At 45.0% G+C, this 42121-nt stretch carries 49 protein-coding genes; 42 read left to right on the forward strand and 7 right to left on the reverse strand.

Annotated elements, in window-relative coordinates:
* Positions 1 to 90 precede the first annotated feature (90 nt).
* The 14 genes from gpr to deoC all read left to right on the forward strand — a co-directional run bounded on the left by gpr (position 91) and on the right by deoC (position 15182).
* A complete protein-coding gene (gene gpr, locus M4I42_RS08085; protein ID WP_268851698.1) occupies positions 91 to 1200 on the forward strand; it encodes a GPR endopeptidase in 1110 nt (369 codons plus the stop codon).
* A gap of 78 nt (positions 1201 to 1278) precedes the next feature.
* Complete coding sequence (gene spoIIP / locus M4I42_RS08090; RefSeq protein WP_268851699.1) at positions 1279 to 2478, forward strand: stage II sporulation protein P; 1200 nt, start codon at positions 1279 to 1281, stop codon at positions 2476 to 2478.
* Positions 2479 to 2542: 64 nt separating this feature from the next.
* Positions 2543 to 2878, forward strand: a complete 336-nt coding sequence (locus M4I42_RS08095) for a YqxA family protein (protein WP_268851700.1) — start codon at positions 2543 to 2545, stop codon at positions 2876 to 2878.
* Positions 2879 to 2985: 107 nt separating this feature from the next.
* Complete coding sequence (gene lepA, locus M4I42_RS08100; protein WP_268851701.1) at positions 2986 to 4812, forward strand: translation elongation factor 4; 1827 nt, start codon at positions 2986 to 2988, stop codon at positions 4810 to 4812.
* Between the two features lie 65 nt (positions 4813 to 4877).
* Positions 4878 to 6023 (forward strand): radical SAM family heme chaperone HemW, encoded by a 1146-nt coding sequence (gene hemW, locus M4I42_RS08105; RefSeq protein WP_268851702.1) that lies wholly within the window; start codon positions 4878 to 4880, stop codon positions 6021 to 6023.
* Positions 6024 to 6175: 152 nt separating this feature from the next.
* On the forward strand, positions 6176 to 6316 hold the full coding sequence (locus tag M4I42_RS08110) for a hypothetical protein (protein ID WP_268851703.1): 141 nt from the start codon (positions 6176 to 6178) through the stop codon (positions 6314 to 6316).
* Between the two features lie 58 nt (positions 6317 to 6374).
* Entirely contained in the window at positions 6375 to 7409 is a 1035-nt protein-coding gene (gene hrcA / locus M4I42_RS08115) for a heat-inducible transcriptional repressor HrcA (RefSeq protein ID WP_268851704.1), read from the forward strand.
* Between the two features lie 96 nt (positions 7410 to 7505).
* Positions 7506 to 8093: a nucleotide exchange factor GrpE gene (grpE, locus tag M4I42_RS08120; protein WP_268851705.1), complete on the forward strand. Its 588-nt coding sequence runs from the start codon at positions 7506 to 7508 to the stop codon at positions 8091 to 8093.
* 21 nt (positions 8094 to 8114) lie between these two features.
* Positions 8115 to 9941, forward strand: coding sequence for a molecular chaperone DnaK (gene dnaK / locus M4I42_RS08125; protein ID WP_268851706.1), 1827 nt, complete (start codon positions 8115 to 8117; stop codon positions 9939 to 9941).
* Positions 9942 to 10065: 124 nt separating this feature from the next.
* On the forward strand, positions 10066 to 11205 hold the full coding sequence (gene dnaJ / locus M4I42_RS08130; RefSeq protein ID WP_268851745.1) for a molecular chaperone DnaJ: 1140 nt from the start codon (positions 10066 to 10068) through the stop codon (positions 11203 to 11205).
* Positions 11206 to 11213: 8 nt separating this feature from the next.
* Positions 11214 to 12152 carry a 50S ribosomal protein L11 methyltransferase gene (prmA, locus tag M4I42_RS08135; RefSeq protein WP_268851707.1) on the forward strand — a complete coding sequence of 313 codons (939 nt, stop codon included), beginning with the start codon at positions 11214 to 11216 and terminating at the stop codon, positions 12150 to 12152.
* Positions 12153 to 12167: 15 nt separating this feature from the next.
* On the forward strand, positions 12168 to 12917 hold the full coding sequence (locus M4I42_RS08140; RefSeq protein WP_268851708.1) for a 16S rRNA (uracil(1498)-N(3))-methyltransferase: 750 nt from the start codon (positions 12168 to 12170) through the stop codon (positions 12915 to 12917).
* A gap of 10 nt (positions 12918 to 12927) precedes the next feature.
* On the forward strand, positions 12928 to 14283 hold the full coding sequence (gene mtaB / locus M4I42_RS08145; RefSeq protein WP_268851709.1) for a tRNA (N(6)-L-threonylcarbamoyladenosine(37)-C(2))-methylthiotransferase MtaB: 1356 nt from the start codon (positions 12928 to 12930) through the stop codon (positions 14281 to 14283).
* 227 nt (positions 14284 to 14510) lie between these two features.
* Positions 14511 to 15182, forward strand: coding sequence for a deoxyribose-phosphate aldolase (gene deoC, locus M4I42_RS08150; RefSeq protein WP_268851710.1), 672 nt, complete (start codon positions 14511 to 14513; stop codon positions 15180 to 15182).
* On the opposite strand, the gene M4I42_RS08155 is transcribed toward deoC, so the two are convergent.
* Complete coding sequence (locus M4I42_RS08155) at positions 15166 to 16104, reverse strand: Na/Pi symporter (RefSeq protein WP_268851711.1); 939 nt, start codon at positions 16102 to 16104, stop codon at positions 15166 to 15168. The genes deoC and M4I42_RS08155 overlap by 17 nt on opposite strands.
* Before the next feature lie 153 nt (positions 16105 to 16257).
* Between M4I42_RS08155 and rpsU the strand changes: the two genes are divergently transcribed.
* The 20 genes from rpsU to M4I42_RS08255 all read left to right on the forward strand — a co-directional run bounded on the left by rpsU (position 16258) and on the right by M4I42_RS08255 (position 31500).
* On the forward strand, positions 16258 to 16431 hold the full coding sequence (rpsU, locus tag M4I42_RS08160) for a 30S ribosomal protein S21 (protein ID WP_027407847.1): 174 nt from the start codon (positions 16258 to 16260) through the stop codon (positions 16429 to 16431).
* Positions 16432 to 16445: 14 nt separating this feature from the next.
* Entirely contained in the window at positions 16446 to 16889 is a 444-nt protein-coding gene (locus tag M4I42_RS08165) for a GatB/YqeY domain-containing protein (protein ID WP_268851712.1), read from the forward strand.
* 98 nt (positions 16890 to 16987) lie between these two features.
* Complete coding sequence (gene yqfC, locus M4I42_RS08170; protein WP_268851713.1) at positions 16988 to 17272, forward strand: sporulation protein YqfC; 285 nt, start codon at positions 16988 to 16990, stop codon at positions 17270 to 17272.
* 11 nt (positions 17273 to 17283) lie between these two features.
* Positions 17284 to 18471, forward strand: coding sequence for a sporulation protein YqfD (yqfD, locus tag M4I42_RS08175; RefSeq protein ID WP_268851714.1), 1188 nt, complete (start codon positions 17284 to 17286; stop codon positions 18469 to 18471).
* A gap of 3 nt (positions 18472 to 18474) precedes the next feature.
* Entirely contained in the window at positions 18475 to 19437 is a 963-nt protein-coding gene (locus M4I42_RS08180) for a PhoH family protein (protein ID WP_268851715.1), read from the forward strand.
* A 73-nt stretch (positions 19438 to 19510) separates the two neighbouring features.
* Entirely contained in the window at positions 19511 to 19981 is a 471-nt protein-coding gene (ybeY, locus tag M4I42_RS08185; protein ID WP_268851716.1) for an rRNA maturation RNase YbeY, read from the forward strand.
* A gap of 3 nt (positions 19982 to 19984) precedes the next feature.
* A complete protein-coding gene (locus M4I42_RS08190) occupies positions 19985 to 20341 on the forward strand; it encodes a diacylglycerol kinase family protein (protein WP_268851717.1) in 357 nt (118 codons plus the stop codon).
* A 121-nt stretch (positions 20342 to 20462) separates the two neighbouring features.
* Complete coding sequence (locus M4I42_RS08195; RefSeq protein WP_268851718.1) at positions 20463 to 20861, forward strand: cytidine deaminase; 399 nt, start codon at positions 20463 to 20465, stop codon at positions 20859 to 20861.
* Positions 20854 to 21762: a GTPase Era gene (gene era, locus M4I42_RS08200; protein ID WP_268851719.1), complete on the forward strand. Its 909-nt coding sequence runs from the start codon at positions 20854 to 20856 to the stop codon at positions 21760 to 21762. Before M4I42_RS08195 ends, era begins: the two co-directional genes overlap by 8 nt.
* A gap of 122 nt (positions 21763 to 21884) precedes the next feature.
* On the forward strand, positions 21885 to 22028 hold the full coding sequence (locus M4I42_RS08205) for a YqzL family protein (protein ID WP_268851720.1): 144 nt from the start codon (positions 21885 to 21887) through the stop codon (positions 22026 to 22028).
* A 29-nt stretch (positions 22029 to 22057) separates the two neighbouring features.
* Positions 22058 to 22813 carry a DNA repair protein RecO gene (recO, locus tag M4I42_RS08210; protein WP_268851721.1) on the forward strand — a complete coding sequence of 252 codons (756 nt, stop codon included), beginning with the start codon at positions 22058 to 22060 and terminating at the stop codon, positions 22811 to 22813.
* A gap of 132 nt (positions 22814 to 22945) precedes the next feature.
* A complete protein-coding gene (locus M4I42_RS08215; RefSeq protein WP_268851722.1) occupies positions 22946 to 23581 on the forward strand; it encodes a helix-turn-helix transcriptional regulator in 636 nt (211 codons plus the stop codon).
* Between the two features lie 12 nt (positions 23582 to 23593).
* Positions 23594 to 24391, forward strand: coding sequence for a pyruvate, water dikinase regulatory protein (locus M4I42_RS08220; protein WP_268851723.1), 798 nt, complete (start codon positions 23594 to 23596; stop codon positions 24389 to 24391).
* A 281-nt stretch (positions 24392 to 24672) separates the two neighbouring features.
* A complete protein-coding gene (locus M4I42_RS08225) occupies positions 24673 to 25116 on the forward strand; it encodes a YaiI/YqxD family protein (RefSeq protein ID WP_268851724.1) in 444 nt (147 codons plus the stop codon).
* Between the two features lie 37 nt (positions 25117 to 25153).
* Positions 25154 to 26953, forward strand: a complete 1800-nt coding sequence (gene dnaG, locus M4I42_RS08230) for a DNA primase (protein WP_268851725.1) — start codon at positions 25154 to 25156, stop codon at positions 26951 to 26953.
* 34 nt (positions 26954 to 26987) lie between these two features.
* Positions 26988 to 28109: an RNA polymerase sigma factor RpoD gene (gene rpoD, locus M4I42_RS08235; RefSeq protein ID WP_268851726.1), complete on the forward strand. Its 1122-nt coding sequence runs from the start codon at positions 26988 to 26990 to the stop codon at positions 28107 to 28109.
* 165 nt (positions 28110 to 28274) lie between these two features.
* The gene (locus M4I42_RS08240) at positions 28275 to 28811 is read left to right on the forward strand and encodes a hypothetical protein (RefSeq protein WP_268851727.1); all 537 of its coding nucleotides are present in this window, start codon (positions 28275 to 28277) and stop codon (positions 28809 to 28811) included.
* Between the two features lie 414 nt (positions 28812 to 29225).
* Positions 29226 to 29588 (forward strand): cytochrome c550, encoded by a 363-nt coding sequence (gene cccA / locus M4I42_RS08245; protein ID WP_268851728.1) that lies wholly within the window; start codon positions 29226 to 29228, stop codon positions 29586 to 29588.
* A gap of 89 nt (positions 29589 to 29677) precedes the next feature.
* Positions 29678 to 30382 carry a tRNA (adenine(22)-N(1))-methyltransferase gene (locus tag M4I42_RS08250; RefSeq protein WP_268851729.1) on the forward strand — a complete coding sequence of 235 codons (705 nt, stop codon included), beginning with the start codon at positions 29678 to 29680 and terminating at the stop codon, positions 30380 to 30382.
* Positions 30379 to 31500 (forward strand): Nif3-like dinuclear metal center hexameric protein, encoded by a 1122-nt coding sequence (locus M4I42_RS08255; protein WP_268851730.1) that lies wholly within the window; start codon positions 30379 to 30381, stop codon positions 31498 to 31500. The genes M4I42_RS08250 and M4I42_RS08255 overlap by 4 nt, the downstream gene beginning before the upstream one ends.
* Positions 31501 to 31534: 34 nt before the next feature.
* Here the strand turns inward: M4I42_RS08255 and M4I42_RS08260 are convergent, their stop codons facing one another.
* Both M4I42_RS08260 and vrrA read right to left on the reverse strand, forming a co-directional pair.
* On the reverse strand, positions 31535 to 32482 hold the full coding sequence (locus M4I42_RS08260) for a 4-hydroxy-3-methylbut-2-enyl diphosphate reductase (protein WP_268851731.1): 948 nt from the start codon (positions 32480 to 32482) through the stop codon (positions 31535 to 31537).
* A gap of 72 nt (positions 32483 to 32554) precedes the next feature.
* Positions 32555 to 33061 carry a VrrA/YqfQ family protein gene (gene vrrA / locus M4I42_RS08265; RefSeq protein WP_268851732.1) on the reverse strand — a complete coding sequence of 169 codons (507 nt, stop codon included), beginning with the start codon at positions 33059 to 33061 and terminating at the stop codon, positions 32555 to 32557.
* 167 nt (positions 33062 to 33228) lie between these two features.
* Between vrrA and M4I42_RS08270 the strand changes: the two genes are divergently transcribed.
* On the forward strand, positions 33229 to 34539 hold the full coding sequence (locus M4I42_RS08270; RefSeq protein ID WP_268851733.1) for a DEAD/DEAH box helicase: 1311 nt from the start codon (positions 33229 to 33231) through the stop codon (positions 34537 to 34539).
* Positions 34540 to 34569: 30 nt separating this feature from the next.
* On the forward strand, positions 34570 to 35469 hold the full coding sequence (locus M4I42_RS08275; RefSeq protein ID WP_268851734.1) for a deoxyribonuclease IV: 900 nt from the start codon (positions 34570 to 34572) through the stop codon (positions 35467 to 35469).
* 6 nt (positions 35470 to 35475) lie between these two features.
* Here M4I42_RS08275 and M4I42_RS08280 read toward each other — a convergent pair whose 3' ends face one another.
* Positions 35476 to 35736 (reverse strand): DUF2624 domain-containing protein, encoded by a 261-nt coding sequence (locus M4I42_RS08280; RefSeq protein WP_268851735.1) that lies wholly within the window; start codon positions 35734 to 35736, stop codon positions 35476 to 35478.
* Between the two features lie 89 nt (positions 35737 to 35825).
* On the opposite strand from M4I42_RS08280, the gene M4I42_RS08285 reads away from it, so the two are divergent.
* The 4 genes from M4I42_RS08285 (at position 35826) to M4I42_RS08300 (ending at position 38837) form a co-directional block, all read left to right on the forward strand.
* Entirely contained in the window at positions 35826 to 36707 is an 882-nt protein-coding gene (locus M4I42_RS08285; RefSeq protein ID WP_268851736.1) for a YitT family protein, read from the forward strand.
* 92 nt (positions 36708 to 36799) lie between these two features.
* Complete coding sequence (locus tag M4I42_RS08290) at positions 36800 to 37558, forward strand: metal ABC transporter ATP-binding protein (RefSeq protein ID WP_268851737.1); 759 nt, start codon at positions 36800 to 36802, stop codon at positions 37556 to 37558.
* A gap of 14 nt (positions 37559 to 37572) precedes the next feature.
* Positions 37573 to 38406, forward strand: a complete 834-nt coding sequence (locus tag M4I42_RS08295) for a metal ABC transporter permease (protein ID WP_268851738.1) — start codon at positions 37573 to 37575, stop codon at positions 38404 to 38406.
* Between the two features lie 5 nt (positions 38407 to 38411).
* On the forward strand, positions 38412 to 38837 hold the full coding sequence (locus M4I42_RS08300; protein ID WP_268851739.1) for a Fur family transcriptional regulator: 426 nt from the start codon (positions 38412 to 38414) through the stop codon (positions 38835 to 38837).
* Between the two features lie 18 nt (positions 38838 to 38855).
* Here the strand turns inward: M4I42_RS08300 and M4I42_RS08305 are convergent, their stop codons facing one another.
* Positions 38856 to 39452, reverse strand: a complete 597-nt coding sequence (locus tag M4I42_RS08305; protein WP_268851740.1) for a hypothetical protein — start codon at positions 39450 to 39452, stop codon at positions 38856 to 38858.
* 143 nt (positions 39453 to 39595) lie between these two features.
* Between M4I42_RS08305 and M4I42_RS08310 the strand changes: the two genes are divergently transcribed.
* Complete coding sequence (locus M4I42_RS08310; protein ID WP_268851741.1) at positions 39596 to 39946, forward strand: DUF4190 domain-containing protein; 351 nt, start codon at positions 39596 to 39598, stop codon at positions 39944 to 39946.
* Positions 39947 to 39978: 32 nt separating this feature from the next.
* On the opposite strand, the gene ispG is transcribed toward M4I42_RS08310, so the two are convergent.
* The gene (gene ispG / locus M4I42_RS08315) at positions 39979 to 41082 is read right to left on the reverse strand and encodes a flavodoxin-dependent (E)-4-hydroxy-3-methylbut-2-enyl-diphosphate synthase (RefSeq protein WP_268851742.1); all 1104 of its coding nucleotides are present in this window, start codon (positions 41080 to 41082) and stop codon (positions 39979 to 39981) included.
* 85 nt (positions 41083 to 41167) lie between these two features.
* Positions 41168 to 41494: a LysM peptidoglycan-binding domain-containing protein gene (locus M4I42_RS08320; protein ID WP_268851743.1), complete on the reverse strand. Its 327-nt coding sequence runs from the start codon at positions 41492 to 41494 to the stop codon at positions 41168 to 41170.
* Between the two features lie 199 nt (positions 41495 to 41693).
* Between M4I42_RS08320 and M4I42_RS08325 the strand changes: the two genes are divergently transcribed.
* On the forward strand, positions 41694 to 42121 hold a 428-nt coding region (locus M4I42_RS08325), incomplete at its 3' end, for an extracellular solute-binding protein (RefSeq protein WP_268851744.1).

Raw genomic sequence — 42121 nt, forward strand, 5'->3', positions numbered from 1 at the left:
AAATTTCACGGGTAAGCGGGAGCAAAAGTGCATGAAATCACAACAAAGCGGCGACAATAAACATATATGGAGAAAAGGAGGAATGCCGCTATGTTAGACCTTAGCAAATACGCGGTACGGACGGATTTAGCCGTGGAGGCGCACGAAATGGCGGTAGAAGAACGGCTGCAACAAAAGCGTGAAGCATCGTCGCAAATTGAAGGCGTCATCATTCATGACCGCGAAATCGACGGGGTGAAATTATCGCATGTCGAAGTGACGGAAGAAGGCGCGAAATCGATCGGCAAAAAGCCGGGAACGTATATTACGATTGAAGCACAAGGCATTCGCGAGCAAGACACCGAACTACAAAAAAAGGTAGAGGAAATATTTGCGAAAGAGTTTCATTCGTTTTTACGCAAATTAAATATTGGGCAAGCGGCGAGTTGTCTTGTCGTAGGTCTTGGCAATGACAACGTCACTCCTGATGCGCTCGGCCCGCTAGCGGTTGAAAATTTACTGATTACAAGACATTTGTTTCAGCTTCAACCAGAAAGCGTTGAAGAAGGGTTTCGACCGGTAAGCGCCGTTGCGCCGGGCGTGATGGGGACGACAGGAATTGAAACGAGCGATATTATTCGCGGGGTCGTCGAAAAAACAAAGCCAGATTTTGTTGTTGTGATCGATGCGTTGGCGGCTCGGTCGATTGAACGTGTCAATGCAACGATTCAAATTTCCGACACCGGCATCCACCCAGGATCGGGAGTGGGGAATAAACGAAAAGAACTGAGCAAAGAAACGCTAGGAATTCCGGTCATTGCAATCGGGGTGCCAACCGTTGTCGATGCGGTGTCGATTACGAGCGATACGATTGATTTTTTGTTGAAACATTTCGGAAGAGAAATGCGGGAAGGGAAGCGTCCTTCTCATTTATTAACACCATCTGGCTGGATGTTTGGAAAACGAAAAAAACTAACGGAAGAAGATATGCCAGGACCAGCAGAACGGTCGACATTTTTAGGGATGATCGGGACGCTTGACGACGAAGAAAAACGGTCGCTCATTCATGAAGTGCTGGCACCGCTTGGCCATAATTTAATGGTGACGCCGAAAGAAGTCGATTTATTTATTGAAGATATGGCCAATTTGCTCGCAAGCGGTTTAAATGCGGCACTGCACGAGCAAGTTGACCAAGGCAACACCGGCGCCTATACGCATTAATCGCAAAAAAATCGGTTCTATCTTTTTAAGCTTGGCCATACTGTTAAATTAGTAGACAAGCTTAGAAAGGGTGAGAACATGAAACGGCTTCGTTCTCGACAAATGATCGTAACGATTCATGGGACAAGCATTAAAAAAATAGCGATTATCGCGGTTTTAGGCTGGATGATGATGTTTACGCTCGTCGGGTTATTGACATCATTAAAACCGGAATATCGTTTTTCTTCGTCATCGGTAAATAACGTAGTGAACCATTTTCCTGAGGAAACGTTCGTCCATTTGCTTAGCTTTGAAAATCATTATTTTTTGCAAAACTTGCCGAAAGAGAGGCAACGAATCAGTTACTCCTCGATTTTGTTTCGCATCATGACAAGCGTTAATCTCAACGATCCGCGCAGCTTGCTCGGAAGCGAGCTGCCAGGCTTCGCCTTATACGACAGCAAAATCGTTGTTGCCGGAGAAGGAACGGACTATACGAACATGCCATATGAATCAGCCCCGCCGCTTGAAGTCATGCTCGCCGAGCGGGAAGCGTCTTTAGAAAATTTAGAGAAAGCTGATGAGGCTCAAGATGAAAAACCGGTACCGCCGCCAACGATGACGACAGGTGGAAAAAAAGTTGTATATATTTACTATACACATACGTATGAATCGTATTTACCAGCTTTGAAAGGGGTCACGAATCCGGATCTTGCGTTTCATCGCAGTGTGAACGTGACAAAAGTTGGGCAAAAATTAGCGGAAGAGTTAGAAAAGCGGGGGATTGGTGCTGAAGGAAGCTCCGTTGACATCCAACGAAAGCTAGTAGAAAAAGGGATGAAATATTACCAATCCTACGACATGTCTCGGCAAATCGTTATGGAGGCGCTTGGTCATAATCGTGATTTGCAATATTTAATTGATATTCACCGCGATTCCCGGCGCCGAAAATATACGACGGTGACGATTAACGGAATTGATTATGCTCGTGTCGTGTTTATTATTGGCGGGGAAAATCCGAATTACGAAAGAAATTTGCAGCTGGCGACACAGCTTCATCAATTGCTGCAAAAAAAATATCCGGGGTTAAGCCGTGGAGTAATCGAGAAAAAAGGGGAGGAAACGAACGGGAAATTTAATCAAGATTTATCAGGAAACGCGATGTTAATCGAATTTGGCGGAGTGGAAAATGCGTTTGAAGAACTATTTCGAACCGCAGCGGCCGTTGCGGATGTGTTTAGCGAGTATTATTGGCAGGCGGAAAAAGTGCAAGCGCCGGCTCCTGCGCAAAAGAAGTAAACAAAGATGTAATCTTGGCTATAAAGTGCCAAAAATGTTGATATACCGACATCGGAGGGTAGAGATGAAATTTACGCTGCAGTTTTTTGCCGCTGTTGTCATTCTTTTTTTTGGTGTGCTGCTTGGTATGCAACAAGCAAACGAAGGGCTGTTAAAGATGAAAGGATATCACGACCCGTCGTTTCAATCGGTAGTGGCTGTCAAGAAAAATGAAAAAGGAGCGGTTGAAGCGACAGTGCTAGGAAACAAAGTAACGAGCGAAACGGTAGACGAAAAGGCGAAAAAGCTAGAACAATGGAAAATGTTCAACTTGTTTTCTGAGCTTGGAAAACGTTTGGCGGAAGCAGTTCATCTGGCGGTGACCGAGCTACTTTCATTGTTCGGCAAGCTCGTGAAATGAAGTCGGGGATCCCCGGCTTTTTTCTTTCGTGCTAATCATTGAATATTGCCGGTTGTGTTGCTATAATCAAAGCTAGTGTAGTTTCGGAAACAGTAGGAGTGAAATAGATGAATCGTGAAGAAAGACTAAAAAGAAGAGAAAAAATCCGCAACTTTTCCATTATCGCGCATATTGACCATGGAAAATCGACATTGGCTGACCGCATTCTTGAGCGCACAGGGGCGATTTCGGAGCGGGAAATGAAAGACCAGCTGCTTGATTCGATGGAGTTAGAGCGTGAGCGCGGCATTACAATTAAATTGAATGCTGTGCAGCTAAACTATAAAGCAAAAGACGGGGAAGAATACATTTTCCATTTAATTGATACGCCTGGGCACGTCGATTTCACGTATGAAGTATCGCGCAGTTTAGCTGCTTGTGAAGGGGCGATTCTCGTTGTCGATGCGGCGCAAGGGATTGAGGCGCAAACATTAGCGAACGTGTATTTGGCGTTAGACAACAACCTTGAAATTTTACCGGTCATTAATAAAATCGATTTACCAAGCGCTGAGCCAGAGCGCGTCCGCCAAGAAATCGAAGATGTGATTGGACTAGATGCTTCCGAAGCGGTATTAGCCTCCGCCAAAGCTGGCATCGGTATCGATGAAATTTTAGAACAAATCGTCGAAAAAATTCCTGCGCCAACTGGTGATCCAGATGCGCCGCTGAAAGCGCTCATTTTTGACTCGCTTTACGACTCGTATCGCGGTGTCGTCGCCTATATCCGTGTCGTCGAAGGAACCGTCAAGCCGGGGCAAAAAATTAAAATGATGTCGACGGGAAAAGAATTTGAAGTCGTGGAAGTCGGCGTCTTTACACCAAAAGCAAAAGTCGTCGATGAATTGACCGTCGGAGACGTTGGCTATTTGACTGCTTCCATTAAAAATGTAAGCGACACGCGCGTCGGGGATACGATTACCGATGCGAAAAATCCGGCCGCTGAGCCGCTTCCGGGGTATCGCCGGTTAAATCCGATGGTCTTTTGCGGCATGTATCCGATCGATACGGCGAAATATAACGATTTGCGCGAAGCGTTGGAAAAATTGCAGTTAAACGATGCCGCGCTCCAATTTGAGCCGGAAACGTCACAAGCGCTTGGTTTCGGCTTCCGATGTGGCTTTTTAGGGCTATTGCATATGGAAATTATTCAAGAGCGCATCGAGCGCGAATTTAACATTGACTTAATTACAACTGCGCCAAGCGTTGTTTACAAAGTGTATTTAACGGACGGAACGGAGCTTCAAGTCGATAACCCATCGAACATGCCGGATCCGCAAAAAATTGACCGCGTCGAAGAACCGTATGTCAAAGCGACGGTGATGGTGCCGAACGATTACGTCGGAGCGGTCATGGAATTATGCCAAGGCAAGCGCGGTATTTTTGTTGACATGCAATATTTAGACGAAAAACGGGTCATGTTAATTTATGAAATTCCGTTATCCGAAATTGTCTATGATTTCTTCGATAGTTTAAAATCGAGCACGAAAGGGTATGCGTCGTTCGACTACGAACTCATCGGCTACAAACCGTCCAAACTCGTGAAAATGGACATTCTTTTAAATGGCGAAAAAGTGGACGCACTTTCGTTCATCGTTCACCGCGATTCGGCGTATGAGCGTGGAAAAGTGATTGTCGAAAAGCTAAAAGACTTAATCCCGCGCCAACAATTTGAAGTGCCGGTACAAGCGGCGATCGGGAACAAAATCGTTGCTCGTTCTACCATTAAGGCGCTGCGTAAAAACGTCTTGGCGAAATGTTACGGCGGTGACGTATCGCGGAAACGGAAACTATTAGAAAAACAAAAAGAAGGGAAAAAGCGGATGAAGCAAGTCGGCTCCGTCGAAGTTCCGCAAGAAGCGTTCATGGCCGTACTGAAAATGGACGATAAAAAATAACGAAAAACAAAGGCTGTCTCATCGGATGGGATGGCCTTATTTTTTACGAAAAGGAGCGATAACGATTGATTCGGGCAGCGTATTTGCACATTCCGTTTTGTACGCACATTTGCCATTATTGCGATTTCAACAAAGTATTTTTAAAAGGACAGCCGGTGATGGAATATTTGCAGGCGATGGAACAAGAAATGAGGCGGACGATCGCGCAGTTTCCGACCGATCAGCTACACACGATTTTTGTTGGCGGTGGCACGCCAACTGCGCTCGATATACGACAGCTCGATTTTTTGTTAACGAGCATTCATAACTACCTTCCGTTTGTGGCGGATGACGTGGAATTTACGTTGGAAGCAAACCCGAATGAACTGTCACGCGAAAAATTGCAGCTATTAAAAGAAGCGGGGGTCAATCGGTTAAGTATCGGGGTGCAAACGTTCGATGATGAGTTGTTAAAACACATCGGTCGTACCCATCGGCAAACCGATGTGTTGCGTGCGCTCGAAGCAGCAAAAGCGGTCGGTTTTTCTAACGTTAGCATCGATTTAATGTATGGGTTGCCGGGGCAAACGATCGCGCAACTACAAGCGGATTTGGCTCTAGCGTTTTCGCTCGATGTTCAGCACATTTCAGCGTATTCGTTAATTATTGAGCCTAAAACTGTGTTTTATAATTTAATGAGAAAAGGTAACCTTTCTTTGCCAGATCAAGAGGAAGAAGCGGAAATGTACGAAGAAATTATAAAAAAAATGGAAGAAAACAAGTACAACCAATACGAGCTCAGTAATTATACCCGCCCCGGCTTTGAAAGCCGCCATAATTTGACGTATTGGAATAACGAAGAATATTACGGAATCGGCGCTGGTGCCCATAGTTACGTCAATGGAACGCGAAACGTTAATGCCAGACCGCTCAAAAAATATATAGAGTTGATTCAACAAGGCAAACTACCGTATATAGAACACCATGAAGTCAGCGAGACAGAGCGAATGGAAGAGGAAATGTTTTTAGGATTGCGAAAAATGGAAGGGGTAGCCAAACAGCGATTTTACGAAAAATTTCACCGGTCGGTTCACGATGTGTTTGCTGAAGTAATTGAAAATGAAAAAGAGAAAGGGCTATTGGAGGAAACCGCAACTCATCTTCGCCTCACGCACCGCGGCAAACTACTTGGCAATGAAGTGTTTCAGTCGTTTCTTGGCACGTATGAGTAAAATGTTTGTGGGAGGGCGCTAAATCCTCTTCCATATGTTTCAAGGGGAGGGTTCCTTGAACAGAAGGGGGATGAGCAAAAAAGATGCAAAAAGGACTCTCTTCCTGTATTGTGATAAGTGCACATAAATCACTAAGGAGGTCAGAGAGTCCTATGCAACAGTTTATCACAGGTGGACAAACATTAAAAGAGCTAGAAGCAGAATTGTTTTGGCTGTTACAAAAAACCTATGGAGAAATGCTTCAACAGGTATTGGAATGGCACAACCTAATTGACAGAAACGACCGAATTTGATACTTTAATAATAGATTTAGCACTCGAACAACCTGAGTGCTAACAGAGGTGATGATAGTTGCTAACCGATCGCCAATTACTTATTTTACAAGTCATTATTGATGATTTTATTCGTTACGGTCAGCCCGTCGGCTCCAGAACGTTATCAAAGAAAGAGAAAATTATGTTCAGCTCAGCGACGATCCGAAATGAAATGGCAGATTTGGAAGAATTGGGATATATTGAGAAAACGCACATTTCATCGGGAAGGGTGCCATCGGAAAAAGGCTATCGTTATTATGTCGACCATCTATTGTCACCACAGCGGCTGACACAAGAAGATATGAACAAAATTAAATCAATTTTCGCCGATCGTATTTATGAACTGGAAAAACTAGTGCAAAAATCAGCGCAAATTTTGTCCGACTTAACAAGCTATACATCGATCGTTCTCGGACCGGCCGTGAAAGAAAATAAGTTGAAACGGCTACAAATTATTCCGCTGAACAAAGAAACAGCGGTGGCGATTATCGTTACAGATACGGGGCATGTGGAGAACCGCGTTATTACGATTCCAGCTTCCGTGAACGCTTCCGATTTAGAAAAAATGGTGAACATTTTGAATGAGCGGCTAGTCGGTGTGCCGCTGATCGAATTAAAAGATAAAATTTATAAAGAAGTGGCCAACGTGTTGCGCACGCATATTTATCGCTATGACAGCATGTTGAAAACGATCGCCGAAACGCTCGATGTACCGCAAGAAGAGAAGATGTTTTTTGCCGGAAAAACGAACATGCTCAGCCAGCCGGAGTTTAACGATATTCAAAAAATCCGCTCCTTAATGACCATGATCGAGCAAGAAAAAGACTTTTACCGTTTGTTGCGCAAAAACCGGCAAAAAGGTATTCAAGTCACGATCGGACGCGAAAACCAATTAAGCGGAATGGAAAACTGCAGCTTAATTACAGCGACCTATTCGATCGGCGAAGAACAGTTGGGAACGATTGCAGTGCTCGGCCCGACGCGCATGGAATATTCTCGCGTCATTACGATTCTAAACCGCGTCGCCTCCGATTTATCGACGGTGCTGACAGACTGGTATCAAAACAACTAGCATTGGTCATATTGGATAATGGATGGCAGGTGGTTGACACCCCATCCTTTCCTTGTGAAATATACATAAACAATCGCTGAAAGGGAGGTGAGGTTGGTGGAAAAAGAACAAAAAGAAACGGTTCAAGTGCAAGAAGAGACTACATATGAACAACCGGATGTAAATACGGAAGAAACAGAAACAACAGAAGTGCAGCAAGAAACAGCCAATCAAAGCGAAGAGCTGGCGACTGCACACGCACAAATTGCGGAGTTGCAAGGGAAATTGCAAGAAATGGAACAGCGTTATCTTCGCTTGTATGCGGATTTTGATAATTTTCGGCGCCGCACAAAGCTCGAATTTGAAGCGGCCGAAAAATACCGTGCCCAAAGCTTAGTGACGGATTTATTGCCAGCGTTAGATAACTTCGAACGCGCCTTAAAAATTGAAGTGGAAGACGAAAAAGCGAAATCGATTTTACAAGGAATGGAAATGGTGTACCGCTCTTTAGTAGAAGCGTTGAAAAAAGAAGGGGTCGAGGCGATTGAATCGGTTGGAAAACCGTTCGACCCGCATGTGCATCAAGCGGTGATGCAAGTCGAAGATAGCAACTACGAACCAAACACGGTCGTTGAAGAATTTCAAAAAGGATATAAATTAAAAGACCGTGTCATTCGGCCAGCAATGGTCAAAGTGAGTCAATAATGTAACAGGAGGGTGATCGCGATGAGCAAAATTATCGGCATTGACTTAGGGACTACAAACTCTTGCGTAGCAGTACTAGAAGGTGGCGAGCCAAAAGTCATTCCAAACCCAGAAGGAAACCGAACCACTCCTTCAGTGGTGGCATTTAAAAACGGAGAACGGCAAGTAGGGGAGGTGGCAAAACGTCAAGCGATTACGAACCCGAATACCGTTATTTCGATTAAGCGCCATATGGGAACGAACTATAAAGTGGAAATTGAAGGGAAACAATATACGCCACAAGAAATTTCAGCGATGATTTTACAATATTTAAAATCGTATGCAGAAGCGTATTTAGGCGAGCCGGTCACACGCGCGGTCATTACCGTTCCAGCATACTTTAACGATGCTCAACGTCAAGCAACAAAAGATGCCGGCCGCATCGCTGGATTAGAAGTCGAGCGCATCATTAACGAGCCGACAGCCGCAGCACTTGCGTACGGATTGGATAAAATGGACGAAGACCAAACGATTCTTGTCTACGACTTAGGTGGCGGTACGTTTGACGTATCGATTTTGGAATTAGGCGACGGCGTATTTGAAGTAAAAGCGACAGCCGGCGATAACCACCTTGGTGGGGACGACTTTGACCAAGTGATCATCGATTACTTAGTCGAGCAATTCAAAAAAGAACATGGCATTGATTTATCGAAAGACAAAATGGCGTTGCAGCGCCTAAAAGATGCGGCAGAAAAAGCGAAAAAAGACCTTTCTGGCGTGACACAAACGCAAATTTCGTTGCCATTCATTAGCGCGAACGAAACAGGTCCGTTGCATTTAGAAATGACGTTAACGCGCGCGAAATTTGAAGAATTGTCTGCGCATCTTGTTGAACGCACGATGGGGCCCGTGCGTCAAGCGTTGAAAGATGCCGGATTAACGCCAGCGGATATCGATAAAGTGATCCTTGTCGGCGGTTCGACGCGCATTCCTGCCGTACAAGAAGCGATTAAAAAAGAAATCGGCAAAGAGCCGCATAAAGGCGTAAACCCAGACGAAGTCGTAGCGATCGGTGCAGCAATTCAAGGCGGAGTAATCGCTGGGGACGTGAAAGACGTCGTATTACTAGACGTCACACCGCTTTCGTTAGGGATTGAAACAATGGGCGGTGTCTTCACGAAGCTCATTGAACGCAATACAACGATTCCGACAAGCAAATCGCAAATTTTCTCGACGGCAACGGACAACCAAACAGCGGTAGATATTCACGTCTTGCAAGGGGAACGTCCGATGGCTGCCGATAACAAAACGCTCGGCCGCTTCCAGTTAACGGACATTCCGCCGGCTCCACGTGGCGTACCGCAAATCGAAGTAACGTTCGATATTGACGCAAACGGTATTGTGCACGTGCGCGCGAAAGATTTAGGGACAAATAAAGAGCAGTCGATTACAATTAAATCATCGTCTGGTCTTTCAGAAGAAGAAATTCAACGCATGATTCGTGAAGCGGAAGAAAATGCGGAAGCGGACAGAAAACGGAAAGAAGCAGCTGAGCTTCGCAACGAAGCAGACCATTTAGTGTTCACAACGGAAAAAACGTTAAAAGAACTCGAAGGAAAAGTAGACGAAGCCGAAGTGAAAAAAGCGCAAGAAGCAAAAGACGCATTGAAAGCAGCGTTAGAGAAAAACGACATCGAAGACATTCGCGCGAAGAAAAACGCACTGCAAGAAATCGTGCAGCAGTTATCGATCAAGCTATATGAACAAGCAGCAAAACAAGCGCAGCAACAGCCAGGCGCCGACGGTACTGCCAAAAAAGACGACAACGTTGTTGATGCGGAATTTGAAGAAGTAAAAGACGATAAATAAAAAGAGAAAGTCAAAGTCAGGCCTGCCTTGGCTTTGACTTTTTCATTTCACGCGTACCTATTGCATATGCCAAGAAACGAATGATACAATTAATTTTATGTGAGTGAAACGGGAGTGGGTGATGATGACGAAACGAGATTATTATGAAATTCTCGGAGTAAGCAAAAACGCGACAAAAGAGGAAATAAAAAAAGCGTATCGGAAACTTTCGAAGCAATACCACCCGGACGTGAATAAAGAGCCGGGAGCGGAAGAAAAGTTTAAAGAAATTAAAGAAGCGTACGAAGTGTTAAGCGACGATCAAAAACGCGCGCATTATGATCAGTTTGGCCATACGGATCCGAACCAAGGCTTCGGCGGCTTTCGCAGCGACGACTTTGATTTTGGCAGCTTTAGCGGCTTTGGCGGGTTTGAAGATATTTTTACGTCCTTTTTTGGCGGTGGTCGCCGCCGCGACCCGAACGCGCCACGCGCAGGCGCCGATTTGCAATATACGATGACGATTACGTTTGAGGAAGCGGCTTTCGGGAAAGAAACCGATATCGAAATTCCGCGCGAAGAAACGTGTGACACGTGTCACGGCTCTGGTGCGAAACCGGGCACGAAAAAAGAGACGTGCTCGCACTGCCACGGCACAGGACAAATTAGCGTCGAACAAGTCACGCCGTTTGGCCGGATCGTCAACCGAAGAGCGTGCCATTATTGCGGCGGCACAGGGCAATTTATTAAAGAAAAGTGTACAACGTGCGGCGGAAAAGGCCGCGTGAAAAAGCGGAAGAAAATCCACGTTAAAATTCCAGCGGGAATTGATGATGGCCAGCAACTACGGATAGCCGGACAAGGAGAGCCGGGGGTAAACGGTGGACCACCAGGCGACTTATATATCGTGTTCCACGTCGAGCCGCACGAATTTTTCGAGCGCGACGGCGACGACATTTACTGCGAAATTCCGCTGACGTTCGCCCAAGCCGCGCTTGGTGATGAGCTGGAAGTGCCAACGCTGCACGGCAAAGTGAAGCTAAAAATTCCGGCAGGCACGCAAACGGGCACGAAATTCCGCTTAAAAGGAAAAGGGGTGCCGAACGTCCGCGGCTATGGGAATGGCGACCAGCATGTCATCGTCCGCGTCGTCACGCCAACGAAATTGACGGAGAAGCAGAAGCAATTGTTGCGTGAATTTGATCAGTTAGGCGGCCAGCAAATGCATCAAGGAACGCATGATAGCTTTTTTGAAAAAGTAAAAAAAGCGTTTAAAGGGGAATAAACACATTTATGAAATGGTCAGAAATTAGCATCCATACGACACATGAAGCGGTTGAGGCGATTTCAAATATTTTGCACGAAGCGGGAGCCGGCGGCGTCGTCATTGAAGACCCGTTCGATTTAACGAAAGAGCGCGACACAAGCTTTGGCGAAATTTACGAATTGAATCCAGACGACTATCCTGAAGAAGGGGTCGTGATTAAAGCGTATTTGCCGGTGAACAGTTTTTTAGGCGAAACGGTTGAAGAAATTAAGCAGGCGATTAACAACTTAATTCTTTATAATATCGATGTCGGACGAAATAAAGTAACGATTAGCGAAGTAAACGAAGAAGAATGGGCAACCGCTTGGAAAAAATATTATAATCCAGTAAAAATTTCGGAGCGATTTACAATCGTACCAACGTGGGAAACGTACGAACGCGTTTCGAGCGATGAATTAATCATCGAATTAGACCCAGGCATGGCGTTTGGGACAGGGACGCATCCGACAACGGTCATGTGCATTCAAGCGCTCGAAAAATGCGTGCAACCGGGCGATGTCGTCATTGACGTCGGCACCGGTTCCGGCATTTTAAGCATTGCGGCAGCGATGCTTGGCGCGAAATCCGTTCACGCGCTTGATTTAGATCAAGTCGCGGTGGACAGCGCCAAGCTGAATGTGAAGCTAAATAAAGTGCAGCACGTCGTGACGGTTGCGCAAAATAATTTGCTCGATCATATCGATACAAAGGCAAACGTCATTGTCGCCAACATTTTAGCGGAAATTATTTTGCGCTTTGTGGACGATGCCTACCGCCTGTTGGAACCGAACGGCTATTTCATTACATCTGGAATTATTCAGGCGAAAAAACAAGAGGTGAAAGATGGACTCTTAAAAGCTGGATTTGTCATTGAAGAAACGTTGACGATGGAAGATTGGATCGCATTTATTGCGCGAAAAGCTTGAAAAGAAGGTGTCGTTTTGCAACGGTATTTTGTGTCGAGTGACCAAGTAAACAACGAGCAAATCGTCATTTCCGGTGACGATTATCATCATATCGTCCGCGTTATGCGGATGAACGAAGGCGACGAAGTGATTTGCAGCAGCGGAAATGGCTTGTCCGCTTTGTGTGAAATTGAACAAATTACCAATGAGAGCGTCATCGTTCGTGTTATAGAATGGAAAGAAGAGCGAACAGAATTGCCGGTGCAGATTTACATTGCTCATGGGCTGCCAAAAGCGGATAAATTCGAGTTTGTCATTCAAAAAGGAACGGAGCTGGGCGCTTTTGCGTTTATTCCGTTTTTAGCAGCGCGTTCTGTCGTGAAATGGGAAGCGAAAAAAGCGGAAAAAAAGCTCGAACGGTGGCAAAAAATTGCGAAAGAAGCAGCGGAACAAGCACATCGAGCGTACGTTCCTCATGTGCATGCGCCGATGACGCTTCGCGAGCTAACGGAATTCGCCAAAACGCTTGACTACCGTCTAGTGGCAGATGAGGAAGAAGCACGGAGCGGTGAAGCGTCCGTGCTTCGAACGGTGCTGCGGCAAATGAAACCGGGGCAGTCGCTCATCGTATTGTTCGGGCCAGAAGGTGGTTTCTCTTCCAAAGAAATCGAATGGCTTCATGACGAAGGCTTTTTATCGTGCGGCCTTGGCCCGCGCATTTTGCGGACGGAAACGGCTCCGCTTTATGTGTTGGCAGCGGCATCGTATGAATGGGAATTAAAGTGAGGTGAGAGCAATGCCAACAGTGGCATTTCATACGTTAGGGTGTAAAGTCAACCATTACGAAACCGAAGCGATTTGGCAACTCTTTAAACAGGCGGGATACGAACGGAAAGAGTTTGAAAGTCATGCGGACGTATACGTCATTAATACGTGTACGGTCACGAATACAGGGGATAAAAAAAGCCGTCAAGTCATTCGCCGGGCGATTCGGCAAAATCCAGATGCGGTCGTTTGCGTAACCGGTTGTTATGCGCAAACATCGCCAGCGGAAGTGATGGCCATTCCTGGGGTGGATGTCGTCATCGGAACGCAAGACCGCGCGAAGATTCTTGACTATATCGAGCAGTTTAAGCGGGAGCGCCAGCCGATTAACGGCGTCAGCAACATTATGAAAACACGGGTATATGAAGAACTAGACGTTCCTGCCTTTACTGACCGGACGCGCGCGTCGTTAAAAATTCAAGAAGGCTGTAACAACTTTTGTACGTTTTGTATTATTCCGTGGGCGCGCGGCTTAATGCGTTCGCGCGATCCGAAAGAAGTCATTCGCCAAGCGCAGCAGCTTGTCGATGCCGGCTATCAAGAAATCGTCTTGACGGGCATTCATACGGGCGGTTACGGAGAAGACATGAAAGATTATAATTTCGCGGCATTGCTTCGCGATCTTGACGAACAAGTGGTCGGATTGAAACGGCTGCGCATTTCATCGATTGAAGCAAGCCAAATTACCGATGAAGTGATTGACGTCTTAAAGCAATCGGATAAAATCGTCCGCCATTTGCACATTCCGTTGCAATCAGGCTCAAACACCGTACTAAAGCGGATGCGCCGCAAATATACGGCGGAATTTTTTGCCGAACGGCTCGCGCGATTGCGCGAAGTATTTCCGGAGTTAGCCGTTACTTCGGACGTGATCGTCGGGTTTCCAGGGGAAACGGAAGAAGAATTTATGGAGACGTTCCACTTTATTCGCGACCAGCGTTTTTCTGAACTTCACGTCTTCCCGTATTCGAAACGGACAGGTACGCCGGCGGCTAGAATGCCAGACCAAGTGGATGAAGAAGTGAAAAATGAACGTGTGCATCGTTTAATTGCTCTTTCTGACCAGCTTGCGAAAGAATATGCGTCGCAGTTTGAAGGGCACGTGCTCGAAGTCATTCCAGAAGAACCGTATAAGGAAGAGCCAGAAAACGGCTTATACGTCGGTTATACCGATAACTATTTAAAAGTGAAATTCCCAGCGACAGAAGACATGATCGGCCAACTAGTGAAAGTGAAAATTACAAAAGCAGGCTACCCATATAACGAAGGGGAGTTTGTCCGCGTAGTGTCCGATTCACTTGTGAAGGATATGAAATTAAGCTCATAACCCAGCGTTTCGCTGGGTTTATTTTTGGAGCCATCTCAAGACCGAATCCCCGCCCCCGTCGTTGAATGTTTCCGTTTCTTTTGGCTAGTTCCTTGGCTACCTAACAATCGCTCTCCGATTTTCTTATAGAAGAGAAATTTTTCGGGAAAACTAGTTTTTGAAAAGGAAAAGTGGTATGATGATAGAGGTCAGACTTCTTTTATTTCATGCCAGAAAGGAGATCTACAATGACAACGAATATTGCGAAAATGATTGACCATACGTTATTGAAAGCGAATACAACAAAAGCACAAATCGTTCAATTGTGCAAAGAAGCGAAAGAGTATGGATTTGCGTCTGTTTGTGTCAACCCGACATGGGTGGCGACGGCAGCGGAGCTGTTAAAAGGAACTGATGTGAAAGTATGCACAGTAATCGGTTTTCCGCTCGGGGCAAATACGCCGGAAACGAAAGCGTTTGAAACGAAAGATGCGATTGAAAAAGGGGCAACCGAAGTCGATATGGTCATCAATATCGGCGCTTTAAAAGACGGCGACGACGAATTAGTAGAGCGCGACATTCGTGCCGTAGTTGAAGCGGCAAAAGGAAAAGCGCTTGTGAAAGTAATTATTGAAACGTGCTTGCTTTCGGAAGAAGAAAAAGTACGTGCTTGCCGTTTAGCGGTGCAAGCAGGTGCTGATTACGTGAAAACGTCGACCGGATTTTCCACAGGCGGCGCAACAGTCGAAGACATCACGCTCATGCGAAAAACGGTTGGCCCGAATATTGGGGTGAAAGCATCCGGCGGCGTTCGCGATCTTCAAGGGGCAGAAGCGATGATCGAAGCCGGAGCAACGCGCATCGGCACAAGCTCAGGCGTGGCGATCGTCCAAGGAAAAACGGCTACGACCGATTATTAATCCCGTGTATACGGTAAATCCACCATTCCATCCAGCGGGTAAACGGCAGTGCAACAACGGAGCAAATGACGTTAAATAACACGCTCGCGTGAGCCAATTGCACATCTGGTGATGAAGCGAATAGACGGACGATATGCGCAAACGGGGCAATCAAAAAAGAAAAGACGCCAACCCCAGCAACATTAAGCCATAAATGAGTATAGGCGGTGAATTTCGCTTCTCGGCTCGCGCCGATGCTTGCTAACAGAGCGGTGACGCACGTACCGATATTAGCGCCAAGCAAAATGGCGATGCCGGCTGGCAACGTGAGCAGCCGCTCATGAAGAAACCCCATCGCGATGCCGATCGTGGCGGCGCTCGATTGAATGAGCGCTGTTAGCACTGTTCCAACGAGAACGCCGAATGCGTGCGAACGGTTTGTTCGTTGCAGCCATTCATGGACGAGAGGATTAGTGGAAAGCGGTTTGGCTAATCCGCTAAACCCTTCCATCGCAAAAAATAAACAAGCAAGTCCAACGAGCGTCATGCCGATGCTATATCCGATGCGATGGCGCGCAAAAAAGACGAGAAACGCTCCGGCTAATAGCATCGGGATGATGCTTGTTCCTAAATCAAGTGTAATGAGTTCCGTCGTGATCGTCGAACCGATGTTGCTGCCTAAAATAATCCCGATCGATTGCTGGAACGTTAAATAGCCGGTGGCCACAAGCCCAACGGTAAGCACCATCATCGCTGAGCTGCTTTGCAATAGCGCGGTGGCGATTGTTCCGGTCAGAAAGCTTTGGACAGGCGTTTTCGTGAAATGCAATATCCATCGTTTTAACCGATCGCCAGAAAGTACATAAAGCCCTGACTTCATCATCAGCATGCCAAGCAAAAACATGCCGAGATGAATGATAAATAAAATGAATAAACGTCCCATCACTGTCACCCCTTTCTCCACCATTGTATGGACAAGAAAGGGAGACGATGACAGCTTTTTTAGTTGACCTCTCATAGGGGATGTATTATAATTGACAAGTACATGTTTAGTACTACAAATGCAAGTGTTGTTGTTCGGAGGGAGGGAAGTAGGATGTCAAAAACAATCGTTCGCAAAAACGAATCGCTTGAAGATGCTCTTCGTCGCTTCAAACGTGCTGTTTCAAAAACAGGTACGTTGCAAGAAGCAAGAAAGCGTGAATTCTATGAAAAGCCAAGCGTAAGACGTAAGAAAAAGTCTGAAGCGGCTAGAAAGCGCAAGCATTAAAAGAGGGTGTATTTATGAGTCTTCTTGAACGTTTAAACGATGATATGAAGCAAGCGATGAAAAATAAAGAAAAGGAAAGACTCTCCGTCATTCGGATGGTCAAAGCAGCGTTGCAAAACGAAGCGATTAAACTTGGCAAACCATTATCTGAAGACGAAGAGCTGACCGTACTTTCTCGTGAATTAAAACAGCGTAAAGACTCCCTCCAAGAATTCGAAAACGCTGGTCGTTCAGACCTTGTCGACAAAACAAAAGAAGAAATTCGCATACTTCAACTATATATGCCAAAGCAGCTAACCGAGGAAGAACTGGCAGAAATCGTGAAACAAACGATTGCGGAAGTCGGTGCTTCTTCGAAAGCCGATATGGGCAAAGTGATGGGAGCAATCATGCCAAAAGTAAAAGGAAAAGCGGATGGCTCTCTCGTCAACAAACTTGTACAACAATATTTAGCATAAAAAGGATCGCCTTGCATAGCAAGGCGGTCTTTTTTTGCGCCAAAGTGCTATCCCCCCTTTTTTTCTCATATGTATGAGATGAAAGGGGGTTCTTTTGGATGAAAAAATGGTGGCAACAAGTAAAAAATTGGCTCGCGAATCAATTAGAATTACCGGCCGATGTTGTCATGGACCTTCCCCGAATTACGATGATCGGACATATACATATTTACATTGAAAACCATCGTGGGTTATTGACGTTTAGCGATAAAGAATTGCGCTTGCTGTTAAAGCAAGGACAGCTCCTCGTTCGCGGTGAGCAATTTGTCATTAAAACGATTTTACCAGAAGAAATTTTGTTAGAAGGGAAAATCCATCAAGTCATTTATTTAGACAATGATTGAGGAGGAAAACGATGAAAAATAAATGGGCTCACTTTTTTATAGGAAGCGTCCAAGTGAACGTGCAAGGAAGAGGGACGGAGCGGTTTATTAACGCCTGCTTACGAAACGGAATCTCGGTTTGGAACGTACGAAAAACAGGAGAAGATACAGCCACGTTTTTTATGTTGTTGAAAGATGTTTCCCGCCTGCGCCCCATTGTTCGCCAAAGCGAATGTAAGCTCTTTTTTGGCAGAAGAAGCGGATTTCCGTTTGTGGTGAAGAAAACAATCGCTAATTTCGGATTTTTGCTCGGCATCTTTTTATTTCTCGCAGTTGTTTTTCTGCTGTCGAATATGGTGTGGGATGTGCGTGTGCAAGGGGCGAAGCCAGAAACGGAACATCGCATTTTAAAAGAACTAAAACAAATGGGCGTAGAAAAAGGAGCGTTTCAATTTTTGCTTGATCCGCCGGAAACGATTCAAAAAAAACTAACCGACCGCATTGATACGCTCACGTGGGTTGGGGTGGAACTAAGAGGGACAACGTTTTATTTTCAAGTCGTCGAAAAAAAGCAACCGAAAGCGCCGGAACCGGTGAGCAACCGCCATCTCGTTGCCAAAAAGAAAGCGGTCATTACCGATTTGTTTGTCGAAGAAGGACAACCGCTCGTGTCTGTTCACGATCATGTGGAAAAGGGACAAATGTTAGTATCCGGCATTATCGGAAAAGAAGGGAAAACGAAATTTGTGCCTGCCAAAGGAAAAATTTTTGGCGAAACGTGGTACAAGTCTACCGTCGTCCTTCCGCTTGAGGCAGCCTTTCATGTCTTTACCGGAAAATATATCGAGAAACATTATATTGCGATAAATTCTTTCTCCATTCCGGTTTGGGGATTTCAAAAGGTGCCGTTTGCTCATTACGAAGCGGAGCGGCAAAAGCAGCCGCTCCGCTTTTGGAAGTGGGAATTGCCGATTTTTTACGAACGCGTCATTTACCGCGAAACAGAACAAGTAAAACGAAACTACTCATGGGACGAGGCATTTCAAAAAGCAAAAGAAATCGCAAGAAAAGAGCTAAAAGCGAAGCTGGACGAGGACGCTTCGATCAAGGGCGAAAAGGTTTTGCATGCGGCGAAAGAGAATGGTAAAGTAAGAGTAGAAATTTATTATGAAGTCATTGAAAACATTGCGATACCACAACCTATTGTTCAAGGAGACTGAGGAATGTCAGAGGAGTTTGTCACGATTAGCCAACAAATCGAAAATCCGAATGAAGCGATTGCGCTTTTTGGCATTCATGATGCTCATTTAAAGCGAATCGAACAAGAATTGGCCGTTTCGATTGTGACGCGCGGAGGCGTGGTCAACGTATTGGGCAGCCATGAACACGTTCAGCTCGTCGATGACGTATTGCGCCATTTGTTGCTTGTAATTCGAAAAGGGATTGTGATTAGCGAACGGGATGTTATGTACGCCGTGCAAATGGCGAAAAACGGAACGATTGAATATTTTATGGAACTGTATGACGAAGAAATTACGAAAAATGCGAAAGGAAAACCGGTTCGCGTCAAAACACTAGGGCAAAGGCAATACGTGACGGCGATCAAACAGCACGATCTCGTGTTCGGAATCGGACCAGCGGGAACAGGGAAAACGTACTTAGCGGTGGTAATGGCAGTTCAAGCATTGAAAACTGGCCAGGTGAAGCGCATTATTTTAACACGTCCCGCTGTGGAAGCCGGTGAAAACTTAGGGTTTTTGCCAGGGGATTTAAAAGAGAAAGTCGATCCGTATTTGCGTCCGCTATACGATGCGCTTCACGACGTATTAGGTACTGACCATACGCAGCGGCTGATCGAGCGTGGAACGATCGAAATTGCGCCGCTTGCCTATATGCGCGGCCGCACGTTGGAAGATGCGTTCGTTATTTTGGACGAGGCGCAAAATACGACGCCTTCGCAAATGAAAATGTTTTTAACCCGGCTTGGTTTTGGATCGAAAATGGTCATTACTGGCGATATTTCACAAGTCGATTTGCCAAAAGGCGTTCCGTCAGGGCTTGCGGTCGCGAAAGACATTTTAGCTGTTGTCAGCGGCATTTCATTTGTCTTTCTCGAACAATCAGACGTCGTCCGCCATCCGCTTGTCGGGAAAATTATTGAAGCATACGACCAAGCTGGTATATAATAGAAATGTAAGGCCCATCTTGCGCATGGGTCTCTTTTTGTCCAAAACATCAATAGAAAAGGGGAAGCAAAATATGGCCCTATCCATCGATTGGATTGACGAAACAGGGGAAATAACAGAAGAACAGTTACAGTTGCTCGAACAGTTGTTAAGCTATGCAGCGGAAGTGGAACAAGTTCCCGATGGTGCAGAAGTAAGCGTTTCGTTTGTAGATAACGAACAAATTCGCATCATTAATCGCGACTATCGTGGAAAAGACCAGCCGACCGACGTCATCTCCTTTGCACTCGAAGAAATGGGGGAAGGCGAAATAGAAATTGTCGGGGTAGATATGCCGCCAGCGTTAGGAGATATTATTATTTCTGTCCCGAAAGCAAAAGAGCAGGCGGAAGAGTACGGCCACTCGTTCATGCGTGAACTTGGATTTTTAGCCGTGCACGGCTTTTTGCATTTGCTCGGGTATGATCATGGAACAGAAGCAGAAGAAAAAGAAATGTTCGCAAAGCAAGAACAAATTCTTGAAAAATATGGGTTGAAACGGTAATTTATGAAGAAGCAGACCGACAAATGGAAACGTTTTCTTTATGCGTGGTCAGGGATCATAATGGCGGTCAAAGAAGAAACGCATATGAAAATCCATGTGATAGCTGCCTGCGTCGTGATGATACTTGCATTTCTTTTTCACCTTTCCGCACAGGAATGGCTCATATTGTTAGTAGTAATTGCGCTTGTCATTAGTTTGGAGATGATCAATACCGCGATTGAACGCGCGGTTGACCTAGTGACTAAGGAGTTTCACCCGCTGGCAAAAGCAGCAAAAGACATTGCCGCAGGAGCGGTTCTCATCGCTGCGGTCGTGGCGGTGATAGTCGGTGTCATCATTTTTTTACCGCGTATCATTTAACAAATAAATAGGAAAATTCGAATTTTTCTGTATATAATTCGCGAATACAGATGAAATTTTTCGCAATTTCTTGTAAAATAAAGAAAGAGGCTATTCGTCTCTAAAGAAAGGAAGAGCAGCAATGGATATGGCACAATTGATTGAGGAAGCGAAAAAGGCAAGAGAATATGCGTACGCCCCTTATTCGAAGTTTCAAGTCGGCGCTGCCTTATTAACAAAAGATGGAAAAATTCACCGTGGTTGTAATATTGAAAACGCTGCTTACAGCTTATGCAATTGTGCAGAGCGCACTGCTTTATTTAAAGCTTATTCGGAAGGGGCGCGCGAATATGCAGCGCTTGCGGTCATCGCTGATACTTCCCGTCCAGTTCCGCCGTGCGGGGCGTGCCGCCAAGTCATTGCGGAATTATGTCCGCCAGATATGAAAGTAATTTTAGCCAATTTGAAAGGCGACGTCACGGAACTGACGGTGAAAGAACTATTACCAGGAGCATTTTCAGCGGAGGATTTACATGAGTAGAGAAAAATTTAAATCAGGATTCGTTTCCATTATCGGAAGACCAAACGTTGGAAAATCGACGTTTTTAAACCGTGTCATCGGCCAAAAGATTGCGATTATGAGCGATAAGCCGCAGACGACACGCAATAAAATTCAAGGCGTCTATACGACCGATGACGCACAAATTATTTTCATCGATACGCCTGGGATTCATAAGCCAAAGCATAAACTTGGCGATTTCATGATGAAGGTAGCGCAAAATGCCTTAAAAGAAGTTGACGTCATTTTGTTTATGATCAACGCCGAAGAAGGATTCGGGCGCGGAGATGCTTTCATCATCGAGCGGCTGAAAGAAGTGAATACGCCGGTGTTTTTAGTTATTAACAAAATCGACCAAGTACATCCGGATGACTTGTTGCCGCTCATTGAGCGCTATAAATCGCTTTATTCGTTTGCGGAAATTGTGCCGATCTCAGCTTTACAAGGCAACAACGTCGAAACATTGATTGAACAAATTAAAAAATATTTGCCAGAAGGACCGCAATATTATCCAGCGGACCAAGTGACAGATCATCCGGAGCGGTTTATTATTGCTGAGCTGATTCGCGAAAAAGCGCTTCATTTGACGCGTGAAGAAGTGCCGCATTCGATTGCGGTGGTGATTGATTCCATCGAACGTCGCGAAGATAGCCATACGGTATATGTAGGGGCGACGATTATTGTAGAACGCGATTCACAAAAAGGAATTATTATCGGAAAGCAAGGGCGGATGTTAAAAGAGATCGGGCAGCGCGCCCGCATGGACATCGAAGCGTTGCTCGGCTCGAAAGTGTTTTTAGAGCTTTGGGTCAAAGTGCAAAAAGACTGGCGCAATAAACTGTCGCAGCTTCGTGACTTCGGGTTTAGGGAAGACGAGTATTAACAAATTTTATGCAACATAAATCATTTGTCGGGAAGCCAACCTAATAAATAGCTCGTGCGATATGTTTGTGGCAGTTTGCCAACAACATGGAAAGATCCTGCAGGCGGAAAGGTTGTGGTTCAATGCTAGAGTTTACGTGGAAGTTGTTCAGCCAAACAGGCAATATTGACACGTATCTCCTTTTTAAAGAGCTTGAAAGAGAACATCAACCGAACGGTGATGAGCAAGAGCAAGAGTTAACGGAAATGGACCAGCCGATTTTCTAAGCTGCTTTTCCAGCTTGGTGGTGATGAGATTGTTTGAAAAATGTGAAGCGATTGTGCTTCGGACAGTGGATTACGGTGAAACGAACAAAATCGTGACATTATGGACAAGAGAATGGGGAAAGGTGGCTGTGATGGCTCGCGGTGCCAAAAAGCCAAGCAGTCGCCTTTCATCTGTCACCCAATTGTTTACATACGGCTATTATTTAGTACAAAAAAGTCGCGGCGTCGGCAGCCTGCACCAAGGAGAAGTGATCGATTCGCTGCGCGGCATTCGCGAAAATATTTTCGCAACTGCTTACGCCTCGTATATTGTTGAATTAACGGATAAAATTACTGACGAACAGCGACCGAATCCGTATTTGTTTGAACTGCTGTTGCAAACATTAAAATATATGAACGATGGGCTCGATTTAGAAATTATTACATACATTTACGAAATGAAAATGTTAAATGTCATGGGACTGTACCCTTCATTAGATCACTGCGCCGTCTGTAAACAGACAGAAGGAAAATTTTCTTTTTCTGTGAAAGAAGGAGGCTTTCTTTGCCATCGTTGTGAAGCGACAGACCCTCATCGTCTGCCGCTTTCTTCTGCGGCAGTCAAGCTGTTGCGTCTCTTTTATCATTTAGACATATCGCGGCTTGGAAAAATTTCTGTGAGGGAAGAAACGAAAAAAGAATTGAACCGCGCCATTTCCGCCTATTATGACGAATATTCAGGTCTTTCGTTAAAGACGAAACGCTTTTTAACGCAAATCGAGCAGTTAAAAAATCACTTACAATAAACAGGGGGGCCATAAACAGATGGCAGCCCTTATTCTTTTTTGAATTTTCGTGATTTCACCTTTGCAAAGTCGTGAATTAAGTTATAATATTCTCATATACGTATGTCCTTTTAGTTTTGAGTAAGGTGGTGAATGACAATCGAACTAAATAAGCGCCAAGAGCAAATTTTGCAAATCGTCAAAGATCACGGCCCGATTACTGGGGAAAGCATTGCTGAAAAATTAAATTTAACGCGGGCAACGCTGCGTCCTGATTTGGCGATTTTAACGATGGCCGGCTATTTGGAAGCGAGACCGAGAGTCGGCTATTTTTATACAGGGAAAACGGGCACTCAGCTTCTCGCCGATCGAATGAAAAAGTTAAAAGTGTGCGACCATCAATCCATTCCCGTCGTTGTTAACGAAAACGTCAGCGTGTACGATGCGATTGTCACGATGTTTTTAGAAGACGTAGGGACGTTGTTTGTCGTCGATGAAGAATCGCTATTAGTTGGTGTTTTGTCGCGGAAAGATTTGTTGCGGGCTAGCATCGGCAAACAAGAGTTAACGTCGATCCCAGTGAATATTATTATGACGAGAATGCCGAATATTACGGTCTGTTATAAAGACGATTTATTAATTGATGTCGCGGAACGGTTAATTGAAAAACAAATTGATGCGATGCCGGTTGTAAAAAAGACGGATAAAGGATATGAAGTGATCGGAAGAATTACAAAAACGAACATTACAAAAGCGTTTGTTGCGCTAGCAAAAGACGATTTGCTTTGAGGAGGTTGAGGGATGCAACGTGTCGTATACGTAGTTTCCGATTCAGGGGGGGAAACGGCAGAATTAGTCGTAAAAGCAGCTGCGAGCCAATTCAATAATTCTGTCATTCAATTAAAGCGCGTGCCATACGTCGAGGACATTTCAACATTAAAAGAAGTGGTAGCGCTGGCGAAAATGAACGATGCGATTATCGCCTTTACGCTCGTCGTACCGCAAATGCGCCAGTTTTTAATCGAAGAAGCGCAGCGCGAAGGAGTAGAAGCGTACGACATCATCGGTCCGCTAATCGAAAAAATGCGGGATTTATTTAACATGACGCCGCGCTATGAGCCAGGACAAGTTCGCGTGTTAGATGAAGATTATTTCAAAAAAATTGAAGCGATTGAATTTGCGGTGAAATATGATGACGGACGTGATCCGCGTGGGATTTTGCGGGCAGACATTGTGTTGATCGGGGTGTCGCGCACATCGAAAACACCGCTTTCGCAATATTTAGCGCACAAACGACTAAAAGTGGCGAACGTTCCAATTGTGCCGGAAGTCGAGCCGCCGGAAGAACTGTTTAAAGTGTCGCCAGATAAATGCTTCGGGTTAAAAATTAGCCCGGAAAAATTAAATTCGATTCGCCGCGAGCGTTTAAAAGCGCTTGGCTTGGATGATAAAGCGATCTATGCGAATATCGAGCGGATTAAAGAAGAATTAGATTACTTTGATAAAGTCATTCAAAAAATCGGCTGCGATGTCATTGATGTGACGAATAAAGCGGTCGAAGAAACAGCCAATATTATTATGAAAAAACGCAAGCTGTAAACGATCGAAACGGGCTAAGCAGAAGAGCTAAGCTCGTTTTGTTTTGTTGCATGTTGTAGCGCTTGTAGTGACGAAAGGCGTATTTTTTTATAGCATATTCTCCATGTTTGTATTATAATAAAAAATTGTGATAAAAATACGTTTAGAGCGCATATAGAACGAGTAAACTATTTATAGTTTATTGTCAAGAGGGAATTGTCGACAAAATTCGCGATGTTATTAGGAGGAGAAGCAGGATTTCTGAAAAACATGTAGAATGTAAAAGACATGGACGGCGACATTTGACTATTTTTGTCGATGCGGACGCTTGTCCTGTAAAACATGAAATTTTTTCACTCGCTCGTCAATATAATGTAGAGAGCGTTTTTGTGTCTTCATATAACCATTTTTCGCACGATCAAACGATGAAATGGGTATATGTAGATACGGAAAAAGAAGCGGTCGATTTGTATATTGTCAATCATGCCCATCGAGGGGATGTCGTGGTTACACAAGATATCGGATTGGCGAGCATGCTAGTAAACCGACAAATTTACGTCGTTTCTCCGCGAGGGAGCGTATATAGAGAGGAAGAGATGGGGCAGCGACTTTATGCCCGGTACCTTCAAGCGAAACAGCGTCGGCAAGGCATTTATGGCAAAGGGATGAAACGTTTTTCAGCAGAAGAACGACAGGCGTTTCGAAAAAGTTTCGAAAAAATTTTGTCGAAACTCGCAGGAAAATAGACATAGGTCGAGAATAATACATTACGGAGTTGTTCATATGGGATATCGTATTCCCGAAGAAACGATTGAGGAAATCCGTCGGGCTGTTGATATTGTCGATGTCATTAGCGATTATGTCCAGCTCAAAAAACAAGGACGAAATTATTTTGGACTATGTCCGTTCCATGGGGAGAAAACACCATCGTTTTCTGTATCTCCTGAAAAACAAATTTTCCATTGTTTTGGTTGTGGAGCGGGCGGAAACGTTTTTTCGTTTCTAATGGACATGGAAGGCCTTTCGTTTGTTGAGGCAGCCGAGCGGTTAGCAGCGCGAGCCAATGTAGACTTGTCGCATTTGGCAATTCACGACCAACCAAAACGGCAGTCTGAAACGAGTGATGCCAAAAAAATGATTGAGGCGCATGAACTTTTAAAGAAATTTTATCATCATTTGCTCATAAATACAAAAGAGGGGCAGGAAGCGCTTCGTTATTTACAAGCACGCGGCATTTCGCTGTCAGCAATCGAGCAGTTTGAAATCGGCTACTCTCCTCCATCGTGGGATGTAGCGGTGAAATTTTTAAAAGGCCGTGGTTTTTCGCTTGAGTTGATGGAAAAAGCAGGGCTTGTCATTCGCAAAGAAGACGGCAACTATTTTGACCGTTTTCGTAACCGGGTAATGTTTCCGATTCATAATCATCATGGGGAAACGGTCGCGTTTTCCGGGCGGGCGATCGGCGAAGGGCAACCAAAATATTTAAACAGTCCGGAAACGTTGATTTTTCATAAAGGAGAAATTTTATACCATTTTCATCAGGCAAGGCTTCCTATCCGGAAACAGCAACAGGCAGTTTTGTTCGAAGGTTTTGCTGATGTCATCTCAGCGGTGCAAGCAGGGGTGGCGAATGCGGTCGCAACGATGGGAACGGCGTTAACAGATGAGCAAGCACGCATTCTTCGGCGCAATGTCGAAACGGTCGTGATTTGCTATGACGGGGATGCTGCGGGAACGGAGGCTGCGGTTCGGGCGGCTGAGTTATTAGCTCAAGCCGGTTGTCATGTGAAAGTTGCAACAATTCCTGACGGACTGGACCCTGATGAATATATTCGTCGATACGGTCCGGAGCGATTTCAAGGAAACGTCATCGAATCGAGCCGCTCCTTCATGGCATTTAAAATGGCGTATTTGCGCAGGGGGAAAAATTTACAGAACGAAAACGATCAAATTCGCTATATTGAAGAAGTGTTGCGGGAAATTAGTCGGCTCTCTAACCCCATTGAATGGGATTATTATTTGCGCCAGCTAGCGAACGAGTTTTCTCTTTCGTTATCTGCCTTGCAGCAGCAGCTGGAACGTTATAAAAAAACAAAGGAACCGGTTCATGCGGATAGCGGACGGACCGCGGTGCGCCAGCCGTTGCAAAAAAAGCTGCTCCCAGCGTTTCATAATGCGGAGCGAATGTTGCTTGCCCATATGTTGCGAAGCCGTGAAGTAGCTTTTAACGTTCAACAGGCAGTGCAAGGTGAATTTAATATTGAAGAGCACCGAGCAGTGGCTGCTTATGTGTATGCGTTCTATGAAGAAGGGAACGAGCCGGATGTTAGCGCCTTGCTTGCTCGTATACCAAACGAGTTAAAACCGTTGGTGACGGAATTGTCAATGATGCTCATTAATGAAAATCTTTCTTCACAAGAACTAAATGATTATATCAAGCATGTGTTGAATTACCCGAAATGGTTAAAGATAAAAGAAAAAGAACAGGAAAAAATGGAAGCAGAGCGGCAAAAAGACTTTTTAAAAGCAGCTCGCATCGCCCAAGAAATTCTCGAAATGAAAAAAAGATTGACTGATGTGTAATATGATGTGAAAGTTTTAGAAGGAAGGTGACGAGATGGCTGAAAAATCAGCTCGTTCGAAACAAGTGGACTCTGATGCAACGTTAGAGCAAGTAAAAGAGCAATTAGTGGAGTTAGGAAAAAAACGCGGTGTGCTCACATACGAAGAAATTGCCGAGCGGTTATCGAGTTTTGATCTTGACTCCGATCAAATGGATGAATATTACGAATATTTAACAGAACAAGGCATTGATGTGATTAGTGAATCCGATTTAGAAGATGATCCCGATCTCGATGACTTAAAAGAAGAAGAATTTGATTTAAACGATTTAACCGTTCCACCTGGTGTGAAAATTAATGACCCAGTCCGCATGTATTTAAAAGAAATCGGTCGCGTTCCGCTTTTGTCAGCAGAAGAAGAAATTGAACTTGCCAAGCGGATTGAACAAGGGGACGAGGAGGCGAAACGACGCCTTACGGAAGCGAACTTGCGCCTTGTCGTGAGCATCGCCAAACGCTATGTCGGCCGTGGCATGCTATTTTTAGACCTCATTCAAGAGGGGAATATGGGCTTAATTAAAGCCGTCGAAAAGTTTGACTATCGCAAAGGGTATAAATTTAGCACGTATGCGACTTGGTGGATTCGCCAAGCCATCACAAGAGCGATTGCCGACCAAGCGCGGACGATTCGCATTCCGGTTCATATGGTCGAAACGATCAATAAGTTGATTCGCGTTCAACGCCAGCTCTTGCAAGATCTCGGCCGTGAACCATCTCCGGAAGAAATTGCTGAGGAGATGGATTTAACGCCTGAGAAGGTGCGTGAAATTTTAAAAATCGCCCAAGAGCCGGTATCGTTAGAAACACCGATTGGTGAAGAAGACGATTCGCATTTAGGGGATTTCATCGAAGACCAAGATGCGACGTCGCCTTCGGAACATGCAGCCTATGAGCTGTTAAAAGAACAGCTAGAAGACGTGCTTGATACGTTAACAGACCGTGAAGAAAACGTGCTTCGTCTTCGTTTTGGATTAGATGATGGGCGCACGCGTACGCTCGAAGAAGTCGGAAAAGTGTTTGGCGTCACGAGAGAACGCATTCGTCAAATTGAAGCAAAAGCGCTTCGGAAATTGCGCCATCCAAGCCGCAGCAAACGGCTAAAAGACTTTTTAGAGTAAGGCGCAGCCGCCTGTTTGCAATCGGGTTGGGAGGGAGTGAATCGGCTTGTGAAAAACGTGTTTCATTTCTCACAAATCCATTCCCTCAAGGTTGTGAACGAATAGTTTACTTCTTAACGGAGAAGTAAACTATTTTTATTTCCAAATCGGGAAAGGTCGATCCGCATGAACGAAAAACGACGTGAGATCATTGTGCGTGAAATTGAATATTGGAAACGCTCCCGTCTTCTTCCTGAACATTATTGCGACTATTTGTTAGCGCTTTATACAGAAGGAGAAGGAACATACTCGTCTTTAAGTTCCGCCCATTCCGGACGAGGGAAATGGACAAAGATTTTCTTTATCTTGTTAATTTGTTTATTGCTGCCAGCGGGTATTCTTGTCATTTATTTTACTGAATTGTCATTCGTTTTGCAAATGCTCCTTTTATCGCTTTTTGTTGTGATTTGTCTAATCGGTTTGTGGAAGTGGCAAAAAGAAGCGTTCGTGCATCTCCCTCTCATTAGCGGATCGTTTCTTTTATTTCTCGCCTCGGTTCGGGTTAGCGACTACTATTTTCCGAACACGACAGCTGCTTTAGCGGTGATCGTTTTTTTGAATTGCTTATTGTGGATCGTAGTTGGTGTGCGTTTTCGTTTTTTGTATTTGACGATTTCAGGAGCGCTCGGCATATTGTTGCTTGCAGGATCGTTCTTTTTCTGAATAGAACGAGAGTTGGACAGTCGCCTCGCTTTTCGTGATGGTCTAGCTGCGAACTAACATCCTCCTACGCTTTTGCTTTCGCCGTTCGACGTGCAAGCACGTCTTCGTTGAAAGCTTGCGCGTCCGTCGGATGTTTCCTTGGCTACGCCAAGGATCGTTCTTCGCTTTTCGTGTCTAGCTGCGGCTCCTAGCTCTCTTGTGCCAAGCAACCTTCCTCCGTCGAAGCAAAAAGCGCTTCTCGTCGGAAGAACGCTTGGCTTCGAGAGCTAACCAGTCGCCTCGCTTTTCGGTGTTTTCGACGATTTTCAACGAGATTGTAGATTAGGGCTTTTCCTTCTTCGCGATTTACAGTAAAATAAAATTGTTTGTAGCGGTTACATTTTTAGGAGTGTATACATAAGGGAGGTAAATACGATGAATCGAAATCCATTGATCCCGTTTGTACTCATTATGGTATTTGGGATCGGTCTGACGATTGCTCTTTCCTTCAAAGGGCTTGGTGATGCAAAAGAGCTTGCGAGCGAGAAAAAGGGTGGCGCAAAAACAGAACAAACAGCTGCTGCGAATCCAGAAGAGTTTTATAAGCAAACATGCAGCGCCTGTCACGGTGTAAACTATGAAGGCGGCGTTGGTCCGTCATTAAAAGGTGTTGGCAAACGGCTCTCTTTAGATCAAATTAAAGACGTCATCCAAAATGGTCGTGGTAACATGCCAGCTGGGCTTGTTCCGGCGGACAAAGCAGACGAAATGGCGAAATGGCTATCTAAATTGCAATAATGCCCGAAATCCCTTTGCCCTAGGTGAAGGGATTTTTTGTTTATGATACAATAGGCGGAGAAATCTTGTCGCAACGAAAGGAAGATAGGATGAATGAGTTAAAGCTATCGAAGCGATTAGAAACGGTTGTTTCGTTTATCCCAAAAGGTTCGAGGTTGGCTGATATCGGCTCGGACCATGCCTATTTGCCGTGCTATGCGTATTTGCACGGATATATTGTAGCGGCTATCGCTGGAGAAGTAGCGGATGGCCCGTTTCGTTCGGCCGAGCAGCAAGTCATCAAAACGGGATTAAGCGACGTCATTTCCGTTCGAAAAGGCGACGGTTTAGCGGTCATTGAACCGGGGGAGGTTGATTGCATTACGATCGCCGGAATGGGTGGGACGTTAATTGCCAATATTTTAGAAGCTGGAAAGTGCAAACTGCCAGGGGTGCAACGGCTTATTTTGCAGCCGAATGTCGGCGCTCATGTCGTCCGAACATGGTTAATGGACAACGGCTGGGAATTGATCGCAGAACGGATTTTAGAAGAAGAGGGGCAAATTTACGAAGTGTTGGTGGCGGAAAAAGGGGAGCCCCATAAACCGTACCGTCATCTCGAAGTAGAGCTGCTAGTCGGTCCATTTTTGCGCCAAGAACGGAGCGATGTCTTCTTAAAAAAATGGCGCAAAGAAATAGAACATTGGAAACGGATTATTGCCGAGCTAGAAGAAAAGGCAACGACACCGGAAGGTATGGCAAAAAAAGCAGAACTGGAGCGAAAAATTCAGCTAGTTGAGGAGGTATTGCGATGAGTAAAATTCCAAACGGGTACGAAATCATTCAATTGTTTGAGCAATTTGCACCGAAACATTTAGCGATGGAGGGAGATCCGATTGGCTTGCAAATCGGCACGCTCAACAAGCCGATTCATACGGTGATGATTGCGCTCGATGTGCTCGAAGAAGTAGTCGACGAGGCGATTGCGAAAAAGGTCGATCTCATCATTGCCCACCATCCACCGCTTTATCGTCCGCTCAAACAAATCGTTACCGATCAAGCGCAAGGGCGAATCGTGGCGAAATGTTTGAAACATGATATTGCGATTTATGCGGCGCATACGAATCTTGATATCGCGGAAGGCGGAGTCAACGATTGGCTTGCAGAAGCGCTTGGATTGCAAGAAGTCGACGTGCTCGTGCCGACATATGAGGAGGCGTTGAAAAAATTGGTTGTTTACGTTCCGGAAACGCATGCTAGCGCTGTTCGAGAAGCGATCGGGAGCGCCGGCGCCGGGCATATTGGAAACTATAGCCATTGCACGTTTAATAGCCGCGGCATCGGCACGTTTTTGCCGGAAGAAGGAGCGAACCCGTTCATCGGAAAAAAGGGTGAGCTTGAAGAAGTGGAAGAAGTGCGGGTGGAAACGATTTTCCCAGCCTCTTTGCAAAAAAAAGTGATTGCCGCAATGTTGAAGGCACACCCATACGAAGAAGTGGCATATGACGTTTATCCGTTAGAAAATAAAGGACGGATATGGGGATTAGGTCGCATCGGGCGTCTTCACGAAGAGATGACGCTCGGCGCATTTGCCGAACATGTCAAAAAAGCGTTGGACGTTCCGGCGGTGCGCGTTGTCGGGAACGTACAGGAGAAGGTGAAAAAAGTAGCGGTCGTTGGCGGTGATGGAAATAAATATATTCGCCAAGCGAAAATGAGCGGAGCAGATGTTTATGTCACGGGAGATGTGTATTACCACGTCGCTCATGATGCAATGGCAATGGGCCTTAAGATCGTCGACCCAGGACATCATGTCGAAAAAGTGATGAAGCAAGGGGTGGCGCGCTTTTTAGAGCAAGCATTTACGAAACAAAAATGGTCAACGGATGTTTACACATCGAACGTCCATACCGATCCGTTTACGTTTTTATAAAAAAAGGGTGTCCCTCGCTGGACACCCTTTCGTTCTATTGCTGTTTCGCTTTGACTTTCGGCAAAATTTTTTGTAATGGCACTTTTCGTTCGCGTTTCCATGTATCAGGATTGTTTGGATCAAATTGTTCGAGAAAGTCGATCACTTCTTTCGTGATGGGCGTTGGTGTTGACGCGCCGGCGGTGACGGCGACTTTTTTGGCGTCTTTAATCCAGTCAATCTCGATTTCGGTCACGTCAGCGACGCGGTACGCTTTCGTTCCGGCGATTTCTTCCGATACTTGCGCCAGCCGGTTCGAGTTATTGCTTTTTGGGTCGCCCACGACAATCGTTACGTCCGCTTCTTTTGCTTGCTCGGCCACCGCTTCTTGACGGAGCTGCGTCGCTAGGCAAATTTCTTTATGCATTTCGACGTGCGGATATTTTTCTTTCACTTTTTCCATAATGTGAGCCACGTCCCATTGGCTCATCGTTGTTTGGTTGGTGACCATGATTTTTTCGTTTGCAATCGCAAGGTTTTCGACATCGGCGACTGTTTCGACGAGATGAATATGAATCGGATCAATGCCGACCGCTCCTTCTGGCTCCGGATGGCCTTTTTTGCCGATGTAGATGATTTCATAGCCTTTTTCTAGTTTTTCGCGAATTAAGTCGTGTGTTTTTGTCACATCTGGACATGTCGCGTCAATGGTGACGAGCCCTTTTTCGCGGGCGCGTTTTTTTACCTCTGGAGACACGCCGTGAGCGGTAAAAATAACGGTTCCGTGATCAATTTTTTCCAAAATCTCCAACCGGTTTTCGCCATCGAGTGTAATGATGCCTTCTTCCGCGAACGCATCGGTGACATGTTTATTATGAACGATCATGCCTAAAATGTAGATCGGCCTTGGTAATGTTGGGTCTAATGCGACATTTCGCGCAATCACCATCGCATCGACAACGCCATAGCAATAGCCGCGCGGCGTAATTTTAATGACTTCCATCGGTTTTCCTCCCTCACTGCGCCGTTTACAAACTTTATTATACCGGAGAAAGAGGGAGAAGACAAAAAAGAACTAAATATAAAGCTTCGGAACGGACGGCTTTGGTTCGTTTCGCCGCTTTTCTTTCGCCGGTTGCGTCGCCTTTGGGAGTTCGCGTGGAGCCGGTTGCTTTTCTTTTTTGTCGTCTGTTTTTTCTTCGCTCTTTTCTTCACTGTTATCGGTTGTTTTGAGCTCTTTCCATATTTTCATCATCGCTGGCAAGTTTTTGACGAGCGGTCCGTACTGCTGTACCATCGGCATGACGTTTTGGGCGATGCCAAGCATTTTCTGGACATTTGTCAGCATCCCGCTAATTCCTCCACCTGTGGCGCTTGTGCTGCTAGCGGCATTTTGCATTGGTGTCAATGCGGCAAAAGGAGAGGATGGCATCGCTGGGCCTCTCGAAAACAGCCGCGATAAAAATCCGCCTCCTGTTGTTGGCGGTGTGGCGTATGGGGGGAGCGAACGCGCCGGGAACGAGGAGCGAGGAAACGGAAACGGTCGCGTTGCCGGAGGGGGGAACATTGGTGGTCTCATCATCTTTTTTCCTCCTTTCTAAAAATGGATTTCTATCATACAATATGCGAACATCACGGAAAATGTTTTTCATTTAGACAAGTGCCTATTGTTGCGGGAAGAAGCGAAAATCAGCTATAATGATGAATCGGGTTTGTTTGCTGGCATAGCCAATGAAAGGAGATGAGAGTGTGAAAGAAACGTTGTTTGAACGGTTTTCGTTTCAGCCTTTTATTATAGAAGCGATTAAACAGCTCGGGTTTTACAAACCGACGGAAATTCAAGAGCGGCTCATTCCAAGCATCCTCCGCGGCGAAAGCGTGATCGGGCAATCGCAAACAGGAACAGGAAAGACGCATGCTTATTTGTTGCCGATCATCGAAAAAATGGAGCCGTCACGTGAGGAAGTGCAGGCGGTCATTACCGCACCAACAAGGGAATTAGCGACGCAAATTTACCACGAAGTGTTAAAAATAACGAAACATTGCCCGCCAGACGCACCGATTACGGCCCGCTGCTTTATCGGTGGAACCGATAAACAAAAGGCGATTGAAAAATTAAAAAAACAGCCGCACATTGTCATTGGAACGCCAGGGAGAATTAACGATTTAATTCGCGAGCAAGCGTTGTTTGTCCATACCGCATCGACATTAGTCGTCGATGAAGCAGATTTAATGCTTGATATGGGCTTTATTGTCGACGTTGATCGAATTGCTGCAAGAATGCCGCAACAGTTACAAATGCTTGTTTTTTCGGCGACCATTCCGGAGAAGTTAAAGCCGTTTTTGAAAAAGTATATGGAGAACCCGAAATATGTTCATGTCGCACCGAAGCAAGTAGCGGCAGAGAAAATCGAGCATGTGCTTGTCCCGCTTCGCCATCGTGATAAAATAAAATTATTGTACGATATGCTCGTAGCGTATAATCCATATTTGGCGATCGTATTTACGAATACGAAAAAACGAGCGGATGAAGTGGCGGATGCGTTAAGTGAAAAAGGGTTAAAAGTAGGGATTTTGCACGGTGATTTAACGCCGAGGGAACGTAAAAAAATGATGAAGCAAATTCGTGATCTTGAGTTCCAATATATTGTCGCTACGGACTTAGCCGCTCGCGGCATCGACATCGAAGGTGTCAGCCACGTCATTAACTACGAATTGCCGCACGATTTAGATTTTTACGTTCATCGTGTCGGCCGGACGGCGCGCGCTGGCTATACAGGGATTGCGGTTACGATTTATGAACCTTCAGACCAAGATACGTTGACAAAGCTCGAGAAAAAAGGAATTGCGTTTACGCACCGCGATCTTGTGCGCGGCGAATGGGAAGAACTAGCGCCATGGAACCAGCGCAGCAAGCGGGCAAAACAAGACAGCGAAATCGAACAGCTACTGAAAAAAGCGGTGAAAAAATCGAAACAAGTAAAGCCGGGATATAAGAAAAAATTACAAGAACAAATCGAAAAACAGAAGAAAAAGCTCCGTCGCTTAAAGAAAAAATAAAGGCGGCATTGAAAAGAAGGGGAGATGGAGATGTTGAAAATTGGTTCGCACGTATCGATGAGCGGAAAAAAGATGTTGCTCGCCGCGAGTGAAGAAGCGGTTTCTTACGGAGCAAATACGTTTATGATTTATACGGGCGCGCCGCAAAATACGAGGCGAAAAAAGATTGAAGAACTGAACATTGAAGCGGGGCTTGCCCATATGAAAGAGCACGGCATTGACGAAATTGTCGTGCATGCTCCTTATATTATTAACATCGGCAATACGGTAAATGCAGATACGTTTCGGCTTGGGGTCGATTTTTTAGGCGATGAAATTGAACGGACGGCGGCCATCGGTGCCAAACAAATCGTTCTTCATCCGGGCGCACACGTCGGGGCAGGAGTGGATGCCGGCATTGCAAAAATTATCGAAGGATTAAACGAAGTGATCACGCGCGAACAACCTGTGCAAATCGCTTTAGAAACAATGGCTGGAAAAGGGTCGGAATGTGGCAGTCGCTTTGAAGAGCTGGCAAAAATCATCGACGGTGTTGTGCATAACGACAAATTATCGGTTTGCTTTGATACGTGCCACGTTCACGATGCTGGCTATAATATCGTCGACGATTTTGACGGGGTATTAGAGGAATTTGATAAAGTCATTGGTTTGGAGCGGTTAAAAGTGCTGCATATTAACGACAGTAAAAATCCACGCGGCAGCCGGAAAGACCGCCATGAAAACATCGGTTTCGGCCATATCGGCTTTCAGGCGCTCAATTATATCGTTCATCATCCGAGCCTCGCTGACATTCCGAAAATTTTAGAAACGCCATATGTTGGTGATGATAAAAACGAGAAAAAGCCGCCATACCGCTTTGAAATTGCAATGCTGCGCGCGCAAACGTTCGATGAAGAAGTGTTAGAAAAAATTAAGCGATCTCCTGTGTGAGATCGCCTATTTTTTGTTTACAAATTTTAGAAACAGTTCATTCGCTTGTTTGGCCGTTTGTGGGGACGTAATTTTGGCTAGTTCCCGCACCCATTTTGCTCGTTCTTGTGGGTTGAACACATCGATTTTATTTGTGCGGGCGATTTGAATGATTTTCTTTGCCTCCTCGATCGTTAGCGGGATGCCATAATCGCGACTATAGGATACAAGTTCTTCCGGAGTAATCGTTTTTATTTTTTGATTAATGAGTTGCTGGTAAAGGTTCATGCTAGCGCCTCCTTTCCATCTATGTGTATCGTATGAAGCAAAGACGAAGAATGTGTTATAGTATAAGAAAAGAAAAAGGGGGAGTAAGATTGATCCAGAAGCAGCATAAAAAAGAAAGTACCGGACGTGTTTTATACCGTTTGTTGCTCATTTTGTTTGGGGCGTCATTGGCAGCGCTCGCCATCGAGCGATTTTTAGTGCCGAATCAAATAATTGACGGGGGAATTATCGGAATTTCGCTCATTTTAGATTATATTTTGCCGGAAAAATGGTCGTTTCTTAACTTTGCGACGCTTGTTGTACTGTTGAACGCGCCGTTTATGTATTACGGCTATAAGCAAATCGGAAAGACGTTTATGTTCTCGTCTATTTTCGGCATTGTTTGCTTAGCAGTTGTGGAGCGGGCGTTGCACCGTTTAACGCCGCTGACAAATGAGCCGATTTTAGCAACCGTTTTTGGCGGCCTTACGTTAGGAGTGGGTGTTGGACTAGTCATTCGTCATGGTGGTTCGTTGGACGGTACGGAAATTTTAGGAATTCTATTGACAAAAAAATTGCCGTTTTCCGTCGGTGAGTTTGTCATGTTTATGAATATTTTTATTTTCGGCTGGGCCGCATTTGTGTTCGGGTTAGAGCAAGCGATGTATTCGGTGATGACGTACTACATTGCGTTTAAAACGATTGATACCGTCATCGAAGGATTAGATGAAACGAAGGCGGTGATTATCGTGTCTGATCAGTATGAAGACATATCCGATGCGATTTTGCATCGGCTTGGGCGCGGCACGACGAAATTGCAAGGAAAAGGCGGCTATACGGATGCGCCAAAGGAAGTCATTTATGCGGTCGTGACGCGACTTGAATTGACGAAGCTAAAAGCGATTGTATACGAATTGGATCCGAACGCATTTATAACGATTATGAACACGCATGAAGTGAGAGGTGCGAAGTTTAAGTCCGCGATTCATTGACGTTCGTTTACAAATCAAAACCTTTACGTTATACTACATTCGTAGCTAAATCGTAATCATTCTTAATTTTGTAATTAATAGGTGGGGACGCGATGAAAACGGAAGAAGTGTTAAAAGTGGAACACGTGTCGTTCCGCTATGAAAAAGAGAACGTGTTGGAAGATGTGACGTTTTCCGTGCGAAAAGGTGCGTTTTTAGGGCTAGTCGGTCCAAACGGTTCAGGAAAATCAACGTTGTTAAAATGTATTTTAGGTTTATTAAAGCCGCAGCAAGGCAATATTTCCCTATTCGGCACCCCGATTTCGGAGTTTAAAGAGTGGCACCGCGTCGGCTTTGTGTCCCAAAAAGCGAACAGTTTTAATACAGGCTTTCCGGCGACCGTATACGAAGTCGTCGCAAGCGGATTAACTGCCAAACTTGGCCTTTTCCGTTTTTTGACGGCGAGAGAAAAGCAGGCAGTGATGGAAGCGATCGAGGCGGTTGGCATGGCGAAATTTCATAAGCAAAACATCGGAGAGTTGTCGGGTGGTCAGCAACAGCGAGTGTTTATTGCTCGAGCGATTGTCAGCAAGCCGGAGCTGTTGATTTTAGACGAGCCTACCGTCGGGGTTGATGTCCATCATGTCCAAAGTTTTTACAATATGCTCGATGAACTAAATCGTCGCCTTGGCATTACGCTTCTATTAGTGACGCACGATGTCGGGACGATTACAGAAAAAGTGACGCACGTAGCATGTTTAAATAAACATTTATATTTTCACGGGAAAGCAGACGAATTTGCGCAGTTGCAAGATCATGATTTGTCAAAGTTTTATGGTCATCATCTTCATGTGCTTTCCCACCAGCATTGACAGGGGGATTGGCGATGGTTGAAGCGATGTTTCAATATGAGTTTTTGCGCAACGCGTTTTTAGCGGGGGTGCTTATTGGCTTAGTAGCCCCATTATTAGGAGTGTTTATCGTTGTCCGACGGCTATCGTTAATCGCTGATGCGTTGAGCCATGTAACGCTGGCGGGGATTGCTGCAAGCTTGCTTATAGAAAAAAAGTTTGGAACGTTTGTTGGCTGGAACCCGCTCTATATGGGAATGGGTTTCTCAGTTGCTGGATCGCTTTTCATCGAAAAATTGCGCAGTGTCTATAAATATTACCAAGAATTAGCTATTCCAATCATTTTATCGGGTGGAATCGGGTTAAGCGTCATTTTTATTTCATTGGCGAACGGATTTAATACTGATTTATTTTCTTATTTGTTTGGCAGTGTAAGTGCGGTGAGCCGTCAAGATGTTTGGATCATTTTTGGCATTGCCTGCGCTGTAATCATGGCAATCGGTTTGTTATACAAGGAGTTGTTTCTTCTTTCGTTCGATGAAGAATATGCGGTTGCTTCTGGCATTCGGGCGAAAACGATTCATTTCGTGTTTATCGTCTTAGTAGCGCTCGTCATTGCGGCATCGATGCGCATTGTTGGCATTTTGCTTGTATCGTCGCTCATGACGCTCCCAGTTGCTGCTAGCATTCGCATTGCGAAAGGGTTTAAACAGGCGATTGTTTATTCCGTTTTGCTTGGGGAGTTGGCGGTCATTGCCGGACTGTTTATGTCATATGAGTTGGATTTGGCACCGGGCGGAACAATTGTCATGTTATCTGTGCTCATTTTACTTATCACGATTTTATGGAAAAAATGGAGAAGGGGATAAGGAGAATGAATGTTGCGCAAGCCATTCAGCTGATGAAAGAAAAGGGGTTTAAGCATACGGGGAAGCGGGAAGAGATGTTGCATTTGTTTTCGAGAACGGATAAATATTTAACAGCGAAAGATGTATTAGATGCGTTAAAAACCGACTATCCCGGCTTAAGCTTTGATACGATTTACCGTAATTTATCGTTGTTTGTCGAGCTCGGCATTTTGGAAATGACGGAGTTGTCTGGTGAAAAACATTTCCGTTTTAAATGCAATAGCACGCACCATCATCATCATTTTATTTGCATGGAATGCGGAAAGACGAAAGAAATCGCCACATGCCCGATGAGCGGATTGCAGGATCATTTGCAAGGATATGAGGTAGCAGATCATAAATTTGAAATATACGGAAAATGCCCAGAATGTCAAAGGGATATCTCGTATTGAGGAGATATCCCTTTCGCTTTATGAACGTTCGCCAACGTTTGTCATTGGAGAAGGTGATAATAGCTCATCAATATATTGCTTCGCTTCTAGCCATGTTTTTACGCGAATGACTTGTTTTGGCAAAGGTCCTTGATTATAAGGTGTATCGAATAAAATGACGGGGATGTTGCATTGTTCGCCGATGTCGCAGGCGTTGTCGTACTTATCCTCGAAAAAGGCGGCAATGTTGTATGTTTTGACGGCTTCGATTTTGTCATGCGAGCCAATAAGCTCGATGTGGTGGTAATGGACGCCGTGCTTTTTAAACCATTGTTCAGTAATATCGTACAAATGTTTGCCGCGAGCGCTAATATAAAATAGTTCATATTGATATTTCCAGCTGTCGATGACTTCAAGCGCATGCTGAGCGAGCGGCGCCTCTTTGTAAATCATCCCTTCGTATTGTTCCATCCAGCGATCGATTTCTTCCTCTGTCGTATCATACAGCGGCGCTAAATTGTATTGCGTAATGTCTGCAAGCGTCAATTCTTTTTGAAATGACCGGTTCAAATAAGGAATAAAGGTACTTGGACAAGTGATCGTTCCATCGATGTCGATGCCGAGACGTTTTTTCATTGGTCATTTAAGCACTCCTTTCTGAACTATATTGTAACATATCCCACGCATTTTTCCTTCTCATGAAAACATTCGCAGCGATATTTTTGAATGAACAAACCATACTAATAATGCTCCTTACTTTAGGAAAGCGAGGGAACAACATGGTCGATGATTACAATCGCACGTATAACGAAAGTTACGTGCAATCCATCGGAAAAGTGGAACGAGAGCCTGATTTTATGGAAGAAACGTCTGCGGAAATCGCTGAACCGGTTCGTCGTTACGACGAACGGGAGGAAAGAGAAGGAGCGAACGGAAGCGGATGGGGGTGGACGGCGCTCGCCCTGTCGATTCTTTCCTTGTTTATGATGCCAATTCTTTTAGGAGCAGCAGGGATTATTGTCGGCTTTATTGCACGGCGACGTGGGGCAGCGACGTTAGGTGCTTGGGCGATCGGCATTGGCGTTGTGTCGATTATTATAAAATTGTTTGTATTACCATTTTATTATTAAGAAGAAAAGCGAAAAGCTTGGCGCGTGAAGCGTCAAGCTTTTTGTGATTGTTTTTGTTTGGCAAAATATTCTTCCGCTAGTTTATCTACTTCTTTTTTAAGTTCTTCGACCATTGTTTCTTCCGGAACTTTGCGGACGATTTGTCCGTGGCGGAATAGCAAGCCTTCTCCGCGCGCACCGGCGATGCCGATATCGGCTTCGCGCGCTTCTCCGGGACCGTTGACCGCGCAGCCGAGAACGGCGACTTTAATCGGCGCTTTAATTTTAGCGATATATTCTTCAATTTCGTTGGCGATACTGATCAAGTCGATTTCGATTCGTCCGCACGTCGGGCAAGAAATAAGCGTGGCAGCGTTAGCCGCAAGCCCGAACGCTTTTAACAATTCTCTTGCCACTTTTACTTCTTCGACTGGATCGGCGCTGAGTGAAATGCGAATCGTGTTTCCGATTCCTTTGCTTAAAATCGCTCCGAGTCCGGCAGCGCTTTTGACCGTTCCGGCAAAGAGCGTTCCTGATTCGGTAATGCCGAGATGAAGCGGGTAGTCGAACGTTCTTGCTGCTTTTTCGTACGCTTCAATGGCAAGGCGGACATCGGATGCTTTTAATGACACGATAATATCGTGAAAATCAAGCTCTTCTAGAATGCGGATGTGGTACAGTGCGCTTTCCACCATTCCGTCGGCCGTCGGATAGCCGTATTTCTCTAAAATGCGCTTTTCTAATGAGCCGGCATTGACGCCGATGCGAATCGGGATGCCCCGCTCTTTCGCCGCTTTCACAACCGCTTCGACTTTTTCGCGGCGCCCGATGTTTCCAGGGTTGATGCGGATTTTGTCCGCTCCGCCTTCAATCGCTTTTAACGCTAATTTGTAATCGAAATGAATATCGACAACAAGCGGGATGTTAATTCGTTTTTTAATTTCAGGGATGGCGTTGGCCGCCCGTTCGTCTGGGCAGGCGACGCGAACGATTTGGCAGCCTGCCTCTTCTAATCGATGTATTTCAGCAACCGTCGCATCGACATCGTGCGTTTTTGTTGTCGTCATGCTTTGAATGATGACTTCATTGCTTCCGCCGATCGTCAAATTGCCGACGCGCACCGGGCGGGTTTTTGAACGATGAATAATTTCATTCACGGATGATTCGCTCCTTTAAGAAACAAGTTCATGTCAACTTCTCAATTATTGTAACAATGTTTATCGACAATTGACAAGAAATTCATCAGTTTTGTTGATAAACAGGGATTTTGTACGTTTTTCCAATTTGAAGGGAGGAGGCTTTTACGCCCGGATTTAGTGATTCAAAATCGTTGATTAACGTTTTGATGGAAACAGGTAATGGCCCACCTTGCTTTCGTTCTGCCATGGAAAGCAATGTATCACCGGCTTTTACCTTTATGACTTCATAACTAATAGATAAAGCTGTTTTTGTCAAACGAACATCAACTGTTCTTTTTTCATTAAAGATCGGTAACGTGCCTTTTGTTACATCATGATAGACAGTATATATGATTAAACAAAACATGAATATGCTGAGCAACTTTTTCATTTCGTTTCATTTCCCCCCCCTAAAAGCGACTATTAAAATATGTATGTTTGTCCGAATCAAATATGTCTATAAAGAAGAATTTTTTAGAAAAAAATGGAATGTATCTTTACTTAAACTTAACATTTGCTTAATAAAAGAATAAAACTTGTTCGTTACAATGACTTTGTAAGTCAGATATAGAAAAAATATGGAGGGTAAAATGATGCTGAAAAGAAATCTAAAGCTAGCGATGGCAGCACTATTCATTACGGGGTCACTTGCTGGATGTGGAACCTCTAACAAGCCTGCTCAAGAAGGTAATGCGAAAAAAGAAGAAAATCAACAAACCTATTCCGGAACCATTACATTAGCTGGTTCTACAGCACTCCAACCTCTTGCTGAAGAAGCAGCGAATGAATTTATGCAAACATATCCAGATGTTTCAATCACAGTACAAGGTGGCGGAAGCGGTACTGGTGTTAACCAAGTAGCAGCAGGTGCTGTTCAAATCGGTAACTCAGATGTTCCATCAGCAGAAAAAATTGAAGATAAAGCGAAAGCTGGAGAATTAGTTGATAATAAAGTAGCAGGAATCGCATTTGCGTTAGTAGTAAATAAAGATGTAAAAGTAGATTCGTTAACTGTTCA

It is taken from the genome of Anoxybacillus sp. J5B_2022 (assembly GCF_026847645.1).
GTDB lineage: Bacteria > Bacillota > Bacilli > Bacillales > Anoxybacillaceae > Anoxybacteroides.

Coding starts and splice junctions, on each gene's coding strand:
- gpr (WP_268851698.1), top strand. CDS start 91: ATGTTAGACCTTAGCAAATACGCGGTACGGACGGATTTAGCCGTGGAG.
- spoIIP (WP_268851699.1), top strand. CDS start 1,279: ATGAAACGGCTTCGTTCTCGACAAATGATCGTAACGATTCATGGGACA.
- M4I42_RS08095 (WP_268851700.1), top strand. CDS start 2,543: ATGAAATTTACGCTGCAGTTTTTTGCCGCTGTTGTCATTCTTTTTTTT.
- lepA (WP_268851701.1), top strand. CDS start 2,986: ATGAATCGTGAAGAAAGACTAAAAAGAAGAGAAAAAATCCGCAACTTT.
- M4I42_RS08110 (WP_268851703.1), top strand. CDS start 6,176: ATGCAACAGTTTATCACAGGTGGACAAACATTAAAAGAGCTAGAAGCA.
- dnaK (WP_268851706.1), top strand. CDS start 8,115: ATGAGCAAAATTATCGGCATTGACTTAGGGACTACAAACTCTTGCGTA.
- dnaJ (WP_268851745.1), top strand. CDS start 10,066: ATGACGAAACGAGATTATTATGAAATTCTCGGAGTAAGCAAAAACGCG.
- prmA (WP_268851707.1), top strand. CDS start 11,214: ATGAAATGGTCAGAAATTAGCATCCATACGACACATGAAGCGGTTGAG.
- mtaB (WP_268851709.1), top strand. CDS start 12,928: ATGCCAACAGTGGCATTTCATACGTTAGGGTGTAAAGTCAACCATTAC.
- deoC (WP_268851710.1), top strand. CDS start 14,511: ATGACAACGAATATTGCGAAAATGATTGACCATACGTTATTGAAAGCG.
- M4I42_RS08155 (WP_268851711.1), bottom strand. CDS start 16,104: ATGGGACGTTTATTCATTTTATTTATCATTCATCTCGGCATGTTTTTG.
- rpsU (WP_027407847.1), top strand. CDS start 16,258: ATGTCAAAAACAATCGTTCGCAAAAACGAATCGCTTGAAGATGCTCTT.
- M4I42_RS08165 (WP_268851712.1), top strand. CDS start 16,446: ATGAGTCTTCTTGAACGTTTAAACGATGATATGAAGCAAGCGATGAAA.
- yqfC (WP_268851713.1), top strand. CDS start 16,988: ATGAAAAAATGGTGGCAACAAGTAAAAAATTGGCTCGCGAATCAATTA.
- yqfD (WP_268851714.1), top strand. CDS start 17,284: ATGAAAAATAAATGGGCTCACTTTTTTATAGGAAGCGTCCAAGTGAAC.
- M4I42_RS08180 (WP_268851715.1), top strand. CDS start 18,475: ATGTCAGAGGAGTTTGTCACGATTAGCCAACAAATCGAAAATCCGAAT.
- ybeY (WP_268851716.1), top strand. CDS start 19,511: ATGGCCCTATCCATCGATTGGATTGACGAAACAGGGGAAATAACAGAA.
- M4I42_RS08190 (WP_268851717.1), top strand. CDS start 19,985: ATGAAGAAGCAGACCGACAAATGGAAACGTTTTCTTTATGCGTGGTCA.
- M4I42_RS08195 (WP_268851718.1), top strand. CDS start 20,463: ATGGATATGGCACAATTGATTGAGGAAGCGAAAAAGGCAAGAGAATAT.
- era (WP_268851719.1), top strand. CDS start 20,854: ATGAGTAGAGAAAAATTTAAATCAGGATTCGTTTCCATTATCGGAAGA.
- M4I42_RS08205 (WP_268851720.1), top strand. CDS start 21,885: ATGCTAGAGTTTACGTGGAAGTTGTTCAGCCAAACAGGCAATATTGAC.
- M4I42_RS08215 (WP_268851722.1), top strand. CDS start 22,946: ATGACAATCGAACTAAATAAGCGCCAAGAGCAAATTTTGCAAATCGTC.
- M4I42_RS08220 (WP_268851723.1), top strand. CDS start 23,594: ATGCAACGTGTCGTATACGTAGTTTCCGATTCAGGGGGGGAAACGGCA.
- dnaG (WP_268851725.1), top strand. CDS start 25,154: ATGGGATATCGTATTCCCGAAGAAACGATTGAGGAAATCCGTCGGGCT.
- rpoD (WP_268851726.1), top strand. CDS start 26,988: ATGGCTGAAAAATCAGCTCGTTCGAAACAAGTGGACTCTGATGCAACG.
- M4I42_RS08240 (WP_268851727.1), top strand. CDS start 28,275: ATGAACGAAAAACGACGTGAGATCATTGTGCGTGAAATTGAATATTGG.
- cccA (WP_268851728.1), top strand. CDS start 29,226: ATGAATCGAAATCCATTGATCCCGTTTGTACTCATTATGGTATTTGGG.
- M4I42_RS08250 (WP_268851729.1), top strand. CDS start 29,678: ATGAATGAGTTAAAGCTATCGAAGCGATTAGAAACGGTTGTTTCGTTT.
- M4I42_RS08255 (WP_268851730.1), top strand. CDS start 30,379: ATGAGTAAAATTCCAAACGGGTACGAAATCATTCAATTGTTTGAGCAA.
- M4I42_RS08260 (WP_268851731.1), bottom strand. CDS start 32,482: ATGGAAGTCATTAAAATTACGCCGCGCGGCTATTGCTATGGCGTTGTC.
- vrrA (WP_268851732.1), bottom strand. CDS start 33,061: ATGATGAGACCACCAATGTTCCCCCCTCCGGCAACGCGACCGTTTCCG.
- M4I42_RS08275 (WP_268851734.1), top strand. CDS start 34,570: ATGTTGAAAATTGGTTCGCACGTATCGATGAGCGGAAAAAAGATGTTG.
- M4I42_RS08280 (WP_268851735.1), bottom strand. CDS start 35,736: ATGAACCTTTACCAGCAACTCATTAATCAAAAAATAAAAACGATTACT.
- M4I42_RS08290 (WP_268851737.1), top strand. CDS start 36,800: ATGAAAACGGAAGAAGTGTTAAAAGTGGAACACGTGTCGTTCCGCTAT.
- M4I42_RS08295 (WP_268851738.1), top strand. CDS start 37,573: ATGGTTGAAGCGATGTTTCAATATGAGTTTTTGCGCAACGCGTTTTTA.
- M4I42_RS08300 (WP_268851739.1), top strand. CDS start 38,412: ATGAATGTTGCGCAAGCCATTCAGCTGATGAAAGAAAAGGGGTTTAAG.
- M4I42_RS08305 (WP_268851740.1), bottom strand. CDS start 39,452: ATGAAAAAACGTCTCGGCATCGACATCGATGGAACGATCACTTGTCCA.
- M4I42_RS08310 (WP_268851741.1), top strand. CDS start 39,596: ATGGTCGATGATTACAATCGCACGTATAACGAAAGTTACGTGCAATCC.
- M4I42_RS08320 (WP_268851743.1), bottom strand. CDS start 41,494: ATGAAAAAGTTGCTCAGCATATTCATGTTTTGTTTAATCATATATACT.